General features: G+C 37.7%; 60 protein-coding genes, 1 pseudogene and 1 riboswitch (1 of these 62 running past the window's edge). Of the genes and pseudogenes, 16 read left to right on the top strand and 45 right to left on the bottom strand.

Going from position 1 to position 56951, the window contains the following annotated elements; translation table 11 throughout:
* The 5 genes in view from aroF to ACEN4I_RS03045 are tightly spaced (at most 18 nt apart) and all read left to right on the top strand, a layout consistent with a single transcriptional unit that may run on beyond the window.
* A protein-coding gene (gene aroF, locus ACEN4I_RS03065) for a 3-deoxy-7-phosphoheptulonate synthase (RefSeq protein ID WP_407102081.1) crosses the window boundary here: on the top strand, positions 1–955 show its 3' portion. It extends 86 nt beyond the left edge of the window; only the last 955 of its 1041 coding nucleotides appear in the window; its start codon lies off the left edge, out of view; its stop codon occupies positions 953–955.
* Between the two features lie 18 nt (positions 956–973).
* Complete coding sequence (aroB, locus tag ACEN4I_RS03060) at positions 974–2062, top strand: 3-dehydroquinate synthase (protein ID WP_407102079.1); 1089 nt, start codon at positions 974–976, stop codon at positions 2060–2062.
* Positions 2059–3312, top strand: coding sequence for a 3-phosphoshikimate 1-carboxyvinyltransferase (gene aroA, locus ACEN4I_RS03055; protein ID WP_407102077.1), 1254 nt, complete (start codon positions 2059–2061; stop codon positions 3310–3312). The genes aroB and aroA overlap by 4 nt, the downstream gene beginning before the upstream one ends.
* Positions 3293–4390 carry a chorismate synthase gene (gene aroC, locus ACEN4I_RS03050; RefSeq protein ID WP_407102076.1) on the top strand — a complete coding sequence of 366 codons (1098 nt, stop codon included), beginning with the start codon at positions 3293–3295 and terminating at the stop codon, positions 4388–4390. Before aroA ends, aroC begins: the two co-directional genes overlap by 20 nt.
* Complete coding sequence (locus ACEN4I_RS03045) at positions 4383–4646, top strand: chorismate mutase (RefSeq protein WP_204211916.1); 264 nt, start codon at positions 4383–4385, stop codon at positions 4644–4646. The genes aroC and ACEN4I_RS03045 overlap by 8 nt, the downstream gene beginning before the upstream one ends.
* A gap of 334 nt (positions 4647–4980) precedes the next feature.
* On the opposite strand, the gene ACEN4I_RS03040 is transcribed toward ACEN4I_RS03045, so the two are convergent.
* From ACEN4I_RS03040 to ACEN4I_RS03030, 3 genes are all read right to left on the bottom strand, one after another.
* The gene (locus tag ACEN4I_RS03040; RefSeq protein WP_407096629.1) at positions 4981–5154 is read right to left on the bottom strand and encodes a hypothetical protein; all 174 of its coding nucleotides are present in this window, start codon (positions 5152–5154) and stop codon (positions 4981–4983) included.
* A gap of 332 nt (positions 5155–5486) precedes the next feature.
* Positions 5487–6281, bottom strand: a complete 795-nt coding sequence (locus ACEN4I_RS03035; RefSeq protein WP_407102075.1) for an SDR family NAD(P)-dependent oxidoreductase — start codon at positions 6279–6281, stop codon at positions 5487–5489.
* Positions 6282–6297: 16 nt separating this feature from the next.
* Entirely contained in the window at positions 6298–7134 is an 837-nt protein-coding gene (locus ACEN4I_RS03030) for an aldo/keto reductase (protein ID WP_407102074.1), read from the bottom strand.
* 139 nt (positions 7135–7273) lie between these two features.
* On the opposite strand from ACEN4I_RS03030, the gene ACEN4I_RS03025 reads away from it, so the two are divergent.
* Positions 7274–7639, top strand: a complete 366-nt coding sequence (locus tag ACEN4I_RS03025; RefSeq protein WP_204211935.1) for a helix-turn-helix domain-containing protein — start codon at positions 7274–7276, stop codon at positions 7637–7639.
* 163 nt (positions 7640–7802) lie between these two features.
* Here ACEN4I_RS03025 and ACEN4I_RS03020 read toward each other — a convergent pair whose 3' ends face one another.
* The 5 genes from ACEN4I_RS03020 to ACEN4I_RS03000 all read right to left on the bottom strand — a co-directional run bounded on the left by ACEN4I_RS03020 (position 7803) and on the right by ACEN4I_RS03000 (position 10332).
* Positions 7803–8402 (bottom strand): GyrI-like domain-containing protein, encoded by a 600-nt coding sequence (locus ACEN4I_RS03020; RefSeq protein WP_407102073.1) that lies wholly within the window; start codon positions 8400–8402, stop codon positions 7803–7805.
* Positions 8403–8417: 15 nt separating this feature from the next.
* The gene (locus tag ACEN4I_RS03015; RefSeq protein ID WP_407102071.1) at positions 8418–8735 is read right to left on the bottom strand and encodes a MazG-like protein; all 318 of its coding nucleotides are present in this window, start codon (positions 8733–8735) and stop codon (positions 8418–8420) included.
* A 102-nt stretch (positions 8736–8837) separates the two neighbouring features.
* On the bottom strand, positions 8838–9185 hold the full coding sequence (locus ACEN4I_RS03010) for a nuclear transport factor 2 family protein (RefSeq protein WP_407102070.1): 348 nt from the start codon (positions 9183–9185) through the stop codon (positions 8838–8840).
* Between the two features lie 65 nt (positions 9186–9250).
* Positions 9251–10153 (bottom strand): helix-turn-helix transcriptional regulator, encoded by a 903-nt coding sequence (locus ACEN4I_RS03005; RefSeq protein WP_407126600.1) that lies wholly within the window; start codon positions 10151–10153, stop codon positions 9251–9253.
* Positions 10150–10332, bottom strand: coding sequence for a hypothetical protein (locus ACEN4I_RS03000; RefSeq protein WP_407102068.1), 183 nt, complete (start codon positions 10330–10332; stop codon positions 10150–10152). Before ACEN4I_RS03000 ends, ACEN4I_RS03005 begins: the two co-directional genes overlap by 4 nt.
* Positions 10333–10595: 263 nt before the next feature.
* On the opposite strand from ACEN4I_RS03000, the gene ACEN4I_RS02995 reads away from it, so the two are divergent.
* Together ACEN4I_RS02995 and ACEN4I_RS02990 are read left to right on the top strand one after the other, a co-directional pair.
* A complete protein-coding gene (locus tag ACEN4I_RS02995) occupies positions 10596–11612 on the top strand; it encodes a Gfo/Idh/MocA family oxidoreductase (protein WP_407127511.1) in 1017 nt (338 codons plus the stop codon).
* Between the two features lie 55 nt (positions 11613–11667).
* Positions 11668–12645 carry a Gfo/Idh/MocA family protein gene (locus tag ACEN4I_RS02990; RefSeq protein WP_407127509.1) on the top strand — a complete coding sequence of 326 codons (978 nt, stop codon included), beginning with the start codon at positions 11668–11670 and terminating at the stop codon, positions 12643–12645.
* A 44-nt stretch (positions 12646–12689) separates the two neighbouring features.
* On the opposite strand, the gene ACEN4I_RS02985 is transcribed toward ACEN4I_RS02990, so the two are convergent.
* On the bottom strand, positions 12690–13556 hold the full coding sequence (locus tag ACEN4I_RS02985) for a MurR/RpiR family transcriptional regulator (RefSeq protein ID WP_407097381.1): 867 nt from the start codon (positions 13554–13556) through the stop codon (positions 12690–12692).
* 157 nt (positions 13557–13713) lie between these two features.
* On the opposite strand from ACEN4I_RS02985, the gene ACEN4I_RS02980 reads away from it, so the two are divergent.
* Positions 13714–14136 carry a cupin domain-containing protein gene (locus ACEN4I_RS02980; protein WP_188205019.1) on the top strand — a complete coding sequence of 141 codons (423 nt, stop codon included), beginning with the start codon at positions 13714–13716 and terminating at the stop codon, positions 14134–14136.
* 119 nt (positions 14137–14255) lie between these two features.
* Here ACEN4I_RS02980 and ACEN4I_RS02975 read toward each other — a convergent pair whose 3' ends face one another.
* Positions 14256–16079 (bottom strand): heavy metal translocating P-type ATPase, encoded by a 1824-nt coding sequence (locus tag ACEN4I_RS02975; protein WP_188205018.1) that lies wholly within the window; start codon positions 16077–16079, stop codon positions 14256–14258.
* Positions 16080–16177: 98 nt separating this feature from the next.
* Positions 16178–16281: riboswitch (NiCo riboswitch) on the bottom strand.
* A gap of 230 nt (positions 16282–16511) precedes the next feature.
* Between ACEN4I_RS02975 and ACEN4I_RS02970 the strand changes: the two genes are divergently transcribed.
* Positions 16512–17513, top strand: a complete 1002-nt coding sequence (locus ACEN4I_RS02970) for a nucleoid-associated protein (RefSeq protein ID WP_407097378.1) — start codon at positions 16512–16514, stop codon at positions 17511–17513.
* A gap of 67 nt (positions 17514–17580) precedes the next feature.
* On the opposite strand, the gene nth is transcribed toward ACEN4I_RS02970, so the two are convergent.
* Positions 17581–18216, bottom strand: coding sequence for an endonuclease III (gene nth / locus ACEN4I_RS02965; RefSeq protein WP_407097377.1), 636 nt, complete (start codon positions 18214–18216; stop codon positions 17581–17583).
* A gap of 238 nt (positions 18217–18454) precedes the next feature.
* Here nth and msrA point away from each other — a divergent pair, with 238 nt between their 5' ends.
* Entirely contained in the window at positions 18455–19297 is an 843-nt protein-coding gene (gene msrA / locus ACEN4I_RS02960; protein WP_407102065.1) for a peptide-methionine (S)-S-oxide reductase MsrA, read from the top strand.
* 122 nt (positions 19298–19419) lie between these two features.
* Here msrA and ACEN4I_RS02955 read toward each other — a convergent pair whose 3' ends face one another.
* The 7 genes from ACEN4I_RS02955 to ACEN4I_RS02925 all read right to left on the bottom strand — a co-directional run bounded on the left by ACEN4I_RS02955 (position 19420) and on the right by ACEN4I_RS02925 (position 25465).
* Positions 19420–20070: an SDR family oxidoreductase gene (locus ACEN4I_RS02955; protein ID WP_407097375.1), complete on the bottom strand. Its 651-nt coding sequence runs from the start codon at positions 20068–20070 to the stop codon at positions 19420–19422.
* Positions 20071–20180: 110 nt separating this feature from the next.
* Positions 20181–21053, bottom strand: coding sequence for an aldo/keto reductase (locus ACEN4I_RS02950; protein WP_407102064.1), 873 nt, complete (start codon positions 21051–21053; stop codon positions 20181–20183).
* Positions 21054–21078: 25 nt separating this feature from the next.
* Positions 21079–21798: a dihydrofolate reductase family protein gene (locus ACEN4I_RS02945; RefSeq protein ID WP_407102063.1), complete on the bottom strand. Its 720-nt coding sequence runs from the start codon at positions 21796–21798 to the stop codon at positions 21079–21081.
* Between the two features lie 27 nt (positions 21799–21825).
* Positions 21826–22389 (bottom strand): DapH/DapD/GlmU-related protein, encoded by a 564-nt coding sequence (locus tag ACEN4I_RS02940; protein ID WP_407097372.1) that lies wholly within the window; start codon positions 22387–22389, stop codon positions 21826–21828.
* Between the two features lie 416 nt (positions 22390–22805).
* Positions 22806–23786 (bottom strand): aldo/keto reductase, encoded by a 981-nt coding sequence (locus ACEN4I_RS02935; protein WP_407102062.1) that lies wholly within the window; start codon positions 23784–23786, stop codon positions 22806–22808.
* A 145-nt stretch (positions 23787–23931) separates the two neighbouring features.
* Complete coding sequence (locus ACEN4I_RS02930; protein ID WP_407102060.1) at positions 23932–24630, bottom strand: YczE/YyaS/YitT family protein; 699 nt, start codon at positions 24628–24630, stop codon at positions 23932–23934.
* 94 nt (positions 24631–24724) lie between these two features.
* Entirely contained in the window at positions 24725–25465 is a 741-nt protein-coding gene (locus ACEN4I_RS02925) for an SDR family oxidoreductase (protein ID WP_407097368.1), read from the bottom strand.
* Positions 25466–25682: 217 nt separating this feature from the next.
* Between ACEN4I_RS02925 and ACEN4I_RS02920 the strand changes: the two genes are divergently transcribed.
* Positions 25683–26552 (top strand): MurR/RpiR family transcriptional regulator, encoded by an 870-nt coding sequence (locus ACEN4I_RS02920; protein WP_407102058.1) that lies wholly within the window; start codon positions 25683–25685, stop codon positions 26550–26552.
* Between the two features lie 287 nt (positions 26553–26839).
* Here the strand turns inward: ACEN4I_RS02920 and ACEN4I_RS02915 are convergent, their stop codons facing one another.
* The 7 genes from ACEN4I_RS02915 to ACEN4I_RS02885 form a co-directional block, all read right to left on the bottom strand.
* Positions 26840–28747, bottom strand: coding sequence for a heavy metal translocating P-type ATPase (locus tag ACEN4I_RS02915; protein ID WP_407102057.1), 1908 nt, complete (start codon positions 28745–28747; stop codon positions 26840–26842).
* 158 nt (positions 28748–28905) lie between these two features.
* On the bottom strand, positions 28906–29199 hold the full coding sequence (locus tag ACEN4I_RS02910; protein WP_407102056.1) for an iron-sulfur cluster repair di-iron protein, ric: 294 nt from the start codon (positions 29197–29199) through the stop codon (positions 28906–28908).
* Between the two features lie 32 nt (positions 29200–29231).
* Positions 29232–29465: a heavy-metal-associated domain-containing protein gene (locus ACEN4I_RS02905; protein WP_407097364.1), complete on the bottom strand. Its 234-nt coding sequence runs from the start codon at positions 29463–29465 to the stop codon at positions 29232–29234.
* A 182-nt stretch (positions 29466–29647) separates the two neighbouring features.
* Positions 29648–30265, bottom strand: a complete 618-nt coding sequence (locus ACEN4I_RS02900) for a CadD family cadmium resistance transporter (protein WP_407102055.1) — start codon at positions 30263–30265, stop codon at positions 29648–29650.
* A gap of 16 nt (positions 30266–30281) precedes the next feature.
* Positions 30282–30647 carry an ArsR/SmtB family transcription factor gene (locus tag ACEN4I_RS02895; RefSeq protein ID WP_407102054.1) on the bottom strand — a complete coding sequence of 122 codons (366 nt, stop codon included), beginning with the start codon at positions 30645–30647 and terminating at the stop codon, positions 30282–30284.
* A 175-nt stretch (positions 30648–30822) separates the two neighbouring features.
* Positions 30823–31605: a YibE/F family protein gene (locus ACEN4I_RS02890; protein WP_407102053.1), complete on the bottom strand. Its 783-nt coding sequence runs from the start codon at positions 31603–31605 to the stop codon at positions 30823–30825.
* The gene (locus ACEN4I_RS02885; protein ID WP_407097360.1) at positions 31602–32717 is read right to left on the bottom strand and encodes a YibE/F family protein; all 1116 of its coding nucleotides are present in this window, start codon (positions 32715–32717) and stop codon (positions 31602–31604) included. Before ACEN4I_RS02885 ends, ACEN4I_RS02890 begins: the two co-directional genes overlap by 4 nt.
* A 175-nt stretch (positions 32718–32892) precedes the next feature.
* Between ACEN4I_RS02885 and ACEN4I_RS02880 the strand changes: the two genes are divergently transcribed.
* On the top strand, positions 32893–34044 hold the full coding sequence (locus ACEN4I_RS02880) for an ArgE/DapE family deacylase (RefSeq protein ID WP_407102052.1): 1152 nt from the start codon (positions 32893–32895) through the stop codon (positions 34042–34044).
* Positions 34045–34264: 220 nt separating this feature from the next.
* On the opposite strand, the gene ACEN4I_RS02875 is transcribed toward ACEN4I_RS02880, so the two are convergent.
* From ACEN4I_RS02875 to ACEN4I_RS02865, 3 genes are read right to left on the bottom strand one after another with little or no spacing between them, the layout of a single operon-like run.
* Positions 34265–34813, bottom strand: coding sequence for a hypothetical protein (locus ACEN4I_RS02875; RefSeq protein WP_407102051.1), 549 nt, complete (start codon positions 34811–34813; stop codon positions 34265–34267).
* 42 nt (positions 34814–34855) lie between these two features.
* Positions 34856–36196, bottom strand: a complete 1341-nt coding sequence (locus tag ACEN4I_RS02870) for a UvrD-helicase domain-containing protein (protein WP_407102050.1) — start codon at positions 36194–36196, stop codon at positions 34856–34858.
* A gap of 17 nt (positions 36197–36213) precedes the next feature.
* Positions 36214–37971, bottom strand: coding sequence for an ATP-dependent nuclease (locus ACEN4I_RS02865; protein ID WP_407102049.1), 1758 nt, complete (start codon positions 37969–37971; stop codon positions 36214–36216).
* A 146-nt stretch (positions 37972–38117) separates the two neighbouring features.
* Between ACEN4I_RS02865 and ACEN4I_RS02860 the strand changes: the two genes are divergently transcribed.
* A complete protein-coding gene (locus ACEN4I_RS02860) occupies positions 38118–38378 on the top strand; it encodes a M20/M25/M40 family metallo-hydrolase (RefSeq protein ID WP_407102048.1) in 261 nt (86 codons plus the stop codon).
* A gap of 108 nt (positions 38379–38486) precedes the next feature.
* On the opposite strand, the gene ACEN4I_RS02855 is transcribed toward ACEN4I_RS02860, so the two are convergent.
* Positions 38487–38888 (bottom strand): DUF1801 domain-containing protein, encoded by a 402-nt coding sequence (locus ACEN4I_RS02855; protein WP_407102047.1) that lies wholly within the window; start codon positions 38886–38888, stop codon positions 38487–38489.
* Between the two features lie 199 nt (positions 38889–39087).
* On the opposite strand from ACEN4I_RS02855, the gene ACEN4I_RS02850 reads away from it, so the two are divergent.
* Positions 39088–39627, top strand: coding sequence for a hypothetical protein (locus ACEN4I_RS02850; RefSeq protein WP_407102046.1), 540 nt, complete (start codon positions 39088–39090; stop codon positions 39625–39627).
* 126 nt (positions 39628–39753) lie between these two features.
* On the opposite strand, the gene gap is transcribed toward ACEN4I_RS02850, so the two are convergent.
* From gap to ACEN4I_RS02830, 4 genes are all read right to left on the bottom strand, one after another.
* On the bottom strand, positions 39754–40767 hold the full coding sequence (gap, locus tag ACEN4I_RS02845) for a type I glyceraldehyde-3-phosphate dehydrogenase (protein ID WP_407102044.1): 1014 nt from the start codon (positions 40765–40767) through the stop codon (positions 39754–39756).
* A 779-nt stretch (positions 40768–41546) separates the two neighbouring features.
* On the bottom strand, positions 41547–42518 hold the full coding sequence (locus ACEN4I_RS02840) for a metal ABC transporter solute-binding protein, Zn/Mn family (protein ID WP_407102043.1): 972 nt from the start codon (positions 42516–42518) through the stop codon (positions 41547–41549).
* 27 nt (positions 42519–42545) lie between these two features.
* Entirely contained in the window at positions 42546–43406 is an 861-nt protein-coding gene (locus ACEN4I_RS02835; protein WP_407097354.1) for a metal ABC transporter permease, read from the bottom strand.
* 1 nt (position 43407) lies between these two features.
* Positions 43408–44145, bottom strand: coding sequence for a metal ABC transporter ATP-binding protein (locus ACEN4I_RS02830; RefSeq protein WP_407097353.1), 738 nt, complete (start codon positions 44143–44145; stop codon positions 43408–43410).
* Between the two features lie 252 nt (positions 44146–44397).
* Here ACEN4I_RS02830 and ACEN4I_RS02825 point away from each other — a divergent pair, with 252 nt between their 5' ends.
* Entirely contained in the window at positions 44398–45054 is a 657-nt protein-coding gene (locus ACEN4I_RS02825) for a metal-dependent transcriptional regulator (RefSeq protein ID WP_407097352.1), read from the top strand.
* A gap of 239 nt (positions 45055–45293) precedes the next feature.
* On the opposite strand, the gene ACEN4I_RS02820 is transcribed toward ACEN4I_RS02825, so the two are convergent.
* The 12 genes and pseudogenes from ACEN4I_RS02820 to ACEN4I_RS02765 form a co-directional block, all read right to left on the bottom strand.
* Positions 45294–45908 (bottom strand): sugar O-acetyltransferase, encoded by a 615-nt coding sequence (locus ACEN4I_RS02820; RefSeq protein WP_407097351.1) that lies wholly within the window; start codon positions 45906–45908, stop codon positions 45294–45296.
* A 143-nt stretch (positions 45909–46051) separates the two neighbouring features.
* The gene (locus ACEN4I_RS02815; RefSeq protein WP_407097350.1) at positions 46052–47053 is read right to left on the bottom strand and encodes an ROK family protein; all 1002 of its coding nucleotides are present in this window, start codon (positions 47051–47053) and stop codon (positions 46052–46054) included.
* 32 nt (positions 47054–47085) lie between these two features.
* Positions 47086–47684, bottom strand: a pseudogene (locus ACEN4I_RS02810) (sugar O-acetyltransferase).
* 203 nt (positions 47685–47887) lie between these two features.
* On the bottom strand, positions 47888–49162 hold the full coding sequence (locus ACEN4I_RS02805) for a Y-family DNA polymerase (RefSeq protein ID WP_407097349.1): 1275 nt from the start codon (positions 49160–49162) through the stop codon (positions 47888–47890).
* 31 nt (positions 49163–49193) lie between these two features.
* Positions 49194–49598 (bottom strand): hypothetical protein, encoded by a 405-nt coding sequence (locus ACEN4I_RS02800; RefSeq protein ID WP_407097348.1) that lies wholly within the window; start codon positions 49596–49598, stop codon positions 49194–49196.
* A gap of 322 nt (positions 49599–49920) precedes the next feature.
* Positions 49921–51684: an ammonium transporter gene (locus ACEN4I_RS02795; protein WP_407097347.1), complete on the bottom strand. Its 1764-nt coding sequence runs from the start codon at positions 51682–51684 to the stop codon at positions 49921–49923.
* Between the two features lie 428 nt (positions 51685–52112).
* Positions 52113–52772: an amino acid ABC transporter permease gene (locus tag ACEN4I_RS02790; protein ID WP_407097346.1), complete on the bottom strand. Its 660-nt coding sequence runs from the start codon at positions 52770–52772 to the stop codon at positions 52113–52115.
* Entirely contained in the window at positions 52769–53479 is a 711-nt protein-coding gene (locus ACEN4I_RS02785) for an amino acid ABC transporter permease (protein ID WP_407097345.1), read from the bottom strand. Before ACEN4I_RS02785 ends, ACEN4I_RS02790 begins: the two co-directional genes overlap by 4 nt.
* On the bottom strand, positions 53479–54297 hold the full coding sequence (locus ACEN4I_RS02780; RefSeq protein WP_407102041.1) for a transporter substrate-binding domain-containing protein: 819 nt from the start codon (positions 54295–54297) through the stop codon (positions 53479–53481). Before ACEN4I_RS02780 ends, ACEN4I_RS02785 begins: the two co-directional genes overlap by 1 nt.
* A gap of 27 nt (positions 54298–54324) precedes the next feature.
* A complete protein-coding gene (locus ACEN4I_RS02775; RefSeq protein ID WP_092480811.1) occupies positions 54325–55047 on the bottom strand; it encodes an amino acid ABC transporter ATP-binding protein in 723 nt (240 codons plus the stop codon).
* A gap of 652 nt (positions 55048–55699) precedes the next feature.
* Entirely contained in the window at positions 55700–56311 is a 612-nt protein-coding gene (locus tag ACEN4I_RS02770; protein WP_407102040.1) for a J domain-containing protein, read from the bottom strand.
* Positions 56312–56346: 35 nt separating this feature from the next.
* Positions 56347–56607, bottom strand: a complete 261-nt coding sequence (locus ACEN4I_RS02765) for a hypothetical protein (RefSeq protein WP_407102039.1) — start codon at positions 56605–56607, stop codon at positions 56347–56349.
* Between the last annotated feature and the right edge of the window lie 344 nt (positions 56608–56951).

Here is a 56951-nt window from a genome sequence, read left to right as displayed (position 1 = left end):
TCACTTTACAGATATCAAACGCGATTTTTTAGGATTGATCGGCGATACTAGTGGAATCGAAATGCATCAATTGCAAGCTTCTCCGAATGTAGAACAAGTGATTCGAGTAGAGGAACCTTACAAGCGTGCAAACAGAAAATTCCATCCCGAAAACTCTATCGTGACTGTTGGAAATGAAACGATTGGTGGAAATCAATTGGGGATTATTGCTGGACCGTGTTCGGTAGAAAGTGAAGAACAAATTGTCGCAATCGCTAAACAATTGAAGCAAGCTGGCGCGAACTTCTTACGCGGGGGTGCCTTCAAACCCAGAACGTCTCCATACAGTTTCCAAGGGCTTGAACTGGAAGGTTTAAGAATGCTTGAAACAGCAAAAGCTGAAACTGGATTGCCTATCGTGACAGAATTGATGTCTACCAAATGGATCGATCAATTTGTAGACTCTGTTGACATCATCCAAATCGGTGCCCGCAATATGCAAAATTTTGATTTGTTAAAAGAAGTTGGCCGCACGCAGACACCGGTTCTGTTGAAACGCGGATTGTCGGCAACTTACAAAGAGTGGTTGATGTCAGCGGAATACATTATGGCGGAAGGAAACGAAAATGTTATTTTGTGTGAACGCGGCATCCGGACATTCGAAACTGGCACACGCAATACGTTAGATATCCAGGCCGTTCCGGTCATCAAAGAACTCTCTCATCTGCCGATCATTGTCGATCCGAGCCATGCTGGCGGAATGTCTTACTTGGTGGAAGCAGGGGCTAAATCAGGTATCGTCGCCGGAGCAGACGGATTGATGATCGAAGTCCACAACGACCCAGCCAATGCTTGGAGCGACGGCGAACAATGTCTGACACCAGATGAATTTGCTGGACTGATGGAAAAAGCTCGCAAGCTGGCTGATCTCGAAGGACGTTCGATACAAGAAGCATCAACTATTCTAACAAACTAAGAAGATGAGGGATAAGATATGTCTGTACTGACCGTTAAACTTCCCTCACAGGAAGTAACTTATGAGTTAAAAATTGAAAAAGGATTACTCAACAGCATCAGTCATGAAGTCTCAAAAGTCTTTACTGGGGCTAAAATCGCCATTGTCACAGATGAGAACGTTTATAAACATTACGGTACATCTGTCGTCAAAGACCTGGAAGCAGCGGGATTTGAAGTGCAGTGTATTGTTTTGCCTCCCGGAGAACAGACCAAGACCTTTGACTCCATGCCCATGATTTACAGCGCCTTAGCAGAGTTTGGTTTGACCCGAAGCGACTTGATCGTTGCTTTGGGGGGCGGTGTGATTGGCGACATAACTGGTTTCGCAGCTTCGTCTTACTTACGTGGCATCTCTTATATCCAGATCCCTACCACGCTGCTCGCTCAAGTTGACAGCAGTGTCGGAGGAAAAGTGGGCGTCGATTTGCCTGAGGGAAAGAACTTAGTCGGTGCTTTTTACCACCCGATTCTTGTTTTGATCGATCCTTTAGTGCTGGAGACATTGACTGATTCTGCCTTTGCTGATGGAATGGCTGAAGTGATTAAATATGGCTGCATCAGAGACCTGGATCTATTTGATCGTCTCATGGAGCTCTCTTCACGGACAGAAGTCATGCAGCACATTGAGTGGATCATTGAAACTTGCTGCACGATCAAGCAAATGGTTGTGCAAGCAGACGAAAAAGATGTGGGTGAGCGTATGCTGCTGAACTTCGGGCACACATTGGGGCATGCGATAGAAACGTACTACCATTATGAAAAACACACTCATGGCCAAGGCGTTGCTATTGGTATGGTTGCGATATCAAGAATCGCAGAAAAACAGCAGCTGACTAAAGCAGGAACCACTGATAGACTAGTAGCGCTCCTACAGCAGCATCATTTACCTACACAACTGGCGTCTCTTGAGGATTACCCTAGATTATTGCCTTACATCACTAAAGACAAAAAAAATATCGAGGGACATTTGACGGTGATCGTTTTAGCTGACATCGGCTCTGCCCAAAGGCACCAAACAGCTCTTTCATTCTTTGATTCTTTAAAAACTGGAGGGAAAACAGCATGACGAACTTAACATTGACTCCTAAAAAACTAACTGGAGCAGTCACTGTCCCACCCTCTAAAAGTATGGCTCATCGCGCAGTGATTTGTGCCAGTTTGGCATCAGGCCGCAGCACGATCAAGAATATCCAGCTATCAGATGACATCATTGCTACTATTGAAGGCATGCGCTCGTTTGGAGCAGTCATTTCCTATGACCATCAGACATTGACTATTGATGGAGCAGGTTTTGGTACAGCTTCCCAGAGTCGCACGATCGATTGCAATGAGTCAGGCTCTACACTGCGCTTTTTAATTCCCTTAGCGACATTATTTGCCGGGGAAACCCATTTTGTCGGTAAAGGACAATTAGGCAAACGTCCACTTGAACCTTATCAAGAACTATTTGCAAATCAATCTCTCCCTTACCATTTGGCTGATTCAAAAAACTTGCACTTATCCGTCAAAGGACCACTAACTCCTGGAATATATGAAATGCGCGGCGATATCAGCTCGCAATTCATTACCGGCATGCTGCTGACTTTGCCCTTACTATATGGAGACTCTGTCTTGAAAATCACGACTCATTTGGAATCAAAAGGCTACATCGATTTGACCCTTTCTGTGTTGAGATCATTTGGCATTGTTGTCAAACAAGATGAAAATGGACAAGAATTCCGGATTAAAGGCAATCAGGCTTATACAGCCCGTCAATACGAAGTAGAAGGAGATTATTCGCAAGCGGCATTCTGGCTGAGTGCAAATGCACTAGGAAATACTCTTTCCGTAACAGGTTTAGATTCCTCTTCTCTACAAGGAGATCGTGCTATTATAGATGTTTTAAATACATTGAGCACCGGATCTGATGAGAGCGAACACATCATCGACGGAGCCCAAATACCGGATATCATTCCAGTTGTTGCTTTAGTTGCTTCATTAAGTAAAGGCAAAACAACGATTACCAATCTGGAACGATTGCGAATCAAAGAAAGCGATCGTTTAGTTGCTACTCAAAAAGAGTTAGCTGCTTTAGGAGCACGAATTGAGATCATAGAAGATTCACTGTTGATTGAAGGAGTTTCTCAATTAGCAGGCGGTCAAGATGTTTGGAGCCATAAGGACCATCGCATGGCTATGATGTTGGCTATTGCTTCAACTGTCTGCCTTGATCCGATTCACGTAAAAGACAGCGACTGTGTCAAAAAGTCTTATCCTGATTTTTGGGAAATATTTCAGCAACTAGGAGGAGAAATTCATGAGCGGAATATGGGGTAACAATTTACAACTTTCATTATTTGGAGAATCACATGGTGTCGCTATCGGAATCACTATCAATGGCCTGCCGCCAGGTTTGGAATTGGATATGGAACAAGTCTTAATTGAAATGGCGCGTAGAGCACCGGGAAAAAATGCATTGACCACACCAAGAAAAGAAAAAGACCATCCAGAGATCTTAAGCGGACTTTTAGATGGTAAAACAACTGGTGCACCATTGACAGCTATCATCTGGAACACCAATACACGCTCAAAAGATTACAGTGTGCTGAAAAATGTCATGCGTCCAGGACAAGCCGATTACCCTGGACGTGTCCGTTATAATGGGTACAACGACCATCGAGGCAGCGGCCACTTCTCAGGACGGATTACTGCTCCATTAGTATTTGCAGGGGCTATTTGCCAACAATGGTTGAAACAAAAAGGCGTCACGATTGGTGCTCACATTCAATCCATTGGAACGATCGAAGACACGCCTTTTGAAACTCAAAAAAACGTCACTTTGGAACAAATCAAGCAGTTAAAAGAGCAGCAACTTCCCCTTTTTGATGCTGAAAAAGAAGCCGAGATGACTGATTTAATCTTGGAAGCAAAAGAAGATGGCGATTCTGTAGGCGGCGTTGTTGAGACGTTTGTCCTGGGATTAGATGCCGGGTATGGAAATCCATTCTTTGACTCGGTTGAATCTCAATTGGCTCATCTAGTCTTTGCCGTTCCAGCGATCAAAGGGATTGAATTTGGTACAGGGTTCGACATCACTAAAATGCGCGGATCCGAAGCCAACGACGAATACTACTATGACGAACAAGGTCAGATCAAAACGCGTACCAACAACAATGGCGGAATCATCGGCGGAATTACATACGGGATGCCGGTCGTCTTTCGAGCTGCTGTAAAACCACCTGCTTCCATCAAGAAAAAACAGCAAACGATCAACATCCAAGAAGGTACTGAAACCGAACTGGAAGTCGAAGGTCGCCACGATCCTTGTATCGTACCGCGTGTATTGCCAGTCTTAGAAGCAGTTACCGCTATCGGTTTGATGGACTTGATGCTGGGAGGACAATCGAATGAGTGAACTAGAACAATATCGCAAAGACATTGATGCAATTGATCAAGAGTTGACTCGTTTGTTTGAATTACGTTTGAACACAGTTTTAAAAGTTGGTGAGTATAAAAAAGAACATGATTTACCGGTACTAGATGCTAGCCGCGAACAAGCGGTCATCGAGAAAAATATTAGTCGTTTAAAAGACCCGCAATTCGAACCGCAAGTCACTCAGTTTTTTCAATCTATGATGGATATTACGAAGGAAACACAAGAGAAGCTGTAGTTGAAGTATCGAAAATCAATTTGCGTGCCCTTTTGACAAATTTTACGCCCGAAAAGGAACGCAAATTAGTTTTGCGTTCCTTTTTTGTGGCAATCTCACCATAAAGGTAACGTAACTAAATTTTGCGTTCCCTTTTTCCAAATCATTCATACATAAGGGAACGCAAAAAAACGAGAACGATGTATTCTCGCTTTTTTTCTGATTTTGCTCCGGCTGACTAGCCTATTTAATCTTTAGTATCAAATTCTATTCGATTTCAGCATAAATAAATAATGGTGATCTCTCCATCATTCGAAACTTTACTGGTGCCATGATGTTTATTATTTTTATTTTCTCATTCGATAATATAGCCGTCAGCGTCCTCTTCTGTAGAAATAATAGTGGTGTCTCCTAAATGATTTCTGTATTCTTCTCTGATCAATTCTTCAGCTTTAGATTGGGATATGGTTGAACAACCACTTAATATAAGCATAAGAGTTACACTGGCTAAGAAAAACTTAATCTTCATAAAGCAGCACCTTCAGTCCTCAGTTTTATCTTTCTACTTTGAATTATAATCGCTTACATTACTTATAGGAAGATAGATCAAAAATATTCCGGCTTTTTATTTTTTTGGAAAAAAATGAAAAACTCTCATACTTACGCAAAGGGTGACTATTTCCAGAAAAAATTTGCTTATTTAGCTGGTTCTATTAGCATCCAACAACAAAAACACTTTATTGGGGTCAATTGGGCAATAAAAAAGTTAGAGGTTGACAGATGATTGAATCATCTGTCAACCTCTCTTGTTATCATAACTTGTATTTATTTCTCTTAAACGAGCTGCTCCTTGTTCGTTTTCTAAAATATAGTGGGTACCATTCCGCCATCTGCTCGAATAACCGAACCACTAAAACTACTTGCTAGAGGACTACAAACAAAAGTAACTAAGCGACCTAATTCTTCTGCCGGAATAAATCGTTGAATTAAAGAAGCACTGCGATGTTCCGCCATGAAGCGACGTTCTTGTTCTTCAAAGCTTATGTTTTCTTTTCCATAAAGTTCTTCTAACATCCCGCTCACTCCTTCAGTTAAAGTCGGTCCAGGTAAAACAGTATTGACTGTAACCTGTGTTCCTTTGGTTTGGGTGGCTAGGGTTTTGGCTAGAGAAAGCTGCATGGTTTTAGTCATACTATAATGAGCCATTTCCCCAGAAGGCATTAACGCTTCTTCACTGGCAATAAAAACGATCCGTCCAAAATCAGCTTTGATCATATGCGGCAAATAGTGTTTCGCTAAAGTATTGCTGATCAGTACATTCGTTTTGAAAAAACGCAACCATTCCTCATCATCAATCTCATAATAATTCGTTGGTTTAAAAATACCTAAATTGTTGATCAACAGATCCACTTGCGGAAATTTCTCCATCAATTGATTGATTTCTTTTTTCTGGCTTAGATCGTAAACTGCACTTTGAGGATGAGTGGTAGGGAACTTTGTTTGAATTTCATCGATTACTGCCTCAACCCCTGCCTCACTACGACCGTTAATAATCACATTTACACCTTCACTGGCTAACTCTAGAGCGATGGCTTTTCCGATCCCCTTAGTCGATCCGGTTACAAGAGCGGTTAATCCAGTCATTTGCATTTTCATAGTCTACTCTTCCTTTCTAAAATTCAAAATTATCTGGGTCTGGTCCAATTCGACGATTTTGGTTTAGTGCTGTAATACTTGCAACTTCTTCTTCAGTTAAAGCAAAATCAAAGATATCTCTATTTTCAAGTAAACGACCTCTATTGGTTGATTTAGGAATTGTGATGACACCATTTTGTAGATCCCAACGTAAAATAATTTGGGCAGCTGACTTCCCATATTTTTGGCTCAATGCTAAAATTAAATCGTTTTGTAAAATTTCCCCATTCATCAAAGGAGACCAAGCTTCCATTTGAATATGTTTTTTTGTTAAATAACCCTTTAGTTCCCCTTGAGTTAACAATGGATGGTACTCCACTTGGTTAATAACCGGAGTCACAGTACTGTGTTTCGCCAATTCTTCTAAATGATGAACTTGAAAATTACTTACCCCAATACTACGAACCTTTTTAGCGGCATAAATTTTTTCCATTTCTTGCCATGCAGCAACATAGTGTTCTGCAACTGGCCAATGAATCAGATATAAATCCAAATAATCAACGCCTATTTTAGTTAAACTTGTTTCGTAAGCTTCTATTACTTTTTCACTACGTATATCTTCATTCCAAATTTTAGAAGTGATAAACAAATCTTCACGGCTAATTCCCGCTGCAGCGATCCCTTGACGAATACCTTCACCTACTGCTTCTTCATTGCCATAAATACTTGCTGTATCAATACTTCTGTAACCTGCAACAATAGCCGTTTTAATTGCCTCAACTAATTCTTGATAATCTTCCACCCGAAAAACACCTAATCCTAAAGTCGGCATCTCAACTCCGTTATTCAAAGTGACCATTTCTTGCATTTTCATAAATATTCCTCCAATTTTGTATTTACATTTGCCTAACATGTCGTTATTATAGACCCTATATAACTTAATGGAAAGTAGGTACTTTTTTGTGCTATAGGAACTAAAAAGTACCTATAAAAAAGGAGAGAAATAGAATAAAATGAAACCAGCGATTGTTTATGGTATTGGTGTTGAAGCTACCATTGAAGTAATTGGTGGAAAATGGAAACCAATTATTCTGTGTCATTTAAAGCATAATACTAGACGTCCTTCTGAGTTAAAACGCCTCATGCCCACAATTACCCAAAAAATGTTGACTCAACAATTACGTGAGTTAGAAGATTCTGGAGTGATCGATCGCACCGTTTATGAACAAGTTCCACCTAAAGTCGAATATTCTTTAAGCACTTACGGCCGCTCTTTGGAACCTGTTTTAGAATTATTATGTACTTGGGGCGAAGAACATATTGATCGCCGAAAAACACAATTTAATGAGAATATTATTTTAGAACATACTGAACTTTAACCTTTCAAATAGGAAAACAGATCATTAATCATGGCTGTTGCTCCAGATGAGTATGACTCAACTACGCACTGTTAAATTCTTTCTCGTATTTTATTTATAAAAGTACCCCTAAAGTTAGCCTTTAATTTAACTTTAGGGGTACTTGCATTATATTAGCTGCTTTTCATATATTGCGAACAGGATCACGAAGAATTGTACGCAGATTATCTTGAGGTGTTTTTGCTGTAAATGAGTCAAGATGAATTTCAAGATGAGGACCGCTGCGTCTTACTCCATTTTGTTCAGCATACTGCTCTAAATCAGCGAGAGTGCTGAATTCATCTGCAAAAGGGCCGTGATGCATGACTTGGATGACTGTTTGGGCTGGAATTGAAAAAGGTTCAAGGATATCGATATCAGAAGACGTCTTATATGAACTCGAACTAGCAGAAACGATCTCTTCAATTTTTTCCTTTGTTAAAAGTTGGGACGTTTTTGTCAGGATACGATATTCCAGCAATGATAACGGATTAGCAGTATAGAAATCAGCAATATTTACTGATTCAGCGCCTTTTGGATACCAATATTGAACTTCTATAATTGGAAAACCTATCTGTGCATCTAAAACTTTTAATAAGTCTGCAACCAAGGTTTTCTTTCGATAGAACTCAGCGCTTCCTGGAGCACCTTTCCCAAGAACTGATAAATAGTGGACAGCTTCTGTATGGACAATCTCTGGAGTGTTTGTTGCCGAATAGTGTTCAGTTGATTTAATCTCTGCCATTTAAAAGTCCCCTTATTAATTTGATAATCTTTTTTGGGTTTCTGTCAAAAAAGTATCTAAGACTTGTTCAACATTAATATTCGCTTGATCAGCAAGAATTGTAAGCCACCAAATATTTTCTCCGATTTTGTGTTCCAATAATTTCTCGTTATCTTCTCCAGTCGGCCAACTGCCTGTTTTATCCATGATCAACCGGCCTACTAAACCAGCGTCGGTCAAAAATGCTAGTGTATCTTGTTCGATCGTCCATTTTTTCCCCTGTGTTGCTTCCTCAATTCGATGATATTGCTCTCTAACCTCATTAGAACGTTGTATTAATTCATTGATATCCATCTTGTTTTCTCCTTTATTGTTAATTTACTTCCAAAGAACCGCAGCGAAAGAGACTTGTTCTGGAGGCAGTTTGTACATAGCTTGTATTCTGCTGTCTCTATTCTATTTAAGATCAGCGATCAGCTTTTCAATTTTTCCTGTCGGTGACAGAATGAACTGATAATATCCTGAAATCCCTTGATCTCCATTAGGAAAAATACCTTTAAACATAACCATTACAGTGACCACATTGTCTTCAATCTGATATTTTTTGATTTTCGTACTAGTCTTGTAATCAATAAAATAATCTCTGAAGTACTCTTTGATTTCTTCCTTACCTTCAAACTCCCTGCCGACTGACTGTTCATCGATGACACCATTTTCAGCAAAACAGTCGGCATATCCATTCTCGTCATAATTATTACTAGCTTCAATATAGTTTAATATAACCTCTGGCAATTGTTCTCCCATCCCGACACTTCCTTTCTTAATAATTGAAGTATACAAAGAAAAACATGACAATAGTCTGTCATGTTTTAATAATATTCAAGCATATTTTTTAATTCTTTTTTTAATCGTTGTTGGATTATATTCGGCGACAACACTTGCAAATCTTGCCCGAATGAAAGCAAATAGCCCTCTAGCCATTCGCCGTCATCGACTAAACAATTGACAAGATAATAGTTGTCATCGATCTTGCTGATTTGTTCTTGCGTAAATTCTTCAAATAAGCGATACCGCATCTTAGTATGAATTTTTAACGTTAGGGATATTGACTCAGCTGTTTTTTTATCATCCTGTTGTGCAGTTACGGGAGCAATGGTCCGTTGGGACTTGGATTCTGTAGAAACTATTGCAGTCTCGTGCATTCTATTTAATTTAAATAACCGCCAATCTTTTCTTTCAACGGAGTACCCCTTCAGGTACCATGCCTTATCTTTAAATATCACCTGGTAGGGATAGACTTTTCTTGATAGTTCTTCATTTTTAGAGTTCAGATAGTTAAAAGCAAGTAATTCAGATTGGAAAATGGCTTGCTTTATCAAAGCTAATGTCGACCTTTGTTCTTGACTATTACTCCAATTCGTAGGATCAATTGCAATCCAAGAAATAGGTTTTTTTTGAAAAATTGCGGATAGTTTATCCAACGTTTCTTGATCGCTTTGCCCAACTCCTACTAAACTTTGCAATGAGGATAATATGTCTATCTGCTCGTCCTCTGAAACTAAGGTGTTGTTTATTCTAAACTGGGGCAACAAAGAAATCCCGCCATTCCTCCCTTGACTAGCATAAATTGGGATACCGGCTTCTGACAGATTATCAATATAGCGATAAACAGTCCTTACTGAAACTTCTAATTTATCGGCTAACATTTTCGCTGACAGCTTTTCATTACTCATTAATAAATAGACCATTTGAAACAAGCGATTTGATTTCATATAAACACACTTTCATTTTGAATTTTAAAAAATTGCTTACATCTTCTTTTATGGGTTTTAATACTGATTCCAATCTTATGTTCAATTATCTTGTAACTTCTTGATTGTCTTGATTGATAGCTAAAAATATTTGTAATTATTAATCCTAAAATTAGAAAAATCCTAATAATTTTTTCCATATCAACTACCTCCCAACAGCAATCAATATAATTTCTATTTTATATTCCATTCAAAATTCTTCTAAACCTTTGTTTTATATTACTATTTTAATTCTTGAAGTACACTGTAAACTTTTTATGAAGGTCATCTATGAACATAATGTTCAGGATATACCTTTTTATTTGGAAGAAAAAGAACATGAGAACCTTAATGGATGAGTAACCGCTTCTCTCAATCATTTTCATATATAATCTAATTATCAGATACTATAGGAGGTTTTTTTATGTTAACAATGGCTTATATCGGCAACGGAAAAAGTACGAATCGCTATCATTTACCTTTCTCATTAAAAACAGAGAACGTTAAAGTGAAGACGATCTATTCTCGTCATGAAAACAGCTCATGGGATAAGGTTCCTGGAGTCCACTACACAACGAATTTAGAAGATATTTGGAATGATCCGGAAATTCAATTAGTGGCAATTTGTCTTCCAAGTTCATTACATTTTGAATTTGCAAAATTATCACTAGAAAATGGAAAAAACACACTAGTGGAAAAACCTTTTACCGAAACTGCTGAAGAAGCAAGAGAACTATTTGAGTTAGCAAAATCAAAAAATTTACTCGTTCAATGCTACCAAAACAGACGCTACGATTCAGATTTTCTGACCGCTCAAAAGATTATCGAAAGCGGCGTTATAGGTGAATTGCTAGAAGTTGAAATGCATTATGATTATTTTAGACCAGAAGTTCCAGAAAACAGCACAGAATTTTCAGCAGCTTCAAGCTATTTATATGGACATGGGTGCCATACAATCGATCAAGTTCTTTCCTACTTCGGAGATCCAGATTCCATCCATTATGATGTAAGACAATTATTGGGTCCTGATCGAATGAATGATTACTTTGACTTGGACTTTTACTATTCAAAAATAAAGGTTTCTGTTAAATCAAGCTACTTCAGAATAAAACCGCGACCAAGCTTTGTTCTGTATGGTAAGAAAGGCATGTTCATCAAGCACGATAAAGATAGACAGGAAGAACACCTAAAATTATTCTATATGCCGACTCATGCTGATTTTGGTATAGATACCCCAGATCATTATGGTACTGTGACTTATATGGATGCTGATGACCTTTATCATGAAGAAAAAGTCATTTCAGAAACTGGGGACTACAGTCGTGTTTATGAAGGATTATACGAGGCTATTATAAAGGGAAAAGATAAAACAGTGAAAGATGAAGAAACGATTCGTCAACTAGAGATACTTGAAGAAGGTATTCAAAGTATTAAATACTAACTTATCCATTCATTTAAAAAATCAAGAATCACTCAACTAAGAAAGAAGGTTTATAATGAAACTCGCCATTATAGGTTCTGGAATGATCGTAAATGATTTTTTGACTATGGTCCGTGATGTTCCAGGGATTCAATTAGAGGCAATTGTAGGAACCGATAGAAGTATTGAGAAAATGAAGCTTTTAAAAGACAAATACGGCATTCGTCAAGTCTCAACTAATTATTCTGATTGTTTAAACGATCAGAATATCGATACTGTTTATATCGCATTGCCCAATCATTTGCATTTTTCTTTTGCTAAGCAGGCCATCCTGAGTAAAAAAAATGTTATTTGTGAGAAACCCTTTACCTTGAACTTAGCCGAAATGAAAGAACTGAGAGAACTAGCTTCAGCAAACAAAGTCATGTTGTTAGAAGCTATCACCAATCAATACTTAACCAATTATAAAAAGATAAAAGAAGCCATAAGTACTATTGGGGATATTAAAATTATTGAATGTAATTATTCACAATATTCATCAAGGTATGATGCCTTCAAAAAAGGCGAAGTGTTACCGGCTTTCAATCCTAAAATGGGTGGCGGAGCTTTAATGGATATTAATATTTACAACATTCATTTTGTAACGGGTATTTTTGGGGAGCCACAAAAAGCAAACTATTTGGCAAATGTTGAAAACGGAATTGATACTTCTGGCATCTTGAGTCTTGATTATGGGGATAAAAAAGTAGTCTGTATAGGTGCTAAAGATTCTACAGCTCCGATACGAACCATTATCCAAGGCAATAAAGGTGCTGTCATTATTGAAGGGCCTACTAATGCTATAGACAGCTTTACTGTAATAGACAATCAACATAAGAGTGAACTATTTGATTTTAAAGTTCATACACATCGGATGTATGAGGAATTCATTGAATTTGAAAGAATCATTAGAGAATCTGACTTTGAAACTATGACAAAACACTTGGATCACAGTGAACTAGTCATGTCTATTGTAGATAAAGGATTAGAAACTGCAGGTATATCATTAGGCTAAATTTTTAAAGTGAAAAACAGGCGCTTTTTCAATGTATGGACGGGTCAAAGTTCTTCTGACAAAATTCCATTTTGAATGAGTGACTGTTTTTCTTTTAAGTTTTCCACATTTGTTCTATATTCTTTTGCATATAAAATAGAATACAACGTGTCTAATACATATTGAAAAGCAACTTGTGACGCAAAAGTCCCTACCTTTACAAAATCATATTCTTCTTGGACTACCACTATCGTTTTGGCAGCTAAATTTATCAAATCAGATTCTGTATTTCCCGTTATCAAAATAGTCGGGATTTTTTTGTTAGAAAAATGTTGTAACATACGTTTATATTGTGGGCTAGTTCCACTATAAGATAGAAACAGAGCACAGTCTTGTGGAGTAAGGTTAGAAGCATTCCAGGCCTCATCGGCATATTCTTCAGAAATAATAGCAAATCGATTGATCTTGACTAACTTATTTTGAAAACTTCTTGCTCGTACTTGTGAATCACCACGCGAAAACAGAAAAATGTGCTTAGCTTTGAACAGTATTTCTGCCACTGATTGCAGCAGCTCTTCATCGAATTGATTCAATGTTTTTTTTATCGTATCAATCGTTAAATTAGCGATATTCTTAGCAATATCCATAGTCAAATCTTCTGGTTTAAAAGGGAAATTGGCATCCACTTCACTAGGCAAATGCAGTTGGCTGTAAACTACTCCTGAAACAGCGTCCTTAAAACTTCTGAATCCATCATAGCCCATTTTCTTACAGAGACGGATGATCGTCGAATGAGAAGTATACGTTAATTTTGCCAGATCCTCAATATATATTGTAGGGATCTTGGTGATATTCTGGATAATATAATCGGCTATCCTCATTTCTGTATTTGTAAAGTTCGTTTGATCTTTCAACTTAGTTAATACTTGCACCAAATCCAACCACTCCTTTATAACTTGATTCTATATTATTTAGTGAACGTTTACTAACTTTAAGGCACTGATACTTGTTTTCCAAATGATAATTTGCTATAGTTAGATTGTAATTAATACAATTAAACAACTATTATGAAATGGAGTGATTAGGATAATGAGTATTGATTTTAAAGATCATGGCAAAAAACCTTATGTTGTAAATATTGAAGATGCTACAGTGCAAAATGATAACTACCGTACAACGATATGGACAGGTGCTAAATTACAAGTAACCGTCATGACTATTCAACCAAACGATGATATTGGCCTAGAAGTTCATCATGGAATTGATCAATTTATTCGCATCGAAGAAGGACAAGGGCTATGCCAAATGGGACCTTCTGAAGATGACTTAAATTTTGAACAAGTTGTTTCTGAAGATGAAGCCGTATTGGTTCCAGCAGATATGTGGCACAATATTAAAAATACTGGTGACAAACCATTAAGATTATATACCATTTATGCGGGTCCTGATCATGTTGAAGGAACTATTCACCCAACTCATGAAGATGCAGAAAATGATCCTAATGAACACTAAAAAAAGCCTCGCTGTATAAAGAATTTTATACAGCGAGGAAAAAACTAAAAGATTAAACCAATAAAAGTGTGTGAGCCTATCGGAAATCCCAATAGGCTCACACACTTTTATATTTTTTATTAACGCAACAAACGCAATCCATTCAAAATAACTAAAATCGTCGATCCTTCATGGAAGACAACTCCTACCGGCAAATCTAAATAACCTAAAAGGTTTAAAATCATCAATAGGATGATCACACTGATAGAGAAGAAAATATTTTGTTTAATAATTCGGTTCAATCGTTTGCTTAAGTGATAACTATAAAGCAATTTAGCTAAATCATTTTTTACAATCACCACATCCGCTGACTCTATCGCCACCGATGACCCGCTACCCATAGCAATACCGATATCTGCATTCGCTAACGCAGGTGCATCATTGATTCCATCTCCAACCATGCCTACCACCTTTTTATTTCGCTGACTTTTCAAGATATGTTTAATCTTATCTTCTGGAAGACAATTGGCTACATAATCATTTACTTTGACTTTCTTAGCAACTTTCGAAGCAACCATTTCATTGTCTCCAGTCAAAAGTACAACTTGAATACCTTCTTTTTGAAAACCAGCTACTGCTTCGATTGCCTCATCCCGAATTTCATCAGAAAGAGAAATGTATCCAACAATTTCATTGCTTTTCGCCACAAAAATCGTCGTATTTTCTTCAACTGCTTTACCAAGATAATAATTTTTATCAGGGTACCCACTAAATGTACTTGGTTTCCCTATTTCAATTGCTCCTTTTCTAACACCTTGTCCTGCTATTTCCTCCACAGGTTCTGAAGTATCAATGTCTGTAAAGTTTCTGTTTTCAAAAGCTGCCACAATAGCATTAGCTATTGGATGGTTAGATTGTTGTTCCATATAAACTACTTCATTCAAAATGTCTTCTGGAACTTCATAATTTAATACTCTGAAATCACCAAATGTCAGTGTCCCCGTTTTATCACTATATAAAATGTCCATCGTATTCAAAGACTCCATTGCTGCTCCGCCTTTAACTAACACCCCATTTTTTGCTCCATTACTGATAGCACTTAATGTTGCTGGTGTAGCAGAAGCAACCAAAGCACATGGGCTAGCAACGGTTAATAAAACCATCCCTCTATAAAAAGCGTCCTCAAAGCTATACTCGTTGAAATAATAAAGACTCGCAATGAATAATGGGACCATAATTAAAACAACTAGTACGTATTTCGTTTCAAAACGATCAATAATTTTAGATATTTTCGAAGGGCTTTTCTGTGCTTCTTCTACCATTCGTATAATATTTGAGAAGACGGTTTGGTCACTCGTTGTATTCACTTCAAGATGAAAGGCATTTCCTTCATTGAAAGTCCCAGAAAATACTTCGGCTCCCTTTTCTTTTTCAACAGGCATTGATTCCCCAGTAAGGCTGGATTCATTGATTTGCGTTTTTCGGTCGGAATACCCATCAATGGGTATCTGTGCTCCTTTTGAAACGACTACAATGTCACCAACTTTTAACGATTCAGTGGGTACTTCACTCACTTCACCATTTTCTTTTAGCAATTGCGCTGTAGAAGGCACATGAGATAGCAACTCAGAAATAGCACTTTTGGATTTATTGGTTGCATAGGATTCTAGAGCTTCTGAGCCAGCAAAAATAAGCAGTAATACAGCTCCTTCTGATTCATAATGAATCAAACATGCACCTAATGCGGCTAAAACCATTAGCAAATCAACATTTGGAGCTTTAGAATGAATTGTTTCTGTCACCGCTTTTTTAGCTGAAAAGAACCCTAAAAAGAAAATGGCCACATAAAAAGAAAGTGAACTATAAAAACCTCCCATCGTATTTAAAATAAATCCAATAATTGTAAAAAAGACTCCAATGACTAAAAACTGTCCTGAACGCGTATTGCTTAAAAACTTCCACATTTTCCTCTTCCTTTCTGTAATTTTTTTTAAGTTAGTGGTTAGATTTTCCCTCCTTAATAAAAAGTAAAAATAAAAAAGGCACACCTATAGGACAGTAGTACTGTCCCACAGGTGTGCCTTTTTGGCACTACTCTGCTATCACACATGTGTGATCCGGCCGCATGAACCTCTAAGAGTTCACCGCCTGTTCAGATTTAATTGGCTCTCATTCTTACATTAACGATAAGACAGAAGAGCAAGTTAAATTAGATTTATATACATTTATAATACCATTTACTAATTGAAGTATCAACGGTTACTCCACTGTGTAAAATAGTCTTTTTTTATAAACAAGCTGCGGGAAAACTTTTACCCCATTTCCTGAGAAATCTCTTTTGCGACTTTCAAATTTGTGAGATACTACTAAGCGTGATTGATAATGGAGGGAACAACATGATTTATATAAAAGAAGCTATTTTACATATTTTTGATGTGAACAGCAACGAGCCTATCTTTTCATTTGCTGGCTTGGATATTTCGGAAAAATTCACCATGGACTACATCCATGCCATGATTGAAAAGGTAGAAGATTCAGACAACATGAAAAAAGGGGTTTTAACAGAAAACAACCCTTTGATCCCCGCTTTTTCTACTCTTCAAGATAACTTTGTGGAGACTACAAAAGCATTAGCGGAAAAGTTCTTTTCCATCACAAAACTTAATCCAGAGATACCGCCAGCTGATTTATTGTGCGTTTATTTCACTTTGGATGAAGTACCTTGTTTAGGGCTTTTCAAATTAAATTATTCGGACAGTGTAACTCACTATGTGTCTTATGAAACAGAACAACTCACCAACCAGTTGATGATCAACCGCTCAATCTTGCCGAGTGCTCGCCAAGCTATCCAAGAAGGTTTGGTCTTAAATTTGAACAACATGGAATACCATGTGATTGAGAAAAAACATTTGATCGATGAATTAGGGGAAAAAGTCTTTTACTTCACCGAGATGTTTTTAGAAGATAAACCTCAACCGAGCCTGAAAGAAAATATCTCGATCATCAAAAAAGCCGTTCAAAAAACCAGCAAAGCTTTTAATGAGGAAGAGTTCCAAGTACTCGCCGAAACGAAAGATGCGCTTGTCTATAGTATGACCGAAGAAAACGTCATTGATAACCAAGTGATTGCCGAGGCCCTTTACGGAGATAATCACGCTAAAAAAGAAAAATTCTTTGAAGAAGTAACGGAAATGGGATACGTTGACCGTGCTCCAGCTGAAGTTGCTGTAGCTGGTCCTAAGTATTCCAAACAAAAATTCCGGTTAGATAATGGGATTGAAATCAGTATCCCGATAGACTTGTATAAAGATCCTGAAGTCGTCGAATTTATCAATAATCCAGACGGCACCACATCCGTGATGATTAAGAATATTGAAAAAATCAAAAATCTATTCTAAGAAATCTTCCTTTGTATGAGCTTTTCACTGCTTAGTACAAAGGAAGATTTCTTTATTTCGGCAACGATTATTTATCGATTTCTTCTAAGTTTTCATATAACTGTGGATACTCATGGCACTTCATATTTCTAGGTGTACATATTTCTCTTCCGAATGAGATCATGGATTGGTGGGCTCTTCCCCAGTATTTTGCTGGGATAATTTCTGTCACGCGTTCTTCGATTTGTTTGGGTGTCGCGTTTTCTTCTACTATTTCGTGATGTTTACAGACTCTCGCGACATGTGTATCGACTGCAAAAGCATCTTGGTTAAAGGCAACGTTCAATAAAATATTGGCTGATTTAGGTCCGATCCCCGTTAGTGTTTGCAGTTCTTCACGAGTGTTTGGAACTACTCCATCAAATTTTTCAAGTAATTGGCAGCTGCTTTTATAAATATACTTTGCTTTATTCCGGTAGAGCCCGACTGTTCTTATGTACGATTCAATTTCTTCAGGCGAAGACTCGATAACCGCTTGAGGATTTGGATAACGCTCGAATAACTGGTCTTTTACTTTAGCGACTGATTCATCTGTTGCCTGAGCACTTAATATGACGACCATCAACAATTGAAAGGGATTTTGATAACGCATTGTTGGGATAGCATCGGGATAGAGTTTCATTATTTCATAGATAACGTGTTGAGCAGCTTCTTTTGTCAGCATAGGCGTTCCTTTCTCTGATTCTTTTTTTTTAAATATACCATATTTTCAACAACACTAAAATCAAGTTTATTAGTGTCCCTCTTTTCTATGAAGCCAGAAACATAAGGATAGTTTTGCTTTGAAATCAAGGTTGTCAAATTCCACACTTTCTAAGATTCAATGGTTCTTTAACACCGCCAGCTACGGTATAATAGAAAAAACCAGCTTCTCAAAAATACACCTAAGGAGGGGCCTTGAGATGAGACAGAATCGCGAAGAAATGCTCAATGATTTGTATAACCTGATCCTCGATCCTGCTACTAGGGAATGGGAGCGATCGTTACTCTTGTCAGCTAAAAACGCCTTAGAAGATGGTGCGCATTTTGATATCCAGCTTTCAAAGCTTGAAGCCGATCTGCGTCCACTGGCTTTGAGAAATAATCTGACTCCTGATGTGACAGATTTTTATAATAAAATTACGAATACTGGTACTGCTGACACTCCATTTGACCTTGCAAAACACTCCATTGATGACCCAGTTTACCAAGATTCTGCCTTATTTGCAGGCGGCTGTTTTTGGTGCATGGTAGAACCTTTTGAAAACCGTAATGGTATTATTTCCGTTTTATCTGGATATACGGGCGGACATATAGACCACCCTACTTATGACCAAGTGAGCGGTCAATACACAGGTCACGTAGAGGCAGTGGAGATTATTTTTGATACGAGGATCATACAATACGCTGATCTAGTGGAACTTTATTGGCAATTGACAGATCCAACAGATGCATCCGGTCAATTTCAAGACCGAGGCAGTCAATATCGGCCAGTCATTTTTGTAAAAAACGAACAACAACGCCAGATCGCTGAAGCCTCCAAGCAGCGATTAGCCGATTCTGGCAAATACAATAAGCCGATTGTTACATCAATTGAATCTGCCACTGTCTTTTGGCCGGCAGAAAACTACCATCAGCAATTTTATAAAAAGAATCCTAAACGGTATAAAAGAATCGAGCGGTCTCGCCGACAATTTTTGGCGTTTCAACGTTTACAAGGTAGACTTCGGACTAAAAACAGAAAATCCAAAAGAGAAACTGAATAAGTTGAAGGATATTTTAGAGGATGCAATTTCCGTCTGTTTCTTCACTATGTTTTCAACATAAAGATACCCCAAGAAGTAGACTGAAACTGACTACTCTTTGGGGTACTTTATTTTTAAAATGACTACAACTTACTGACCGCTTCTTCAACAGCTGTATTACCAGCCAAGACTTCAAATTCTTTGTTGATTGTGTTGTCATTGCGGAGTACAGAAATCAATGTTCGAGCTACATCTTGACGAGGAATCTCGTTGATGTCTTGCCCCATGCCCACTTTGATTTGATCGGTACCAGCCGTATCCACTAGCATACCTGGATGAACGATCGTCCAGTCTAGTTGAGTACGGTTTTTTAACCATTCATCAGCATAGTTTTTGGCGATCGTATAGATTTGCAGATCATTTTCTTTTGCCATTTCCTCACGACCTGTACGGAAAGTGCTGACCATAACAAAACGCTTGACGCCTGCTTGTTCTGCAGCGGTCATGGCTTTAACAGCTCCGTCTAAGTCGATCAACACGGTTTTGTCGAGACCGCTTCCTCCTGCACCTGCACTGAAAACAACTGCATCGACATCTTTCATCGCTTCAGCCAACTCATCTATTGAGTTTTTGACCAAATCTAAGAGAACGGTTTGGATACCTCGTTCTTCGAAAAATCCAGCTTGTTCAGCCTTACGTATCATGGCGATTTCTTCAATAGAGCTATCCTCTTTTGCAAAATCAGCAAAGTGATGAGCTACTTTTCCATTGGCACCTATAACGAATACTTTCATTTGAAATCTCCTCTCACTATTTAATGAACTAATTTCAGCATAGCATGTGTCAGCTAAATTTTCCATTAATTGGAAACGCATGGTTTTTTCCTACGTAGAAACTATTATGATTACTTGTTTTTGTATTGCGAACTAAAGACCGGCATGATTTGATCGTCGCCATAAGTTTCGATAAGAGGCAATTCATTCAACGTTTTCATGTCTTCCTCAGAAATCGTAAAATCGATCGCCGCATTATCTTTCATATGGTCTTTGCTGATAGATTTAGGCAAAGCAACAGTATCTAATTGAATAACATAGCGGATGCTTAATTGAGCAGGTGAGACCTCATATTTTTCAGCCATCTTTTTAACAACAGGATGGTCAAGGATCGCACCATGAGCAATTGGCGAGTAAGCTTCAACAACAATATTTTGGCTTTGACTGTACTCGATCACATCTCTAGGAACATTTGTGATATGAGCAAGGATTTGATTTACCATTGGTTTGACTTTGCCGTTATGGATCAGGTTTTCCAAATCAACTTGTTCAAAGTTGGAAACACCTATTGCCCGCAATTTTCCAGCTTCATAAGCTTCTTCCAAAGCACGCCACGCTTCTAGATTGCCTTCGAAGTAATGGTTTCCGTCACGGAAGTTAGCCCAAGGTTGCGGACTATGGATAATCATTAAATCAATATAATCCATATTCAAGCGTTCCAGAGATTCATCGATGGCTTTGACAGCTTCACCGTAGTTTTTGATATCGCCTTCGAGTTTTGTGGTGACAAAGATCTTTTTACGGTCGACACCAGACTCTTTGATGCCTCGACCTACACCTTTTTCATTTCGATAAGATTCAGCCGTATCGATATGACGATAACCCAGATCAAGGGCATCTTTGACAACTTGAACCACTCTTTCATCATCAATCATCCAAGTTCCTAAACCCAATTTAGGAATCTCAACTCCATTTGATAATGTATACATTTCATTTAATACCATTTGTTTGCCTTCTTTCTATACTTACTTATTTTTTGACAGAATAGCGGATCCATACTGTTCCGTGTTCCAATGTTTCAACAGATTCCAATTGGAAGGCTGTCTCTTTGATTTCGGTATAAGGTTCTTTAGCGACGAAGAACCGATGTCCGCTCGGATCTCCATTTGCGATAGGTGACAAGATGACGCTGACTTCATCGACTAGGCCATTCTGTACAAATGACCAATTGAGTGTTCCGCCCCCACCGACCATCATTCGTTCGATACCGAATAAATTGTAAAACTTGTCCAGCATGACTTCATAGTCGATCTGGTCTTTTCCGGCAATGATATACGATATTCTTTTCTTTCTAAGGAAATCTTTATATGCGTTTGATGCTTTTTCTGTTAAGACTTCTACAACAGGAGAATCGATACCGCCATAAGCGGAAAAATTTTCTTCAAAAGCCAGTTCTCCTCGTGCATCAATGGACAAATAATACATCGGTGCATCTCGATCTGCTGCATAATCCCCTTCAGGAACAGGTGCTGCATTCTCATTCAACTTTGGTGTTTTATAATGCGTCATATTGTCTTCCGTTGTTGTTTTACCGTTCAAATAGCCTTGGATGCCGAATCGCTGTTTTTCAGGAGTGATAGAAATTTCCTGATATTGACGGCTAGCTTCTTTAAATTCGGGCAAGTCCATAATGTCTAGATTGCCATCGATAGAGGTGTGGGTATGGATAATCACATAAGGTTTATTCATCTTTTCATTCTCCTCTTATTTATCGTTTTAATCAATTTCTTTAATGATTCTCGCAGGTGTGCCTGCAACGATCACATTATCTGGTACATCTTTCGTAACGGTAGCATCTGCTGCAACGATAGCATTTTTACCGACAGTTACACCAGCCAAAATCGTTGCATTTGCACCGATCCAAGCATTCTCTTTGATGCGAATCGAATCTACTATTATCCCTCTTCTTTTTACTGGGTCAACTAGATGGTTCACTGTTAGCAAACGAGCGCCAGGACCGATCAATACATGATCTTCAAGGTAAATACCGCCTAAGTCAACGAAAGTAACATTTTGATTGAGAAAAATATCTTTCCCAAATGAAATATGTTTCCCGAAATCTGTGTAAAAAGGCAGAGAAACCGTAACCGAAGAATCGATCGATTCACCTGTGATTTCTTCAAGCGATGCGATCACGTCTTCTGGAGCATGGTAACCTGTATTCAATTCCATCACTAATCTTTCATTACCTGCCTTTTGCTCATGTATTTCTTCAAAAAGCGGGGAATCTTTTACAATTTCTTTTTTAATGATTCGATTTAATAAATCTTTCATCATCATTAGCCACCTATCCAATTATTTCTTGTTATTTCCATCATACTAGGCTAAACCTAACTTGGCTAATACCTATACTTCATACTTAGCTATTCTTTTTAACTATAACTAAAGAAGTTTTTTGGGGGTTTCCCGTAGATTGAATTTTTTTGACAGAATGACAAGATAAATAATCTTTATCTACCTTATGGAGAACATTCTTGTGCTCACAAGTCAGGTATAGGAGATAAACCTGACTTACCGTAATGATTTTATGACCCACAAGTAAAGTAATTTTTTTACTTCTTCATGTTTTGCCATTTTACATTCCCCTATCTTATTTGTATTCGACCCACTAATTTTCAATACCTATGTCTGCCTTATAAACTTATAGAGCTCACCGATTACTCAACACTGAGAAACGATAAGCTCCTTTTTTATTCTTAAATAGCACCCGTAACTTTATGCGGCAAATAAGGTTCTTCTAAATAAGCGATTTGCTCTTGTGTCAAAACAATGTCAGTCGCTGGTATGGCATCAAGTAAGTGGCTTTCTTTTGTTGCGCCAATGATCGGTGCAACAACTTGGTCTTTTTGAAGCAGCCATGCTAATGCAATCTGTGCTCTCTTCGCTCCATGAGTTTCTGCTACTTCGGCCACACGTTCTACGATCATTTTATCTTGTTCTTCTGTTTGGTCATATTTGGACTTCGCTGTCGTATCGGTGATAAATCGTTTTGTCTCTGCGCTCCAATCTCTTGTCAGCCTGCCAGCAGCCAATGGACTGTATGGAGTAACTGCGATTTTTTGGTCCTCGCATAAAGGAAGCATCTCTCTTTCTTCCTCACGATACAACAGGTTCAAATGATTTTGCATAGAAACAAACTTGGTCCAGCCATTTTTTTCTGCCACTGCTTGAGCTTTAGCAAATTGCCAAGCATACATAGCTGAAGCACCAATGTATCTTGCTTTCCCTGACTTCACTATATCATGCAGCGCTTCCATTGTTTCTTCAATTGGCGTATTGTAATCCCAACGATGAGTAATATATAAATCTACATAATCCATATCAAGACGCTCTAAACTTTGATCGATTTGATGAAAAAGAGCTTTTCTGGACAGCCCGCCGCTGTTAGGAGCTTGTTTCATTTTCATATAAGCTTTTGTAGCGACGACAATTTCATCACGATTGGCATACTCATTAAGAGCTTTTCCAAGAATTTTCTCGCTTGCACCATAAGAACAAATATTGGCTGTATCAAAAAAGTTGATCCCTAGATCCAAAGCCTTTTTAATGACTGGTTTACTTTCGTCTTCTTTCAAGACCCATTCATGAAAACCACTATTCGGATCCCCAAAACCCATGGCACCTAAACAAATTGGCGAAACATCCATACCTGTATTCCCAAATTTCACATATTCCACTCTAATTCCTCCTAAACTGAATTTTGATCGTTGCAAGTCTTACTTTAGCTCTTGGAGTTCACTCCAAGTCAAGGAAAAAGAACTCTAAATTCAAAGAATTCTTTTTATTTCTATTCTATTAGAGGGAATATAGCCTCCAAATAATTTAATCCATCGCTTTATATTGTTCTACAGATTTTATCTCAACTTTTCCAACTGACTCTTCTTCTAAAAGATTCAGTCGTTTAAAAAGAGGCCGCAATTTGGCCATGAAGAATCCCATCAAGGGTGCAAATAGCAGCATACCTATGATCGTACCTTCTCTTAAAGTTAGAGGAAGTGAGAAACCAAAAGTAAGAATCAGTACGACCGTGACACTGATGAAATCCATTCCTTGTCTGATTTTTGGAAAATCAAATCTGGTAGCTTGCGAGATAGCCATACAGAAACCTTCTAAAGCAAATGTCACCACATTGAGCACCATCACTGCGCTCACAAGCAGCGCCATGAGGACAAGTGCCCCTAACAGTAAGAAAAGGTTGACCATGTAGCTGTCGATCGTAATCGGCCCCAACACATCATACAAGAAGAAATTGATAATGGTCCCTAAAAAAACGTTCAAAGGCAACTGCAACAACTGAATCCATTTGAAATTCTTTTTTAAGATGAGGATCTGCCCTAAAACACAGAGACTATTGAACACCATTCCAATGGTCCCGATTTTTATGCCAGACAGATAAGATACTGACTGAGCCATAGCATCCCAAGCTCCAACGCCGATGGCTGCTTTTAGGGAAATAGACGCTCCCATACCAACCATAACCATTAAGACGGTTAAAAGAGTCACCCTTTTTAGTTGTTTCATGCACATCCTCCATTCTATCTGAATAACCAGAGTCAAAATAAAAGCAGTCGAATTCTACATTACAATCAATAAAAGCCCTCTTTATCAGAGTAGTCTATTCAAATCCTTTTTTAGTAGGGAGAAGAACGATTTCACTAACTGTCACCGTTTCCGGTGTTCCGATGGCATAAATCACTGCGTCCGCAACATCGCTGGATTTCAACCCGATTTTGTGTTGAAGATCCTCTGTCCATTTGCGGCGTTCCGGATCATTAATTGTATTATGGAGTTCCGTATCCACAGTCCCTGGAGAAATGACCGTACTACGAATATTGTTTTCTCGCTCTTCTTGGCGCAAGCCTTCCATAATAGCAATGACCGCCGTTTTTGTCCCGCAGTAAACTGCTCCGCCGGGGAATACCATATGTCCAGCTTCAGAAGAAGTGGTGATGATGTGACCAGATTGCTGTTGCTTCATGATTGGAAGGACAGCAGCTATCCCGTTCAATACTCCCATCACATTGATATCGATTGTTTGCTGCCATTCTTCGTATCGTTTTTCTGCTAACGGAGCTTGAGGCATGACTCCTGCATTGTTGAAAAGGACATCTACTCGTCCGTATTTTTCAAGCGCTAAATCTACTACTGCCTGAGCTTGGTCTTTATCAATGACATCTGCGACCGCATAAGAAATATCTGCGTTCGGTAAGGATTCAACTAGCGTTTTCAAACGGTCTTCTCTACGAGCTGCAACAACTAGCTTAGCTCCCATTTCTGCAAGCTTTTGTGCTGTAGCTTCTCCAATACCGCTTGAGGCTCCCATAATAATGACGACTTTGTCTTGAATAGCAAACATTATTTATGACTTCCTTTCTTTTTTCACTTAAAAAAGCGCCTTCATTCTAATTCATATGGCACTTCAATTTCACAGCTCTTTACTGTCATTATATAGGAGGTTCCCTTATTAACAAGACAATCAAGTAAACATCAAATGTCGTTTACAATTTATTTACAAAATCAAACTTTTTTGTAAACGCTATTTACGTGAGCTATACTAAAAAAGGGTGATAAAAATGCTGTTAACAGAAAGAATGAAAGAAAAGATTTTCTCTCCTTCAGAAGAAGCCATTATTGACTATATGTTTGATCAACGGGGAGATATTCGAGATAAAACTACAAAGCAAATAGCTGCAGAAACCTATACCCATCCTTCAACATTGATACGTGTTGCCAAAAAACTGGGGTATCAAGGATGGGTGGAGCTGAGAAACGTCTTTAGTGAAGAAGTCAGCTATTTGAATAGTCCCTTTAAAGATATAGAGGCTAATTATCCTTTTGAAGAGGATGATTCGGTTCTTACCATCGCAAATAAAATAGCCGCACTAAAACAAACGACCATCAGCGACACTTTGTCTTTGCTCAATAAAGATGAGTTGCAAAGAGCCGCAGAATTGTTGAATCAAGCAAAAGAGATCAAAATATTTGCGATAAACAATAACTTATTTCTTTGTCATGACTTCAAATCACAGATGACCCGTATCGGAAAAACAGTCCATCTTTGTACTGTAGATCAAGGGTATGAGGCAGTCAATTGTGATCCAAATACTTGTATCATCCTCATCTCTTACACGGGAGAAACTAAAGAGATCGTCCATTTGCTGCCGATTTTAGAAAGCAGAAAAACGCCGATCATTGTGTTGACCAGCATTGGTGATAATACATTAACGAAGCAGGCTGATTGCGTCCTTCGTATGACCACGCGTGAAAAGCTGTATTCCAAAATAGGAAGTTTTAGTTCGAACAGTTCGATCTCTTTCCTTTTGGATACTCTTTATGGCTGTGTATTCTCCAAGGATTACCGCAATAACTTAGACCATAAAATCAACATCTCAAAATACTATGATCAACGTCAGAGTTTCAATAAAGTCATTGATGAAGAGTAAATCTTTAACCAGCAATAGGAGCAAGTCAGCAAAAAAAAAAGTATTCTGCTAATTTGGAAGCTGTTCTCACTTTTTTGCGTTACCTATTGCATTGATTATTTGGATAAAGGGAACGCAAAACTAAGTTACGTTCCCTTTAAAGGCAGATGATCTCAAAAAAGGAACGCAAATCGGATTTGCGTTCCTTTTTTGGCTTGAATTTTGACTAAAGGGCACGCAAATTGACTTTCGATCGTTTAGAAGCAGCGTAACCAAATTGCAGGATGCTTTCTTTTTAGATAGACCTTCTAGGTCACAGATATATTTGATGTTGATGTAGTTGTTGCTTTCTCGCGATTTTGTTTGCCGTTCAATTTGTAACTCAACAACCTCATTCCGTTAAAAATAACGACTAAGATACTGCCTTCATGCACCAACATTCCGATAGACATATTCATCCATTCGCTGAAGAAAACACTGGCCAGTAAGACTAAGACCACACCAACTGCGATAAGGATATTTTGTTTCATATTCCGTGCAGTGGCTTTTGTCAATCCTAAGGCATGAGGCAAGCGGCTGAAATCAGAGTTCATCAAGACAACATCCGACGTTTCAATCGCCACATCTGTCCCGCTCCCCATTGCAATTCCGATATTCGCCAAAGCTAATGAAGGACTGTCGTTAACACCGTCTCCAACAAAAGCGACGATTTGCCCCTGTTGTTGTAAGTGTGCGATATGCGCTGATTTGTCTTCGGGCAGCATATGACCATGCGCCTCTGTTAATCCCAATTCACGCGCCACCACATCCACCGTCCCTTGGTTGTCCCCCGAAAGAACAACTAAGTTTTTCACACCTAACTTTTTCAATGCTTGCAACTCTTTTTTGACTCCCACACGGATCTGGTCGCGAATGCCCATCAGGATCTTCAATTCGCCATCGACCGCTGTCAGAACAAGCGAATTCCCGTTTTGTTCAAATCGCCTTACATCTGCTTGCGCTTTATTATTGAGCATCACGTTTTCTTTTTCCATTAATGCTACATTACCCACAGCTACCCGCTGGCCATCCACATTGGCTACGATACCGTCGCCTTTGACAACTTCTGTCCCTTCTACTGTCGAAAACGTCGTTTCTCCTATTTCTTGCAAGACGGCTTTTGCGAGCGGATGATCGGATTCGCGTTCTACGCTGGCCAAATACTCAAGTGCTTCATTCGAATTGTCACCATAAATCTCTATCTCCGCTACAGTTGGGTTCCCTCTTGTCAGCGTACCTGTTTTATCAAATACGATCGTATCCACTCGGCTGAAGTCATGGATCACTTCACTACCTTTAAGAAGAACACCATTGCGAGCTCCATTTCCAATTCCAGCAACATTTGAGACAGGTACTCCGATAACCAAAGCACCTGGACAGCCCAGAACCAAAATAGTGATAGCCAGTTCGATGTTTCGGCTGAACAGCCACACTACAAATGAGAGGACCAAAACAGCCGGCGTGTAGTATTTGGAAAAGCGGTCAATGAACCGTTCTGCTTCCGACTTGGAATCTTGCGCTTCTTCCACGAGTTCAATGATTTTCCCAAACGTCGTATCTTCTCCCACTCGGTCAGCTCGGATTTGAATGGTCCCATTTTCTAAAATCGTTCCGGCATACACTTCAGCGTCCGTAGTTTTGTTTACCGGTACAGGTTCGCCTGTGATACTGGCTTCATTAATATGCCCTGCTCCCGACAAGACTGTACCGTCTACCGGAATTTTTGCACCGGTCTTGACGAGCAAGACGTCGCCTTCATCTACATCGTCCACATCTACTTCTTCAAATCCTCCATCTTCCATTTGGCGCAAAGCACTTTCTGGTGCCATTTCAGTCAGTTCTTTGATCGCCGAACGTGTTTGGTTCAATGTGCGTTGTTCCAAAAAATGTCCGAATAAAAATAAAAACGTCACGATAGCGGATTCTTCATAGTTTTGGATCCAAAATGCTCCAATAACAGCGATGGTGACCAAGACATCGATGCTGACGACTTTTACTTTTAGGGCTTGGTACGCTTGAACGGCAATAGGAGCAACTCCCAAAATAGAAGCGATGATCAAAGCTCCTTCAGAAAGCCCCACATTTTCTAAAACAAAATGGCTGAAGAATCCAAATACGATCAACACTCCGCTGATCAATGTAAGATGGTTTTTCTTACTTAATAGATGCTGCTGCATGATTTTTTCCTCCTGTTTTTTATTGTTGAGTATAGTATAAGATGGTTTCTCAATATAATAATTGACTGCCATCAAGTTTGAGACATTAGTTTTCTATTTGAACAAAAAAACTCCAGAAAGAAAAGTCTCTATTTTCTTTCTGGAGTTTATATGATGAATCACACTTGATAAGCTTGGTCTGTTTCCAAAAGCATGTTATACACTGCTGCATACGTTTCACAGACATCGCCGGGAATGACATAATTATCTGTGATCTCACGCAATTGTGTAAATTCTGCATCCAAATCTGGTTTAGCAGAACCAGCTGCATGTGTTTTTTCATTGATTGCACTGAATAAATCCCGCACCTCAAACGCTTCGGGGTGGTTCTTGCCATGTGCACGAGTGATCGCTGCAGTGAACAGGTCTAATTTTTCAAAATTTTTGTTTGCTGCTTCATTGAATGTTGTCATGATGATACTCCTTCTTTCTTGATTGGATTCTTTTAAGCTGATTTCACTTTTGTTTTAAGAACTGGATAGCCCAAGTCTACGATCGCTTTCTCGATTTGTTCGATGGAAACAGTCTGTTCATCAAATTCCGTTTTCACTTTGCTGGAGTTGAACAATACTTTGACGCTTTCTTTATCGATCCCGTTCAATCCTTTTACAGCGTTTTCGATTTTTTGCATACAGCTTGGACAAGACAACGTTTCTAATGTAAGGACGGCTTTTGTCATGATGTATATCTCCTTTATTGTTTTTTGTAGTAGAGGTTTTCACTCCCTCTTCTTCTTTACAACTGTAGTATAGCCGATTTGTGAAGAAGGAAAATTGATGCTGGTCAAGTTTTGAAATCTGATCTCTAAAAAAGAAACGACCACCCAGAATATGCCTGGAAAGGCCGTTTCAAATTTTATCATTAAGCTAAAAAACTTAGTAGAGCTTGAATAGTTCCATTCTCTACCATGATAAATATCCCTAATCCAATAAACACAACAGGCACAATGATCCGTTCATATTTTTCAAGCGTTTCAGAGACAAAAGAAATTTTTGCTAATCGATAACTGATATAACAAAGAAGCGCAATCGAAATAGCAAATACAACTAGAGCTATTCCAATTTCTAGAACCGACAGAGCGGTAAAGTAAGGAATATAAATACCTAGATTATCGCCGCCCGATGCAATCGTTATTAAAGCAACCGTCCAGAACAAGCGGCTGGTTCCTCGAGACTCCAGCTTCTCAACCACTTCCTCCTCTTCTTCTTCCTCTTCACCCACTAAAGCAACTCGAATCCCTAAATAAATTGGAATCAGTCCAAGAAGCCCGATCATCCAATCTTGAGGAATAAAATTCAGTACATATGCAGCAAACAAACTCACTGCTACCAAGATTCCTGTTCCAAGATATTGTCCCCAATAAATATGACGGATTCCCTTTTTGGTATGACTTTGCGAAAAAATAATCAACAAAATAAATAAATAATCAATACTAGTAGAAATATAAACAGCTATGGCTGTAAAAACACTTTGTAACAAACTTGCTTCCTCCAAACTAAGATTTCATAATTTTATTTTCTGGTACATTGAAAAAAGCACGAATGATCGAATGTACTTCTTCATTCACTATAGAATAATAAACCATCTTTCCATCTTGTCGCGATATTGCCATTCCATGCTTTTTTAAAAATCGTAAGTGATGTGACGTTGTAGCTATACTGGCATCCAATATAGCTGCCAAATCACAGACACACATTTCCTTGTACGTTTCTAAAGCATAAAAAATTTTGATCCTAGATATATCTCCAAAGCATCTCCCTAACGCAAGTAAACTTGAAAAGTCTTTTTCGTCCAATATGCTTTTTACATTTTCTACTTTTTCTTTATGTAAGATATTCGTTTTACAAACCTCTATACCCATTATCCTCACCTCTCATTCAAATATCTATTTGAATGAATTATATCTTTTGGATTATCCTTTTGTCAATCGCCTCAACGTACCTGGTTTTCTTCTATCAGTCCTGAAAGACGTAACAAAAAAAGATCGTGCTGAAAATCTGTACGATCTTTTTTGTCCATCAAGTATTTCTCTATTGTTATTCCGCTTTACTGTAGCGGAGCTTGTCTTTGTATTTGACCATACTGTATGCTGAAAGCCATGCTGTGATTGGGATGATCAAAATAGCACCCGTCCCTGTATAAAAAATCGAAATCACTTCAGAAACGAATACTTTCGAATTTAAGACTTCCGCTAAAGAATAGCCTAAATCTTTGAACCAAATAATCAGCGCCAGATAACCGCCGATAAAAGCAAAGAACAAAGTGTTTGTCGTCGTCCCCAGGATATCTTTTCCAACCGTCATCCCGGATTTGAATAACTGGTACCGATCTAAAGTCGGATTGTGAAGGTAGATTTCGCTCATCGCAGAAGAAATCGAGATAGCTGTATCTGTTATTGCTCCGATCGTTCCCATGATGATCGTACAGATGATGATGTCGCCAAAATCAATCCCGACATAAAATGAAAATGACAGCAACTCTTCAATTTCTTCTATCCCAAATCCTTGAATTTTAGACTTCTCTACCAATATAAAAACAGCGAAGATCAACAAAATCAACGTAAGAATCGTTGAAACAAATGCCGTAAGAGATTTGAAATTAAATTGATTGATGTAAAACAAATTGATGCAGCTGATCAATACACATGCAATAATCGTCAAAAGGATCGGATTGATTGCTTGGTCTGTCATAAGGATAATAGTGATCAGCATGATCCCGAAGTTGAAGAACAAGGCCAGAAAAGAGCGCGTCCCTTTTTCCCCTCCAATCACTTTCATGAGGGCAAATAAAATCAGCGCCAACCAAATCAATGCATTCATTTGACCACCCTCCCCTTACGAATGAAGTAAATCGCTGTATAGATGCTAATGGGAATCGTTAAGACGATCCCGATGCTTCCTACTAGCGCCCTCGTCAACTCTAATGACAAATTCATCGATAGCGTGTAATTCACTGCCATGCCGTTTTTCAAATACAGCAAGATCATCGGGATACTACCGCTCACATAGGCAAAGAACAGCACATTGGCCATCGTCCCCATAATATCTTTGCCGATTTCTTTTCCAGAAGCTTTCAAGTCTTTCAAGGCGATTGCCTGATTTTTCTCCGTCAGCTCATACAGCGAGGAAGTGATCGTGATGGCAATGTCCATTGAGGCTCCTAGAGAACCGACCAGAAGACTGGCTAAAAACACCGATTGCGGATTCCTGGTGATAAAAGCCATCTCTTCGTACCGCAGTCCTTCTCCAGCTGTCAATTTAATGACCGCATAAGCAATCAGCAACGACGAGAATGTCCCTGCCACAGTGGCTAAAATAGCCGCATGGGTCTTTTTGTTGTTTCCGCTCACCAACAACAATGAAAAGACTGTAAAGAAAAGCACCAGTCCGCTGCAGATCCAGAATAAATTTACGTCTTCTCCCTCAGTGTAGTAATTCATCGCCATCATCAATACCAAAACATTGACGACTAAACTGATTAATGAATACAAACCACTCTTTTTCCCGACCCATAGGACCGTCACAATAAATAGCCAGGCAGCAACTACGATAAACGTATCTCGTTTAGCTCCTTCGATATTTCCTGTCAAATGCGTTCCCTCATCGTTTTGAATACTCACGAAGATTTTATCTCCCATTTGATATTCGTGGTCCGCCGCACCGGATGCGGAGTATTGGTTTTCCATTAGAATACGTTGCCCTTTATGGTCGCCGTTTTTGATTTCTCCGATCACCGTTTGATCAAATACTTGATCTGTATTGCTCAGGGAATCTACCATTTCTTCTTCATCCGTCACCGTAGTTTCTATCACTTCTGCTATCGGCTTGTCGTATAAGTAAAAGTTGTTTTGTACAAATAAGATGGATAACACCATACTGAGTAAAATTAATACATAGGTTATTAACGTTTTATTTTTCCATTTGATATTCATCAGAATACCTCCAATTGAATGAGTATCTCAGTGTAGCCTATCACTTTTCGTTCTTCAGAGACAACCTTTTTTTTAGCATTTTAGCCCCTTATTTGAAGGTTTCATCTGCTTCATGTAAGATTGATGTAGAGAGTACGGCAAGTTTTAGGATAAAAACAAGAAGTAGCTAATTAGGATGAGTGTTTTTACAGAGCAGCAAAAATTAACTATTTTAGAAGATCTTGTAGCTATTAATAGCGTCAACGAAAACGAGATCGAAGTAGCGGAATACCTAAAGAAATTGTTCGCAGAGTACGGTATCGACTCCACGATCGTTCCTGTTACAGAAACCAGGGTCAATTTGGTAGCGGAAATTGGGTCAGGATCGCCGGTATTTGGGATCTCAGGACATATGGATGTCGTCTCACCAGGGGATGTCTCCAACTGGTCGACAGATCCATTTGTGCTGACAGAAAAAGAGGGCAAGCTTTATGGACGCGGGGCTAACGACATGAAATCAGGACTGGCTGCTTTAGCCATCGCTATGATTGAATTGAAAGAAAGCAACACCTTAACGAAAGGTTCTGTCCGCTTCATGGCAACGACTGGTGAAGAAGTCGGCGGAGTTGGCTCGAAGAAATTATATGAAGAAGGCTACATGGACGATGTCGATGCTTTGATCGTCGCAGAACCCTCTCAAGATGTAATCGTTTATTCGCATAAAGGTTCCTTGAACTTCAAAGTCACTTCGAAAGGACAAGAAGCGCACAGTGCTATGCCGCATTTAGGTTACAACGCGATCGATCCACTAGCTGAATTCATTACTCGAGTGAACGCAGAAGTACGCGACCCGAGCCGCTCAAATGAAACGCTGGGCGAATTGATTATGAACTGCACGATCGTACAAGGCGGGCAGCAAGTCAACTCGATTCCTGAGGTTGCTGCTGCAGAATTCAACGTGCGGACGATTCCTGAATACGATACGGAAGAAGTCATTGCCAAATTCAATGAGATTGCTGAAGAAATCAACAAGCAAAAAGATGCTAAGATTCATGTAGAAGTCACAATGGCTCTGCCGAGTGTGTTCACAGATGGAAAATCTGAACTGGTAGAAATCGCTCAAGATTTAGGCGAGAAGTATTTCGGTGAAAAACCTGGAACGATTGGTTCTCCAGGAGTAACTGACGGATCCAACTTCCTGCGCTCTAAAGGCGACGAGTTCCCGTTCATGATGTTTGGACCCGGCTTAACTAAAATGGCTCACAAAATTGATGAGTACGTGCACAAAGATGTTTACTTGAAATTCATTGATTTGTACAAAGAAATGATTTTAGCATTTAATCAGTAAAATCACAGGCCCTAGATTAACTACGAAAATTTATCAAAATAGATAAGAGCCTGGGACAAAAGGTCTCTATAAAAAATGCATTCCCAAAACTACTGGAATATTCATCCAATAGTGGGAATGCATTTTTTCTTTTTATTTCATTGCTACTATAGAGATGGGACTAAATTTTTTGAAAAAACACTTTTGTCCCAGCTTCTTATTGTATTGTAAAAATAGTATTTTAAATTTTATTGTGTTTTTTTAAGTAGCTGGATAGTGAGAGTATTTCTAAAGAGTCATCTGTATTTTTATCAATGATATAATAATAATCTTTTTTATCAGTTCCCTTTATTATTTTAGATGCTGCAATCATTGCTTGAATGTATTCTTCTACTTCTTTTTCACTTAGTTCTCGATTAATTGATGCAATTATTTCTCCATTATCGGTTTTAATTTTAATAACGATATTTGTTTGTTCTAAATCTTTATTTGCTCTCAAAATTTTAGCATTACTATATTTAATTTTTTTTATAACAAAGACCAAGCCTTTTTTTAGAGCATCATAAGCAGCTGGCATCAATAAACCTCCTGCTACTAGATTAAACAAGTTATTGTTTAATATAATTTCTATACCATCGAAAATTGAATTTTGGATACCACGTTGCTCCAAGAAAAGTATGTTCATATTGTTTAATTCAAAAACTTGCTGTAACTCTTCCCTTTCTATGTCTGTAAAACACATTGAGCCATTAATTATAATTAATCCTTTTCGGTCTAACTTATCATCCATAAAGTCACAACTCCTTTTTCATTTTTAATAAAATACGTAACATTAAATAACATTCTTAAAGAAACTAGCTATATTTTCCTTAGAGAATTTCATCTCGGATTCGATTGTTATCAATAAATCAAGATTTTCTTTAGAACGGGTTAGTCCAACATACAAGTTAGCTGCAATTTTCCCTCCTATTTTCTGACCAAGGATATATGGAAAGATACTTGGCGTTACTATAAATAAACAATTTTTTTCCCCTAAACCTTTCACAGACTCTATGGACCTTACAATATATTTATCATTTTGAACGTTATTGGTTTCAATCTCTAAAGCTTTAAGTATTTTATAATACTCAGCTGGTTTTACAAATCCGTAAGGAAGTGTTCTTTTTATTGCATCTTCTGGCTTAAATTTATGAACGATTACTTGCTTTGTTAATTCATATGCTAAAGTACTGGCACTTTTTATTACCAAAATATCGCTTATCGGTTTTTCCTCTTTGCTTGAAATAACAATTTTTAACTCATTAAATAGATAGTTATCCATTCTTCTTGGAGCATGAGTGTCGAATCGTTCGTTTTTTTGGTGTATATACTTTAAGTCATAATTCTTTTTTTCGATAAATTTATGTAAGTCATCTATTTCAGATTCAAAATAATAATTAAGTGTACCTTGTCTTTTTTGAGGAGAGAATTGTTGTTCATTTTCTCCAATAAATATATTCGAAAAATTTAAATGACATTGCGGACATCTAAAAGATTCTTTAATATAAGTTACCTCTTGGGAGTATTCCCTTATTAATTCAGGAAGGCATCCCAGACCTTTTAAATCTTGTTTGGGGTCTCCTATTACTTCTACATATAAGCCTAACTCATCAAACTTCATCAGTATTTCTTTAAAATTTTTATCTATATCTTGCGCTTCATCTACGTATAAAGCATCAAAATACTTAGAGAATAAATCCTGAATATTACCTCTAGTTTCTTTGTGCTTTTTTCGGTCACCTGATTTTCCGCACATTACATATTTTGCTTTAGCGGTGAATGTATCTACATGCAAAAAACCTTTCTCTTCTAGTCTTTTAAGTTCTGAATTTTTAAATTTAGGTTTGTCACTTAGACTAGCATTGGAAATATGATGGAATTGTTTTCCATATAGAATAAAATAATAAGGATTTATCAGTTCTGAATTCAGAAAAGAATGTATTGTACTAACTTTGATATTTTTAGGAATTTCTCCATAATAGTTTTTTAACTTATCAATGATTGTGTTTACTGAAGAATTCGTAAATGAAACACAATAAATTATTTTACCATTATTTTTTAATTGCCTATCAATTATTTTCTGAGCTAATTTAGTCGTTTTTCCAGCTCCAGCTCCAGCAATTTTAATTTCCATACTTATCACCCTCTTCTTTAAACAATTTCAAGAGAATTAAGTACTAATGCAATATGTTGCGGTAATTCTACGTTACTTAACTCCTCATTACCTATATCTACACAAAATTGCAACATAATCTCAGCTTTAGCTGATTTCCACTTCTTGGATAACAACTCTGGGGTTTCAATATTTGACCATCCATACATAGCTTCAAAATATTTTTTTAAAATAGAAAAGTTATTACCTTGCATCACAATATCATCTTCTAATGTATAATTTACAGTAGTCTTTACGAAAATATTATCGTATGAATTATAAGCCTCATGCTCTTCTTGAGCTCTAGGTTGATTATCAAAATCCCTAATGATTCCTAATTTGTTATTAGTGTGTATATTTATTTTCAACCAAATATCGATGATTTTCTTAAAGCCTTTATGAAAAGAAATAATTTCTATATTTGATAGAGTGTTGTGCTTATTTTTTATGTAAGACTTTATCAATAATTCTTCCGATATTCCTTCTACTAAAATACAACGACTGGAGTAAAAAAGTTTAAATAAATCCAAGTTAGGATTTTTTGAAAGATAGTTCAATTTATTTGAAGTAAATTCTTCTATAAAAGCGTACCCCTTCCCTTCATTTATTAAAACGATATTCTTTAAATCTAGTTTATCTAAAAATTGTAAGCTATGAGTCGAATAAACTAATTGAAGATCTTTATTTCCACTAGCAATATTTAAAATAAAACTATTCATTATCTGTTGATTTTCATAACACAAATGGGCCTCAGGTTCTTCTACAGTTAATAAAGAATATAAAGAATTACTAGCTTCAATTAGCGAATTAATCATAACAAGTTGTAAAATAAGGTTTCTGTAACCTAAACCTTGTGAAGCTAGTGAAGATTCGTCGTACCCTAATCTTACGCTATTAAGTAAAGAAGTCATTGGAGGCATGTTAGGTAATATAGAAATTTTAGAAAAGAAGTCTTGGGCATTTTTTATTTCAGTATTTTCTTGCCAGTTTAATACTTCATCCATTCCCGATAATGATTTTATTTGTTCAAAAAAATTGGTATATTCGGACTCTATTTTAATCATAGAAGAAGTTGATAATTTTTTATTTAAAAGCTGTACTAATTGTTTTGATCCTAATCTTGTATTACTATTGGAGAATTCGTCTCTCTCAGCTTGTATAGAGTTATATTTTAATAGTTTCAAATTGTCATATGAAAGGTTTTTTTCTTTAAATGGAACGTAAATAGCATATGTATATAAACTAACTGGTAGTAAATTTAATTTTAATTCTTCTAAGCTGTTACCAGAATCAGTATTATTAATAACTTCAGCAACATGCTCCATTAACTCTTTCGAATTTTTACAAGTAAAACTATATGATAATTGGTATTGTGCTTCTCCTGTTTCTGAAAAACTAACAGCGAAATCCTTCATTGAATATGACTCAGAGTCTTCAACCGTAAATTCAATTGTAACTGTAATTTTAGGAATAATTGCTTCAAACATTGACAGCTCAACTTTTCCTTTAGAAAGAGCATCTTTATTACTTTCAATAAATTCATAATACTTATTTTTAGACTCATTACCAATGTCGGTCCAACTTAAATTTTTACTACTAGTACCTATCTCTTCTGATAACAAGGGCAACGTAAGCGCTCTTAAAAAATTGCTTTTTCCACTATTGTTATTACCAATAATCGCAGTAACTCCCATTAAACGTACAGAAACCTCGGTAAGATTTCTAAAGTTTTCAATGTATACCTTAGTAATCTTCAAAAAAATCCCTCCTTATTTCTTTTCCTGCATAATACCGTAAAAATAGTGTTTTGTAAGCTTTACCAATGAATATATTTATGGACTTTTACCTATACCGCAAAGTAATTCTTTCATCGTTAAAAATCACGGTTACTTAATACCAAAGTATGCAATTATTAATATTATTTTCTCAAAAACGAAAAAAGTTAGACGAGAAATATTTCGGTGAAAAGCCTGGAACGATTGGTTCTCCAGGAGTAACTGACGGATCCAACTTCCTGCGCTCTAAAAGCGACGAGTTCCCATTCATGATGTTCGGACCCGGTCTGACTAAAATGGCTCACAAAGTTGATGAATACGTGCATAAAGATGTTTACTTGAAATTCATTGATTTGTATAAAGAAATGATTTTAGCGTTCAACAAATAAAATATTTTATTATAGAAATGTTTGAGATAGCTAAAACCCGACCGAAGAATTCTGTGGTCGGGTTTGTGCTGTTAGATAAAAACTTTTTTATTCCTTCGGATAAAGATTCTAGTAAGTTTCTACTGATTGTTTAATTAACTCTTTTAAAACATCAATGTCGATATCCGCTAGTTTATTCACGTAGATACACGCCTTGCTTTTCGTATGTTTGCCAAAGTTTTCCAGCAGCTTTTCTCTTTCTTCACTTTCATACGCCAGATAAAGAGTGTGTTTCGCTTTTCTTGGTGAGAATCCCGCTAAAGGTGCATCCCCTTCATGTCCAGAGGCATACTTATAGTGATAGCTGCCAAAGCCGATAATACTAGGACCCCACATTTTTGCTTTATAGCCCGTTACCTCTTCAAAAATGTCCAGCAGCTGATAAGCATCCGCCTTTTTCTTCTCATTCTCTACGCTTTCGATAAAGTCGATCACACTATTGTCATTTTCTTTCATTTTCGGTTCAGCCATACAGTCACGCTCCTCTTCTTCGAATAGATTTAGTTCCATTATGGCACTTTAAAAGTACAAGTACAATTCTCTGAAAAAGAGCTTCCATAGCTATAGTAACAAATAGAATTTTTTAAAACATCATTTATTTAATCAACTGTTATGGTACACTTAGCTTAATTAAATTGTATCGTAACTGTTATATTTGAGGAGATGTAGGATGAAAAGAATAATAAGTCTTAAATGGATTTTCTTGCTTTTAATCGCCACTCTAGTGCTCTCACTGTCATTTTATTCACAACATCAATTGTATAAACCTTATACAGGCAAACCATTAACTATTGCTGTTATAGGAGATTTTCCGGAGATCAAAGAAGAACAAGTTAGTTTTGAGGAGATTACTTTTGATGATGTCATGAATAATGATTTCGATTCCTATGATGCGGTTTTTATCATGCCCGAAAACTTATCGCAAGCCAGTGAACATCAATACGCAAAAATTTACTTAGATTCTCCCATTCCGTTCTTTTTTATAGAGGCTAACAACCATATTCCATTTACAGAAGCAGATTTAGATTTTGACGATGATTCCTGGGAAGATTGGGAATGGACACCAGGAACGAGTTATGCCAGCGGATTCTATGCTGAGACTGCCGATAGTTCAACAGCTTGGGAATTTTATTTGTACGATGACGAAAATACAGATGAAAACATAAAAGCAGTCTATTCAGAAATATTCAGATCCATTGCAGAGCTTTGATAATACCCGTTTAAACAACTGATTAATCTATCAAAAACTCGAGGCTATTTAATAAGCCTCGAGTTTTTTTGCATCATTTAACACACAAAAGCGGGGAGCTAATGCTCCCCGCTAGATTAAACCTATTTATTTAATATTTGCAAAGTGTTCTAACGTTCCGACCATGTTGGCTACAAAACCGTACTCGTTGTCGTACCAAGCAACTGTTTTGACCAATTGACCGCTTTCGCCATCCATAACTTTCGTTTGAGTTGCGTCAAAGATAGAACCAGCCGGCACTCCGATAACGTCTGAAGATACGATGTCATCTTCATTGTATAAGAATGCATCCGTTGCAGCTTCTTTCATTGCCGCATTGACTTCATCAACGGTTACTTTTGTATTCAATACTGAGTACAACTCTGTCATCGAACCTGTAACAGTTGGGATACGGACAGCTGTACCATCAATTTTCCCTTCCAATTCAGGGATAACTTTTCCTACTGCTTTAGCAGCCCCTGTTGAAGCTGGAATCGCATTTTGCGCTCCGGCACGGTTTTTACGTCCGCCTGGCGAGTCTTGAAGCGCTTGTGTTGCTGTATAGGCATGAATTGTTGACATCAATGCACTATTGATACCGTATTTTTTGTTCAATACATTTGCCATCGGTGCCAAGCAGTTCGTTGTACAAGACGCTGCAGAAACGATTTGATCATCTGCATCCAACGAATCATGGTTAACTCCATAAACAATGGTTTTCGTGTTGTCTACTTCTGCTCCGGCAGCTTTTACTGGTGCTGAGATCAACACGCGTTTTGCTCCTGCATCCAAGTGAGCTTGTGATTTTTTCGCTGAAGTATAGAAACCAGTACATTCTAGAACGATGTCGATACCTAAGTCGCCCCAAGGCAATTGGCTCGCATCTTTTTCTTCGTATGCTTTGATTTCTTTTCCATCCACAATAATCGTGTCGTTCCCTACTTCTACCTCATAAGGGAAGCGTCCTTGAGCAGTATCGTATTTTAGCAAATAAACTAAGTCGTCATTATCCGTCAAGTCATTGATCGCAACTACCTCTAATTCTGTGTCCATTTCCAACATCCGGCGCAACGCCAAACGTCCGATACGTCCAAATCCATTAATCGCTACTTTTATTGACATGAATATTTCCTCCTTCTTTATTTGAATCTACTTTTATGGTAACTCTTCTGTAGATTAATTTCCAATTGTACGCATTGGTTATAGATTATTAAAGATCACAGGATTTATTATGAAGGCTTTCACGCCATACTTCTGAAATAGAAAAATACAGCTGAAATGATTCTTTATGTTTAGACACAAAAATGATTCTAAAACATTTGACGTTGGTAAATAAAAACGATGTTTCTTCGTTAATCGTTTCTTGGAGCAGGACATTACTGAGCCTAAGACAGCCAGCAGCATTATTGTTTTAGTTTATTCATCAAGTGAGGCTTCATTTCAAGTTCACTTGATGAATAAGTACAGTTTACTAGTCAAGTGAGAACTTAATTGAACGCCACTTAATAAATAAATCCATTTTATTCTTCAAGTCAGGAATTTTTCACTCCTCACTTGAAGAATAACCTTCATTTACTCCTCAAAAGAAAGCCTCTCATCACATTGAATAGAGCATTTCTCTAGAGGAAGGCGTTGAATGGTATAACCATATTCGAACATAAGCAAAGATGGCTGGTTTAAGTCCGGTCTCGCGGCTTTCCATGAACATACCCAAGACCGGAATAAATTGCTTTACCAACGTTAGAAAATAAAGAGACACAAAAATACACTCCAAAAATTTGATTTTCCCTCAACCATTTGGAGTGTATATTATTGTTTTTCTACTTTAAAACTTAGTAAAGCACGACATCTAACATATTGAAAGAAGAATTTTCCAACTTAATATCTTATTTGAATCAAGTCTATTCACTCAATGGTTGAGCTTCACCAGTTGTTTGGCTTAAGCCTTCATGAATTTTTTCAATGTTCCATTTCATCATATTGTAATAAGAATCGCCTGGCTCTCCCTCTTTAGCAATAGAGTCCGTGTAGATTTTAGTATAGATGGGAAGATCTGTTTCTTTTGAGACACGTTCCATACTTCGTGAATCCACACTTGTTTCAACAAACAGCACAGGTACTTCAGAGACTTCGATGCTATCAATAATAGTTGTCATTTGGTCAGGCGTACCTTGGCTTTCAGTATTGATTTCCCAAATATATCCTGCCTCTAGACCATATGCTTTGGCAAAATATTTAAACGCCCCTTCACTCGTCACCAGTAATTTCTTCTCTTCGGGAATATCATTGAAAGCAGATTGTGCTTGCGTATCCAGTTCGGTCAATTGTTCAACATAGGCATCAGCATTCGCCGTATAAGCGGCTTCGTTCGCAGGATCTTTACTAATAAATATTCGTTCGATTTCACGGACATATTGAATCCCATTTTGTAAGTTTAACCAAGCATGCGGGTCAGCTTGACTGTTTTGACCTTCACTGGTTAAATACAAAGGCTCAACCTCTTTGCTGACTGCAAAATAGTCTTCATCTTCAACTTTGTTCGTTGTTTCCATTAAATCATCAAACCAACCGTTCCCCGTTTCTAGATTCAAGGCGTTGTATAGAATGATATCCGCTTCTTCGGATTTTTGAATGTCTTCTGGTAATACTTCATGTTCATGTGGATCGGTACCAATGGGAACAATACTATGCATGTTGATCAGTTCTCCACCGACTTGTTCTGCCATATCTGCAATAATAGAATTCGTTGCGACCACATTCAACACTGCTTCATTCCCAGTACTGCTTTCTTCAGAGGTACTTTCTTGATTTCCACAGGCTGCGAGAATGAGTAAACCAAGTCCGACACTTACTAATTTACACCACTTTTTCATTATCTTTTCCTACTTTCTATTCATCATTTAGACTAATTCTTCACTATTTTTTTCCAATTTTCTACGAATCAATAAACCTTTTTGCGGAGCGAATAAAAATGCCATCACAAAGAATACGGCAGCAGTCAGCACGATGGTTGCTCCAGAAGCCAGATTATAAGAATAACTGAAGAAAAGACCGATAAACGAGCTAAACATACCAAAGAATGCGGATAAGCACATCATGATTTTCAAATTATTCGTTAATAGATAGGCAGTGGCTGCTGGTGTAATCAGCATAGAAATCACTAAAATCGTACCAACAGTCTGCAAGGAAACGACTGCCACTAATGTGAGCAAAAACATTAAAGCATAATGGAAAAATTTAACCGGTAAACCAGCAGCTTTTGCCATCACAGGATCAAACGAAGTCAGTTTTAATTCTTTGAAAAATAATAAGATAAAGATGAGCGAGACAATGGTCACAACAGCTGTTAACATCATGTCTGAGTCACGAACTGCCAGCACGTTACCAAATAAAATATGGTATAAGTCAGTAGCACTTTGCGCAAATGAAATCAAAATCACACCTAAAGCAAAGAAACTGCTAAAAACAATCCCGATCGCAGTATCATTTTTCAGCGTACTTTTCTCAGTAATGAAGCCTATAAGAACCGCCGTTAAAACACCGAAGAAAGAAGCTCCAATAACATAACTAAAGCCAAACATATAGGAGATGGCTACTCCAGGCAGAACCGCATGGGAAATGGCATCACCCATTAAGGACATTCCACGTAAAATGATAAACGAACCAATAATCCCCGCCACAAAACCAACTAATAAAGATGTAATCAAGGCATTTTGTAAAAATTGATAATTCGTTAAACCGTCAATAAAATTTGCAATCATTTTATTTACCTCCTGAAACTAAGTCAACAAAACTGGTACCATAAATAGCGCTTAAATTATTTTTCTTAAATACTTGTTCAACTGGGCCAGATGCAGATACCGTTTTATTCAGCATGATCAAGTGATCAAAATATTCTGTTACTTTGCTTAAATCGTGATGAACGATCACCATTGATTTGCCTTCGTCCCGCAATTTTTTCAATACTTTCACAATCACTTCTTCACTAACAACATCGATTCCGACGAAAGGCTCATCAAGAAAGAACCAATCCGGTTGTTGTGCAATAGCCCGTGCAATAAAGACACGTTGCAGTTGACCACCCGATAATTCACCGATTTGACGGTGACTATAGTCTTGCATATCTACCGTTTCTAGAGCTTCTTGAGCTAGTTGTTTTTCTTTTTTACCAGGGCGCTTTATTAATCCCAGTTTCGGATAGGTCCCTAGTAAAACCGTATCAAATACATTGATCGGAAAACTAAGATCCAGTTCTTGACGCTGCTCAACATAAGCAATATTTTTTTGAACCTGTTTTAGTTTTTTCTCTCCAAAAGTTACCGTTCCTTGATAATCAATCAGTCCTAATAAACTTTTTACTAATGTTGATTTACCTGCCCCGTTTGGACCGATAATTCCTGTGATGTGGCCAGTAGGGATGGTTAAATCAATGTCATATATGGCTTTGTTTCCTGCGTAATTAACGCTGAGGTTCTCTACTTGAATCATTGTATTGTTCATTTTATTTCCCTTCCTCATTTACGTTTTAGGTTTACCTAAACTTTATTTTAAGGTTAATCTAAAAAACATTTAAAGTCAAGCTTAATAAAGAGAAGAAGGTTTTGTTCCATATAGAGCTTGTATCCGTTGCAAATGAAAATATCATATAATATAAATTCCATTTGGTATTCACAATAGGACCTATTTTTGACATTGGTTTGTTTTTTTTAATGCGGTATAATAAAGACAAATGACATCAAAAGGAGTACTTAAATGACGCCAAGTAAAGAAGATTACCTAAAAACCATTGCGGGACTAGGCGGAGAAACAAAAATAGTGAATAATAAACAATTAGTAGAGGCTCTGAATGTAACTGCTGCATCGGTAACAGACATGAATTCAAAGTTGTTGAAAGAAGGCCTTATCACACGTATTCCTTATAAAGGCGTACAAGTTACTGAAAAAGGATTGCGTTTAGCTAATCAAGTCATTCGCAAACATCGAATATGGGAAGTCTTTTTGTTGGAAAAATTGGGGTATGATTGGAAAGAGGTACACGCTGAGGCTGATCGCCTTGAACACGCTTCTTCTGACGAGCTTATTGAACGGTTATATCATTTTTTAGGGGAACCAGAATTTGATCCCCATGGTGGTACTATTCCTGCTAAAGACAGTACAATTTCTACTACTCAGTCTCCTAGTTTGATTGAGCTTTCTCCAGGAGAATCTTTTGTGATCAAGGAAGTCAAAGATGACCAGGAGTTTTTGGAATATTTGACCTCTAAAAAAATCCAGCTGAGAGCACGATACACTCTCCTTTCTAAAGAAGCCTACGAAGGGGATCTCACTTTGAAAAGTGCGGATGGAAGCATCATTGCCGTCAGCAATAAAGCTGCTTTTAAAATTTATGTAGAAAAAAGAGAAACCTGATTTTAATTTCAGGTTTCTCTTTTTTTCAGATTGATTCTCCACCGTTTATACAGCAGGTTAGAAAAATCTTCCAATTTTTTATTCCACTCATTTTTGATCTGATCACTTAAACAAACCAGACCAAAAAGAAAGCGAGAGATACATGGAAGATCAAACAATTATAGCTGAAGGGAAACCCGCACTAAAAAATACACTTCAGTTTTTATGCACTCCGTGAGGGTCTCCTTTTAGTATTTATATCAGCTATTCATTTCTTGTTCATACTCTTCTTTCAATTTCGTCCAATAGACTTTATCTTCATTTGTTACTTCCCTTAGTACTCTGCATGGATTTCCTGCAGCTACGACATTATCAGGAAGACTTTTGGTAACTACCGATCCTGAACCAACAATCACATTATTTCCAATCGTAACACCTGGATTGATCACAACGTTGCCGCCTATCCAAACATTGTCGCCAATTGTGATGGGGGTCCCAAATTCTAGACCAGAAGTTCTTATTTCAGCATCGATCGGGTGTCCTGCAGTATAAACCCCTACTCTAGGACCAAATAACACATTATCGCCAATCGTGATCGGTGCAACATCTAACATGATGCAATCAAAATTGGCATAAAAATTCTCGCCTACAGAAATATGATCGCCATAGTCACATCGAAATGGCGGTTCAAAGTGGACTTTGTCTCCAGTTTTTCCCAATAGTTCTTTCAATAATGCCACTCGCTCCGCTGATTCGTCTACAGTCATTGAATTATACTTATGAAGAAGACGGCGGTTCCTCTGATTCATTTTTCGTAATTCGCTATCGCCAGTGTACAATTCTCCAGCAATCATTCGTTCTCTTTGCGTTCGCATACAGTATCCTCCAAGATTATTAGTTTTCCTTATTAAGTTCGTTCTATTTTATCCTAAAAAAATACAAACGACAAGGTTTCATCCAATCGCTGCCCTCCCACTGCATAAGTAGCTTAAGGGTGTGCAGTGAATAGTCAAGTCATTTAAAATGGCTGTTCTAGAATAAGCTTCAACCCCAATTCATTGAGACCCATTAAATAATATTCGGCTACATCATGATAAATTGTTACCTTTGCCAAATACCCATAAGGGAAAATTTGAGTGATTCTTGCGGAAATCTCAGCCCATATTTCGGTTGTAATGAATCGATCAACATCAAAAATCACTACTTCATGTGGGTCATACATACTAATGATCGTACGAAGGGATTGTTCCACAAGCCCTGCTGCTTTTGACCGATTTACTACGGGAAAGTGCACATTATCATAGTAGGATAGATGTTTCAGTTCACCACTTAAACCATTGGCACCACAGAAAATGCGATCCTGAATGACTACCGCTGAACCTGGAGGATAATTTTCTAGACAATACAATCCAGCCACGATTTCTTCAGTGCTGTTTTCCTTTGCGAATCCATAAGTTGCTGCGTTAATATCATTCTCTATAATAACCGGCAAATCGGTCATGTCTTTTAAGCGGGCTCGAATATTGATGCCTTTCATAGAAGAAAAATCCATAATCTTAAAATTACCATCCATTTCAACACCTGGAATACCAATGACAATAACCGATATCTTCGAATACTCGTTCAGGAGTTTCTTTATTGCATTCAATACGCTATCCATCGTGTTTTCTGTTAAATGAACCGTTTGGACTACAATGCACTCATGGCGCAAATTAGATACCCTTAATAAGGCTGTTTGCTTTTTATCGGTCTCATAAAAACGGATGGTCAAAATAGTTTTGTAGTCTTTGTTTAACTGATAGACCATTGCTTTTCTGCCACCTGTAAAGACAGACTGTTGGAGAGAAACAAGCTCACCGGCCGCTATCATTTCACTAATCAATTTATTGGTCGTCACTACACTTAAAGACGTCAGACGTGCAATTTCAGTTTTCGTTAAGTCGTGCTGCTGCTCCATAAATAATTTGCGGATAGCTTGGACATTGTGTTGTTTTAAGTCATTAGGTTTTTGCGATTTCATGCTCTTCCCCTTTCCCATAATGATGCATTCGTTTAGGATTGAAATCCGGTCTTGTCTTCTTCAGTAATTTCTCGAATGACCTTACACGGAACACCTGCAGCGATTACACTGGCTGGGATATCTTTATTTACCACACTCCCCGAACCAATAATGGCATTTTCTCCAATGGTTACCCCTTGATTGATATGAACACCTGCACCAATCCAGCAATCCAGACATTGTTTCCAATGGTTACCTTTTTTGCATAGCATCCGCCAGCCACGCGTTCTGCGGCATCAAGGGCATGATTGGATGTGTAAATGCCTACTCTTGGTCCAAACAAAACGTTGTCTCCAATTTCGATTTTGCCGCCATCTAACATCACACAATCAAAATTGGCATAGAAATTATTTCCGATCGAGATATTGAAACCAAACTCACATCTGAAATTGGGCTCAAAATGAACCCCTTCTCCAACAGACGCCAATAATTGTTTTAACATTTCTTCTCTAATTTCTGATGGTTCACCGAAACTGTCATTGTATTGATTTGTCAACAGCACTGTTTTTTCTCTAGCTTCTATTAATTCTTTGGTTAGATCATTGTACATCTCGCCACTTAACATTTGTTGTCTTTGTTCTTTTAATGTCATGACACTCACTCCAGACTGCCTCCATTATAACAAAGAACTCTCTCTGTATTGTATCTTATTATTCAATTCAAACGCCATCAATCTACAAATTATTCTCTATCCTTTTTTGTCTAATCTATTGATAAAGCTTCAAAACCAAAGTGGAGTTTAGCCTATTTGCTTCGTAATCCAGTATGAATTTTCGTATTTTTTTCATAGATCTGCTATCCTTTGTGACCGCCGACCAGTCCGCTTCGTTGGATCGCTGTGCCTCCCTTAGTCAGGCTGCTGGCATGGACTAAAGAACTAAATCCATACTTTTCTCGAATTCTGTCGATGACGACTTCCAACTCTTCTGTATGGATGGTTTTTTCAGGAGTTTCAAACAAGTTCAGTTGCAGCTGTTTTTTATACGCTATTTTTCCGCACCGGATCGCTAATTGACGTACAGGTTGATTGTTGTAATGCGTTCGAAAAATCTGTAAACAGGTTTCGATGATTTTAACGTTTGAAGAAGTGGGAAAGATCTTCATTTGGCGGCTGAAGCCTTTATCTAAAACGTCCTTGGAATAGCTGACGGATAAGTGGATCACTCCCGTTTCTGCATGATGTTTCCTTAATCTGGCCGCCACTTCATCGGCCATTTCCCTGATAACCACTTCAATTTCATACTGATTGACATAATCTCTTTTTAAGATCTGGCTTTTGCCGTACCCTTTTGAATGAGGGGTGTATTTTTCGGACAGCACACTATGATCTATTCCATGAGCATGATAAAAGAGCTGCTCGCCAATCACTCCATGAACGCGTTTCAGCGCATCCACATCATATTGAGATAAGCTGTACACCGAATCGATCCCTAATCGATACAGATTCTTAGCCGTATTTCCCCCGATCCCCCACATATTGGTGATGGGATGGATCTTCCAAAGCTTTTCCGGAACATCTTCATAGTGCCAAATGGCTATTTGCGATTGAGTTCTTTTTGCTTCATTATCCAAAGCTAGTTTAGCTAGTAAAGGATTATCTCCAATACCGATCGAGGTCACTAATCTCAATCGTTGAAAGATGGTTTTTTGGATCTGTTTAGCTATTTCTTCGGTTGACCCATAAAGAGCGTGTGAACGGGTAACATCTAAGAAACTTTCGTCGATACTATAGATATGAATATCCTCTTCTGCAACAAATTCTTTGAACAAGTTGTTGATCATCAGGTTAACTTTTATGTACAAGGCCATTCGAGGTTCGACAATTTCGATTTTTGAATGCACAGGAATTTCAAAACGCCTAGAACCCGTTCGAATACCGTATTCTTCTTTGACTTTCGGCGAAGCAGCCAATACAAGCCCGCCTTCCAGATCCGGGTTGCTCATTACGACGATGTAAGACTCTAAGGGATGTATGCGTCTTTTAACAGACTCTACTGAAGCAAAAAAAGATTTTACATCAATACACAGAATATCGCGTCTTGGCTGATAAGAGTAATCCATTCTGATCATGATTCACATCTCCTTGTTCATTCCGTTTTTTTTACACCCTAAACCACTTTGGAGTTTCTGTCTTCTCCACATTGCGGATCAATTCTAATTCACAAACCACTAACCCAGCATCAATCGTTTGGACATAAATACTGTTCTCATAGTATCCGCAAACAACCCCTACAAGATCTTCCTCATATTGGCCATTGAACAAGCAGTCCAGCTGAATCGCTATTATTTCTTTCCGGCTAAATGAGTCGTCGATCAACGAGTAGATTTCTTCCGGAGTCTGTTTCTCTTTTTCTTCAGTGGTGTTCCCCTTGTTTTTTTTCTCTTCTTTTAACAGTTCCGCATGTTCAGATAGAATCAGACCTTGCCACTTGGCCATTTTTCTATCTACATAGCCTGAAGTATTGGGATCGATCACTCTATTATTCTCTTCCGATTTATCGTGCATGTCAGACACCGCCTTGTTCTCTTTTAAACCCATTATACGAACGCTTGTTCGATTTGTAAAGAGATACTCTTTTTATTTGTTCCAAAATCAACCTTAAAGAACACGACAACCAATGAATAAGTTCCCCTACTCCATTAAAAAATGCCGACTTCTCTTCAAGAGAAATCGACACTCAGCTTATTCTATATTTAGTGTGAGGCTTTTGGTGGTTGGCAAACGCACATTTACGTTGATGATTGTTTTTAAGTTTCTTGAACGTTTTTTTCAACTCTATTGCCGCAGTGTGCTTCATGAATACTGTATTTGAACCTTATCTAATTCATTAGACAACGGTTTCTGTACTCTCAGAGTAATCCAGTGCTGATGAACCATAGTCACCCGTACTAATCCGTATAGCATTTTCCACATCATACACAAAAATCTTCCCATCTCCGACTTGGCCGGTATAAAGAACCTTGCGTGCTGCTTCGACTACGCTTTTTACCGGAACACTGCTGACGATGATTTCGATGCGTGTTTTAGGCAATAAATTTGTGTCCACTTCCGCTCCTCGATAATAAGTGGTATGCCCTTTTTGCATCCCATAACCATAAACTTTTGTAACCGTCATTCCAGTGATACCAATTTTGTTCAACGCATCTTTCAGTTCTTCAAATCTATCTTCATTAGCAATAATATCGACTTTGGATATTTTTTCTTCATTTGAAATAGCTCGTCCCAATTTTGGTAATTCAATTTTTGTTGTTGTTGCTGTACCTTTTTCCTCGAAATCTGTCTCTCCATAACTCATTCCCGCAAATGCCAGCTCAACATCTTTTGGCTCCTTATTCATTCCTCGAAATACAGGTACTTGGCCAAAAGGCACAGTTACAAAATCTCCATAACTGGATTCTAAGCCGTGTTCTGAAACATCCATCCCAGCAATTTCTTCTTCTTCGCTGACTCGCAATCCAACGGTTTTATCAATGACAAGGAAAGCTATTGTCATCGTTACAATCACCCACAATGCAACTGCCGCAACTCCAAGTATTTGTACACTAAGCAGTTCAAAGTTTCCGCCATACAGAATTCCGCCATCGACAGCGAATACTCCTACCAAAATCGTTCCCAAAGCCCCTGCTGTTCCATGAACCCCAAAAGCGCCAACCGGATCGTCGATTTTGGCTTTATTTTCTACAAATTCCAAACCGTATACCAAAGCAATAGAAGAGAGCGCCCCGATGGCAACTGCTCCGACTGGCGAGACCACTGTACAACCAGCCGTGATCCCTACAAGTCCAGCCAGTGATCCGTTCAACGTCATTGAGATATCAGGTTTACCGTACTTCATCCAAGTGATCGTCATAGCTGTTAACGTCGCTGTTGCAGCAGAAAGGTTTGTATTTAAAAAGATGGTTCCGATCAAAGCCAGTGTCTCATCCCCTGTAGCTGATACAGTAGATGCACCGTTAAATCCAAACCAAGCAAACCAAAGAATAAAGACTCCCAAAGCTCCCAGTGTTAAACTATGTCCAGGAATGGCACGTGCTTTTCCATCTTTGTCATACTTGCCGATACGGGCACCAAGTATTTTCGCCCCAATCAAAGCTGAGACACCACCTACCATATGAACAGCCGTTGAACCTGCAAAATCTATAAATCCTAATTCAGACAACCACCCGCCGCCCCAGATCCAGTGACCAGAAATTGGATAAACAATAGTTGAAATAATCAACGTATAAATCAAGTAAGAACTGAACTTTGTCCGCTCAGCCATTGCTCCTGAAACAATTGTCGCTGCAGTTGCAGCAAAAACTGTCTGAAACATCAAAAATACATACCCTGGAATCGTTGAATCGTAATTTCCTTGCACGAATAAATCAGGCGCTCCGATAAGCCCTGCGACACTTGGCCCAAACATAATTCCAAATCCAATGATCCAATACATCAAAGACCCTAATACAAAATCCATCAAGTTCTTCATAATAATATTACCTGCATTTTTTGCCCGAGTGAACCCTGTCTCTACCATCGCGAATCCTGCCTGCATAAAAAATACCAATACCGTTCCTATCAAAACCCAAAGCGTATCTGTTGCTTCAAACATTTGCAACTCCTCCTATTCGACTAGCTGTTTTTATAACATGTTATAAAAACTAACACCAAATAACGAAGATTGCAATACATTTCATTGAATTTGTTAAAATAATTCTCTAAACCTCACCTCGCATGTCAGAACATCTCACATCAAATATGGTATATTCTAATATTACGATTAAATTATTTAATAAAAACCTTAATTAATACGTTTTTATATTTGACGGCTAACAATTATCTATTATTGGTATAGTCTATTATTTTATGAAAAAAGAATAAAAAACAGCCAAACACTAACTCGAACAATATTAATAAAAATTAATATTATATTCGTATTTTAGATATAGCTAATTTTCGTTTAAAATAACCCAAACAAAAAACAGCACATATCCCTTTTGTCGCTAAGGAATATGCCCTGTTTTTATGGATAAAGCTCCGTCAAACATTTTCTGAGTTTCTGCTATGCCAGTTTCTGACTAAAACAGACAAGGTAAAACAAATCAGGAAATACACTAACGCTAAGAAAGCATAGATCATAAAGACTTCTGATGTTTTAGTGACTTTTCCTAAAATCACTTGTCCGCTTCGTGTAAATTCTATGATTCCCAACCCAGCAAGGAATGACGTATCTTTGATGGTAGTGATCACTTGCGACAACAAAGACGGAATGACTTTTTTGAATGTTTGCGGCAAGATGATATACCACAAGGTTTGGAAAAATGAGAACCCTTGAGAATGAGCGGCTTCAAATTGCCCTTTTGGTATCGCGTTTAATCCTCCCCGAACGATCTCGGCCACTACTGCAGCGGTATACAGGAACAATGCAAATGACCCTTTCAATAAGATCGTACTTCCTGGAATCAAGAAGGCGCAACCCAACATCCACAGCAGCAACGGCGTATTGCGAAACAACTCAATATAGAATCCGGATAATTTGCCGAAAAACTTTCTTTCATAGTTCCGCACTAATCCTAAAAGAGTTCCGAATAGGATGGAAAGAATCACTACCCCTATAGAAATCAGTAAAGTCGTTTTTAAGCCGTCCAGTAAAAAAAGTACGTTAGGCTGAGTAAAAACGGTTTTTATAGACTCGATCATTCCATCACCTCCGGAATATCCACTACTACGGAATCATTTTTCTTCAATTTCTCTTCGTATTTCCGAGAGAAAGTCGCCAGCGGGAAGCACAATAAGAAATACAGCAGCCCCGCTACGACATAAGCCGGTCCGTAGTTTAACGAATAAGAAGCGTAAGAATCAGCTGCATACATCAAGTCCGCTCCAGCGATGATCGCCAATACGGAGGTATTTTTGATCAAATTGACCGCTTGGTTCGTTAATGGCGGCAATATACTTTTCACCATTTGCGGCAAGATGATGTAGCGCATCGTTTGAACGTAATTGAACCCTTGAGAATAGGCGGCCTCATGCTGGCCTTTAGGCATTGATAAAATACCGGCCCGCACGACTTCTCCTACGTATGCTCCATGATACAGCCCGACACCTACTACCCCGATCGTGAATTCACTCAACACTAAACCAGCCATAGCCAAACCGTTGTACATGAAGAAAATCTGAATGACCAGCGGGATGTTTTGGAAAATCTCCACGTACACCCGAGCGATAGAACGCGGCAGCCAGCTTTGAGCTGTGGAAAGAATCCCAACGAATACGCCTATCACCAAAGACAGCAGCAAGGCTAAGACAGCGATTTGAAGTGTCCTTAAAAAACCAGTCCCAATACTGTCAAAGTTTTGAAACAGAGCCTCCCATCTCCAAAGAGCGAACGGATTTGTACTGTTCATTATTCATTCAGTCCCCACTCTGAAACCAATCCATCAAGAGTGCCATCTTCTCCCCATGTAGTGATCAACTCATTTACGTGCTCTGCCAATTCTGTATTTGATTTCTTCGTTGCAATTCCATAATCTTGAGTCGCAAAACGATCTGGTAAGATCACAGTAGAATCATCCAAATAACCAGCCAAGATCGATCTGTCCACACTGAATGCATCTACACGACCAGAATCTAAAGCCGCTTTGATTTCTGGATAAGTTGCGTACTCTGAAAAGTCCATCGTAATGTCGTATTGTTCAGCTTCTGCTTTAATAGCATCGGCTGTTGTTGAACTTTGCGATACTCCAATAGTTGCTCCATCCATATCTTTCAAGCCTTCATAATTCTTATCTTTTTTCACCAGCAAACCAACTGCATCTTCATAATAAGCTTCAGTAAAGTTGTAAGTTTCTTTACGTTCATCTGTTACTGTAAAGGTAGCGATGATCATATCAACTTCGCCGTTATCCAATAATGGACCACGTGTTTTTGCTGTAACTGGCGTCAACTCGATAGCGTCTGGGTCACCTAAAATATCTTCCGCTAATTTTTTCGCAATATCGATTTCAAATCCTTCGATCTCACCTGTCTCAGTATTTTTCAAGCCGAAGTTCGGAACATCTTCTTTGACTCCTACTTTCAATACGCCTGCTTCTTTGATGGATTCAACGGTAACTTGATCCGCACCGCTTGTCGACTCAGTTGCTGAACCTTCATCTGACGAACAAGCTCCTAAAAATAATAAACTGGACAACATCAATGTAGCAAATAGATTTCTTTTTTTCATCTCTTTTTCCCCCTAATTATCCCTGTTTTATCTTAAAATTTTGCTTAAAAATTCTTTCGTTCGTTCATGAGTCGGATTATCGAAGAAATGTTCCGGAGTCCCTACTTCCAAAATCGTCCCTTCATCCATAAAAATAACTCGGTCTGCTACTTGCCTTGCAAATCCCATTTCGTGTGTCACGACGACCATCGTGATATTCATACTCGACAACTGGATCATAACATCCAGCACTTCTTGCACCGTTTCCGGATCTAAAGCTGAAGTCGGTTCGTCGAATAAAATGATTTTCGTTTCTGAACAAAGGGATCTCGCGATAGCGACCCTTTGCTGTTGTCCACCTGATAAAGTGGACGGATAAACATTGGCTTTCTCTCTCAGCCCTACGATATCTAAATACTTATAGGCTGTTTCTTCTGCTTCTTTTTTAGATTTTTTTTGCAGCTTTATTGGACCAATCGTCAGATTTTCCAACACCGTCATATGCGGATAGAGGTTGAACTGTTGAAAAACCATTGCAGAAGAATTGCGTACAACTTCTAATTTGTTTTTTGCAGTCACTTGTTTGCCTTCAATAAAAACTTCTCCTGATGTCGGTTCCTCAAGGAAGTTCATACATCGAACAGTCGTACTTTTACCAGAACCCGAAGGCCCGATAATAACGATTTTCTCCCCTTCCGCCACCTCTAGATTGATATCTTTCAGTACATGGTGGTCTCCAAAATATTTATTTACATTTTGCAGTTTAATCAACGTTGCCTCATCTCCTTTTGCAAAAAAATATGAACATCTCATTATTTTGAAGTATTCATGCACTATTCTCTAGTACAAATTAAAAGTATAATGATGTTTTGATGAGAAATCAATTAAAATGTGCAATCGTTGTGTAATATTATCTTCCATGAAAATGATAGTTAGTCTTTTTTATGTCTCAAAAGCTTATTCTAAAGCCACTTTTTAAAATTAGAGAACGCTCATTATTTTGTCATTAATTAGCAAAAAAACTTATTTCCTTTTGTGAATAGGAAATAAGTTTTTCTATAATAATTTTTAGTTAAAAAGGTATTTAAAAGGTATTTAAACTCATTGATCCAGAAATTTCAAGAAAATATTGACTAGGACAAAAGATTTCCTAAAAAATACACTTCTAAAATACACTTCTAAAATACTGATTATTTTATTCAGTTGTTTTAGAATACATTATTCTATATTTCTATCAAAACATACAAAAACAGAACTATTTTTTCACAACATTACTTTTATGTCTGAGTCTATTTTTTTATAATTTGATATTCTTCTAAACTAAACTTTCATTAACTTTTTCTTTTTCTGCCATCAACATAGATAACTCTGGTTTTTTAAACACATTATAAATTTTCTTACTAGACATTATCATTCCCATAGTTTATTTTGGATAATATTCTTGTAAATACTCAAATGCATCTAAAATTAGTTTAAACCTATTTTCATCTCCATTAATTGAATCAGGGTGATATTTTTTTGCCAATTTTTTATATTGAACTTTGATATCATCGTAAGTAATACCATTTACACTTTGAAATTCCATAACTTTTAAATAGATATCAAAACTGTTAATATCGGCACTATGATGATTAGATTCCTTATAATAAAGATTTTCAAGATTGTCAACGTAATGGTTTAATCTTTCATATGCATTTTGAATAAATTTTTCTCTGACTTCTTTTGGCATATTTGTATAATCTGTTAGCGTTCTATTCAAATTAATCTCATTGAATAACAATGTTGCTGCACATTCAAGAAAAAAGCGATTGCCAATAGCCTCTTCATCAAAAATAGCATCTTTGGTCATATTTGAGATATCCTTTAAGACAGAAGCAGCACTTTTTTTATTGGTTACTTTTCCTCCAACTTGAATACCATTAACACTAATATTATTAAAATACATTTTCTTTTGTCCTTTTGTATCATAATGTTGTTCGATGGCATACTCAATTAGAAACTTTTCGTCTCTTAAACTATGCTTTCCCGTTTCCATAAATAAGAAGTATTCATCTCCTTCTTGTGATCTAATTAATGCAGACTTCCCTGAAATTTTCCATAGTTTCTCATTAAAAATAGTATTGTCATATGTAAAAAAATATCTTCTTGTTTGAAAGAAGCATCTTCCCTATCTTGATTTGAGTAATTTTTATTTTTAGAAGAATTATAATTTTTTTTGTCAAACAAGTCATTTAAATCAGGTGAAGGAAAATCCTTCATTAATACATCTTTCTTATTAGAATTTCTAGATGAAAGAAACAAAATAAATGCTATTACTACAATTAATTCCATGTTTTTACCTCCTAATATTGTAACGAAATTTATATTCTCTAATAATTTTCTATAGTTTTAATAACTGTCTTTAAATTTAAGTTGTTCTACCTCATTAAAATTAAACTAGTTATATTAGTGAATATTATAGCACTTATTAATTAATGTCTACTGAATAATAAACTATGCTTATTCTGCTGCCTTTTACAACTAATGATTGATATAATAGATGCAAGGGTTTTTATAGGATGTTAAACAAAACCTTGCACTTTTACTGAAATGAGGACAGAAACATGTATAAATCACAACCGTATTCACAAATCGCTTTCGAAGACTTCAACCAACCAATGGGACTAAAAATGAAC

Origin of the sequence: Desemzia sp. FAM 23990 (assembly GCF_045528485.1) — a bacterium.
In the GTDB taxonomy this organism is placed as follows: Bacteria; Bacillota; Bacilli; order Lactobacillales; family Carnobacteriaceae; genus Desemzia.
The sequence above is the reverse complement of the archived record's forward strand: the minus strand, read 5'-3'. Positions and strand labels throughout refer to the sequence as shown.

What these genes read in the sequence shown, in the direction of transcription:
- aroB (WP_407102079.1), top strand. Translation starts at nt 974, where the DNA reads ATGTCTGTACTGACCGTTAAACTTCCCTCACAGGAAGTAACTTATGAG.
- aroA (WP_407102077.1), top strand. Translation starts at nt 2,059, where the DNA reads ATGACGAACTTAACATTGACTCCTAAAAAACTAACTGGAGCAGTCACT.
- aroC (WP_407102076.1), top strand. Translation starts at nt 3,293, where the DNA reads ATGAGCGGAATATGGGGTAACAATTTACAACTTTCATTATTTGGAGAA.
- ACEN4I_RS03045 (WP_204211916.1), top strand. Translation starts at nt 4,383, where the DNA reads ATGAGTGAACTAGAACAATATCGCAAAGACATTGATGCAATTGATCAA.
- ACEN4I_RS03040 (WP_407096629.1), bottom strand. Translation starts at nt 5,154, where the DNA reads ATGAAGATTAAGTTTTTCTTAGCCAGTGTAACTCTTATGCTTATATTA.
- ACEN4I_RS03035 (WP_407102075.1), bottom strand. Translation starts at nt 6,281, where the DNA reads ATGAAAATGCAAATGACTGGATTAACCGCTCTTGTAACCGGATCGACT.
- ACEN4I_RS03030 (WP_407102074.1), bottom strand. Translation starts at nt 7,134, where the DNA reads ATGAAAATGCAAGAAATGGTCACTTTGAATAACGGAGTTGAGATGCCG.
- ACEN4I_RS03025 (WP_204211935.1), top strand. Translation starts at nt 7,274, where the DNA reads ATGAAACCAGCGATTGTTTATGGTATTGGTGTTGAAGCTACCATTGAA.
- ACEN4I_RS03020 (WP_407102073.1), bottom strand. Translation starts at nt 8,402, where the DNA reads ATGGCAGAGATTAAATCAACTGAACACTATTCGGCAACAAACACTCCA.
- ACEN4I_RS03015 (WP_407102071.1), bottom strand. Translation starts at nt 8,735, where the DNA reads ATGGATATCAATGAATTAATACAACGTTCTAATGAGGTTAGAGAGCAA.
- ACEN4I_RS03010 (WP_407102070.1), bottom strand. Translation starts at nt 9,185, where the DNA reads ATGGGAGAACAATTGCCAGAGGTTATATTAAACTATATTGAAGCTAGT.
- ACEN4I_RS03005 (WP_407126600.1), bottom strand. Translation starts at nt 10,153, where the DNA reads ATGAAATCAAATCGCTTGTTTCAAATGGTCTATTTATTAATGAGTAAT.
- ACEN4I_RS03000 (WP_407102068.1), bottom strand. Translation starts at nt 10,332, where the DNA reads ATGGAAAAAATTATTAGGATTTTTCTAATTTTAGGATTAATAATTACA.
- ACEN4I_RS02995 (WP_407127511.1), top strand. Translation starts at nt 10,596, where the DNA reads ATGTTAACAATGGCTTATATCGGCAACGGAAAAAGTACGAATCGCTAT.
- ACEN4I_RS02990 (WP_407127509.1), top strand. Translation starts at nt 11,668, where the DNA reads ATGAAACTCGCCATTATAGGTTCTGGAATGATCGTAAATGATTTTTTG.
- ACEN4I_RS02980 (WP_188205019.1), top strand. Translation starts at nt 13,714, where the DNA reads ATGAGTATTGATTTTAAAGATCATGGCAAAAAACCTTATGTTGTAAAT.
- ACEN4I_RS02975 (WP_188205018.1), bottom strand. Translation starts at nt 16,079, where the DNA reads ATGTGGAAGTTTTTAAGCAATACGCGTTCAGGACAGTTTTTAGTCATT.
- ACEN4I_RS02970 (WP_407097378.1), top strand. Translation starts at nt 16,512, where the DNA reads ATGATTTATATAAAAGAAGCTATTTTACATATTTTTGATGTGAACAGC.
- nth (WP_407097377.1), bottom strand. Translation starts at nt 18,216, where the DNA reads ATGCTGACAAAAGAAGCTGCTCAACACGTTATCTATGAAATAATGAAA.
- msrA (WP_407102065.1), top strand. Translation starts at nt 18,455, where the DNA reads ATGAGACAGAATCGCGAAGAAATGCTCAATGATTTGTATAACCTGATC.
- ACEN4I_RS02955 (WP_407097375.1), bottom strand. Translation starts at nt 20,070, where the DNA reads ATGAAAGTATTCGTTATAGGTGCCAATGGAAAAGTAGCTCATCACTTT.
- ACEN4I_RS02950 (WP_407102064.1), bottom strand. Translation starts at nt 21,053, where the DNA reads ATGGTATTAAATGAAATGTATACATTATCAAATGGAGTTGAGATTCCT.
- ACEN4I_RS02945 (WP_407102063.1), bottom strand. Translation starts at nt 21,798, where the DNA reads ATGAATAAACCTTATGTGATTATCCATACCCACACCTCTATCGATGGC.
- ACEN4I_RS02940 (WP_407097372.1), bottom strand. Translation starts at nt 22,389, where the DNA reads ATGATGATGAAAGATTTATTAAATCGAATCATTAAAAAAGAAATTGTA.
- ACEN4I_RS02930 (WP_407102060.1), bottom strand. Translation starts at nt 24,630, where the DNA reads ATGAAACAACTAAAAAGGGTGACTCTTTTAACCGTCTTAATGGTTATG.
- ACEN4I_RS02925 (WP_407097368.1), bottom strand. Translation starts at nt 25,465, where the DNA reads ATGTTTGCTATTCAAGACAAAGTCGTCATTATTATGGGAGCCTCAAGC.
- ACEN4I_RS02920 (WP_407102058.1), top strand. Translation starts at nt 25,683, where the DNA reads ATGCTGTTAACAGAAAGAATGAAAGAAAAGATTTTCTCTCCTTCAGAA.
- ACEN4I_RS02915 (WP_407102057.1), bottom strand. Translation starts at nt 28,747, where the DNA reads ATGCAGCAGCATCTATTAAGTAAGAAAAACCATCTTACATTGATCAGC.
- ACEN4I_RS02910 (WP_407102056.1), bottom strand. Translation starts at nt 29,199, where the DNA reads ATGACAACATTCAATGAAGCAGCAAACAAAAATTTTGAAAAATTAGAC.
- ACEN4I_RS02905 (WP_407097364.1), bottom strand. Translation starts at nt 29,465, where the DNA reads ATGACAAAAGCCGTCCTTACATTAGAAACGTTGTCTTGTCCAAGCTGT.
- ACEN4I_RS02895 (WP_407102054.1), bottom strand. Translation starts at nt 30,647, where the DNA reads ATGGGTATAGAGGTTTGTAAAACGAATATCTTACATAAAGAAAAAGTA.
- ACEN4I_RS02890 (WP_407102053.1), bottom strand. Translation starts at nt 31,605, where the DNA reads ATGAATGCATTGATTTGGTTGGCGCTGATTTTATTTGCCCTCATGAAA.
- ACEN4I_RS02885 (WP_407097360.1), bottom strand. Translation starts at nt 32,717, where the DNA reads ATGAATATCAAATGGAAAAATAAAACGTTAATAACCTATGTATTAATT.
- ACEN4I_RS02880 (WP_407102052.1), top strand. Translation starts at nt 32,893, where the DNA reads ATGAGTGTTTTTACAGAGCAGCAAAAATTAACTATTTTAGAAGATCTT.
- ACEN4I_RS02875 (WP_407102051.1), bottom strand. Translation starts at nt 34,813, where the DNA reads ATGGATGATAAGTTAGACCGAAAAGGATTAATTATAATTAATGGCTCA.
- ACEN4I_RS02870 (WP_407102050.1), bottom strand. Translation starts at nt 36,196, where the DNA reads ATGGAAATTAAAATTGCTGGAGCTGGAGCTGGAAAAACGACTAAATTA.
- ACEN4I_RS02860 (WP_407102048.1), top strand. Translation starts at nt 38,118, where the DNA reads ATGCAATTATTAATATTATTTTCTCAAAAACGAAAAAAGTTAGACGAG.
- ACEN4I_RS02855 (WP_407102047.1), bottom strand. Translation starts at nt 38,888, where the DNA reads ATGGCTGAACCGAAAATGAAAGAAAATGACAATAGTGTGATCGACTTT.
- ACEN4I_RS02850 (WP_407102046.1), top strand. Translation starts at nt 39,088, where the DNA reads ATGAAAAGAATAATAAGTCTTAAATGGATTTTCTTGCTTTTAATCGCC.
- gap (WP_407102044.1), bottom strand. Translation starts at nt 40,767, where the DNA reads ATGTCAATAAAAGTAGCGATTAATGGATTTGGACGTATCGGACGTTTG.
- ACEN4I_RS02840 (WP_407102043.1), bottom strand. Translation starts at nt 42,518, where the DNA reads ATGAAAAAGTGGTGTAAATTAGTAAGTGTCGGACTTGGTTTACTCATT.
- ACEN4I_RS02835 (WP_407097354.1), bottom strand. Translation starts at nt 43,406, where the DNA reads ATGATTGCAAATTTTATTGACGGTTTAACGAATTATCAATTTTTACAA.
- ACEN4I_RS02830 (WP_407097353.1), bottom strand. Translation starts at nt 44,145, where the DNA reads ATGAACAATACAATGATTCAAGTAGAGAACCTCAGCGTTAATTACGCA.
- ACEN4I_RS02825 (WP_407097352.1), top strand. Translation starts at nt 44,398, where the DNA reads ATGACGCCAAGTAAAGAAGATTACCTAAAAACCATTGCGGGACTAGGC.
- ACEN4I_RS02820 (WP_407097351.1), bottom strand. Translation starts at nt 45,908, where the DNA reads ATGCGAACGCAAAGAGAACGAATGATTGCTGGAGAATTGTACACTGGC.
- ACEN4I_RS02815 (WP_407097350.1), bottom strand. Translation starts at nt 47,053, where the DNA reads ATGAAATCGCAAAAACCTAATGACTTAAAACAACACAATGTCCAAGCT.
- ACEN4I_RS02805 (WP_407097349.1), bottom strand. Translation starts at nt 49,162, where the DNA reads ATGATCAGAATGGATTACTCTTATCAGCCAAGACGCGATATTCTGTGT.
- ACEN4I_RS02800 (WP_407097348.1), bottom strand. Translation starts at nt 49,598, where the DNA reads ATGCACGATAAATCGGAAGAGAATAATAGAGTGATCGATCCCAATACT.
- ACEN4I_RS02795 (WP_407097347.1), bottom strand. Translation starts at nt 51,684, where the DNA reads ATGTTTGAAGCAACAGATACGCTTTGGGTTTTGATAGGAACGGTATTG.
- ACEN4I_RS02790 (WP_407097346.1), bottom strand. Translation starts at nt 52,772, where the DNA reads ATGATCGAGTCTATAAAAACCGTTTTTACTCAGCCTAACGTACTTTTT.
- ACEN4I_RS02785 (WP_407097345.1), bottom strand. Translation starts at nt 53,479, where the DNA reads ATGAACAGTACAAATCCGTTCGCTCTTTGGAGATGGGAGGCTCTGTTT.
- ACEN4I_RS02780 (WP_407102041.1), bottom strand. Translation starts at nt 54,297, where the DNA reads ATGAAAAAAAGAAATCTATTTGCTACATTGATGTTGTCCAGTTTATTA.
- ACEN4I_RS02770 (WP_407102040.1), bottom strand. Translation starts at nt 56,311, where the DNA reads ATGGAAACGGGAAAGCATAGTTTAAGAGACGAAAAGTTTCTAATTGAG.
- ACEN4I_RS02765 (WP_407102039.1), bottom strand. Translation starts at nt 56,607, where the DNA reads ATGGAATTAATTGTAGTAATAGCATTTATTTTGTTTCTTTCATCTAGA.